General features: G+C 61.1%; 49 protein-coding genes, 7 tRNA genes, 1 rRNA gene, 1 other RNA gene and 2 pseudogenes (1 of these 60 running past the window's edge). 55 read left to right on the top strand and 5 right to left on the bottom strand.

Features of this window, described 5'->3' with window-relative positions:
• The 10 genes from VQ071_RS00005 to VQ071_RS00050 form a co-directional block, all read left to right on the top strand.
• Positions 1–126: ribosomal RNA gene (locus VQ071_RS00005) — 23S ribosomal RNA — on the top strand; the annotation flags it as partial.
• 141 nt (positions 127–267) lie between these two features.
• A tRNA-Met gene (locus VQ071_RS00010) sits at positions 268–344 on the top strand.
• A 16-nt stretch (positions 345–360) separates the two neighbouring features.
• Positions 361–436, top strand: a tRNA-Val gene (locus VQ071_RS00015).
• Positions 437–452: 16 nt separating this feature from the next.
• A tRNA-Asp gene (locus VQ071_RS00020) sits at positions 453–529 on the top strand.
• 20 nt (positions 530–549) lie between these two features.
• Positions 550–625 (top strand) — tRNA-Phe (locus VQ071_RS00025).
• A gap of 62 nt (positions 626–687) precedes the next feature.
• Positions 688–772 (top strand) — tRNA-Tyr (locus VQ071_RS00030).
• A gap of 7 nt (positions 773–779) precedes the next feature.
• Positions 780–855, top strand: a tRNA-Lys gene (locus VQ071_RS00035).
• Positions 856–982: 127 nt separating this feature from the next.
• Positions 983–1,936 carry an MraY family glycosyltransferase gene (locus VQ071_RS00040; protein ID WP_340511791.1) on the top strand — a complete coding sequence of 318 codons (954 nt, stop codon included), beginning with the start codon at positions 983–985 and terminating at the stop codon, positions 1,934–1,936.
• Between the two features lie 74 nt (positions 1,937–2,010).
• Positions 2,011–3,108: a PucR family transcriptional regulator gene (locus tag VQ071_RS00045; protein ID WP_340511792.1), complete on the top strand. Its 1,098-nt coding sequence runs from the start codon at positions 2,011–2,013 to the stop codon at positions 3,106–3,108.
• Between the two features lie 90 nt (positions 3,109–3,198).
• Positions 3,199–4,320, top strand: a complete 1,122-nt coding sequence (locus VQ071_RS00050) for an ABC transporter ATP-binding protein (protein WP_340511793.1) — start codon at positions 3,199–3,201, stop codon at positions 4,318–4,320.
• Positions 4,321–4,416: 96 nt separating this feature from the next.
• Here VQ071_RS00050 and VQ071_RS00055 read toward each other — a convergent pair whose 3' ends face one another.
• Positions 4,417–4,635 (bottom strand): hypothetical protein, encoded by a 219-nt coding sequence (locus VQ071_RS00055; protein WP_340511794.1) that lies wholly within the window; start codon positions 4,633–4,635, stop codon positions 4,417–4,419.
• 119 nt (positions 4,636–4,754) lie between these two features.
• Between VQ071_RS00055 and VQ071_RS00060 the strand changes: the two genes are divergently transcribed.
• The 24 genes from VQ071_RS00060 to VQ071_RS00175 all read left to right on the top strand — a co-directional run bounded on the left by VQ071_RS00060 (position 4,755) and on the right by VQ071_RS00175 (position 28,474).
• Complete coding sequence (locus tag VQ071_RS00060) at positions 4,755–5,048, top strand: alpha/beta fold hydrolase (RefSeq protein WP_340511795.1); 294 nt, start codon at positions 4,755–4,757, stop codon at positions 5,046–5,048.
• Between the two features lie 566 nt (positions 5,049–5,614).
• On the top strand, positions 5,615–5,770 hold the full coding sequence (locus tag VQ071_RS00065; protein ID WP_340511796.1) for a hypothetical protein: 156 nt from the start codon (positions 5,615–5,617) through the stop codon (positions 5,768–5,770).
• A gap of 223 nt (positions 5,771–5,993) precedes the next feature.
• A complete protein-coding gene (gene hprK, locus VQ071_RS00070; RefSeq protein ID WP_340511797.1) occupies positions 5,994–6,926 on the top strand; it encodes an HPr(Ser) kinase/phosphatase in 933 nt (310 codons plus the stop codon).
• 51 nt (positions 6,927–6,977) lie between these two features.
• Positions 6,978–8,069 carry a prolipoprotein diacylglyceryl transferase gene (lgt, locus tag VQ071_RS00075; protein WP_340511798.1) on the top strand — a complete coding sequence of 364 codons (1,092 nt, stop codon included), beginning with the start codon at positions 6,978–6,980 and terminating at the stop codon, positions 8,067–8,069.
• On the top strand, positions 8,032–8,706 hold the full coding sequence (ppaX, locus tag VQ071_RS00080; RefSeq protein WP_340511799.1) for a pyrophosphatase PpaX: 675 nt from the start codon (positions 8,032–8,034) through the stop codon (positions 8,704–8,706). The genes lgt and ppaX overlap by 38 nt, the downstream gene beginning before the upstream one ends.
• A gap of 3 nt (positions 8,707–8,709) precedes the next feature.
• Positions 8,710–9,258 (top strand): acyltransferase, encoded by a 549-nt coding sequence (locus tag VQ071_RS00085; protein ID WP_340511800.1) that lies wholly within the window; start codon positions 8,710–8,712, stop codon positions 9,256–9,258.
• A 252-nt stretch (positions 9,259–9,510) separates the two neighbouring features.
• The gene (locus tag VQ071_RS00090; RefSeq protein WP_340511801.1) at positions 9,511–10,767 is read left to right on the top strand and encodes an ATP phosphoribosyltransferase regulatory subunit; all 1,257 of its coding nucleotides are present in this window, start codon (positions 9,511–9,513) and stop codon (positions 10,765–10,767) included.
• On the top strand, positions 10,764–11,405 hold the full coding sequence (hisG, locus tag VQ071_RS00095; protein ID WP_340511802.1) for an ATP phosphoribosyltransferase: 642 nt from the start codon (positions 10,764–10,766) through the stop codon (positions 11,403–11,405). Before VQ071_RS00090 ends, hisG begins: the two co-directional genes overlap by 4 nt.
• A gap of 108 nt (positions 11,406–11,513) precedes the next feature.
• On the top strand, positions 11,514–12,803 hold the full coding sequence (gene hisD, locus VQ071_RS00100) for a histidinol dehydrogenase (RefSeq protein ID WP_340511803.1): 1,290 nt from the start codon (positions 11,514–11,516) through the stop codon (positions 12,801–12,803).
• Positions 12,804–13,421, top strand: a complete 618-nt coding sequence (gene hisB / locus VQ071_RS00105) for an imidazoleglycerol-phosphate dehydratase HisB (protein ID WP_340511804.1) — start codon at positions 12,804–12,806, stop codon at positions 13,419–13,421.
• A gap of 1 nt (position 13,422) precedes the next feature.
• Positions 13,423–14,043 carry an imidazole glycerol phosphate synthase subunit HisH gene (hisH, locus tag VQ071_RS00110; protein WP_340511805.1) on the top strand — a complete coding sequence of 207 codons (621 nt, stop codon included), beginning with the start codon at positions 13,423–13,425 and terminating at the stop codon, positions 14,041–14,043.
• A 693-nt stretch (positions 14,044–14,736) separates the two neighbouring features.
• Positions 14,737–15,468: a 1-(5-phosphoribosyl)-5-[(5-phosphoribosylamino)methylideneamino]imidazole-4-carboxamide isomerase gene (gene hisA, locus VQ071_RS00115; protein ID WP_340511806.1), complete on the top strand. Its 732-nt coding sequence runs from the start codon at positions 14,737–14,739 to the stop codon at positions 15,466–15,468.
• 680 nt (positions 15,469–16,148) lie between these two features.
• Positions 16,149–16,907 (top strand): imidazole glycerol phosphate synthase subunit HisF, encoded by a 759-nt coding sequence (gene hisF, locus VQ071_RS00120; RefSeq protein ID WP_340511807.1) that lies wholly within the window; start codon positions 16,149–16,151, stop codon positions 16,905–16,907.
• Positions 16,904–17,563 (top strand): bifunctional phosphoribosyl-AMP cyclohydrolase/phosphoribosyl-ATP diphosphatase HisIE, encoded by a 660-nt coding sequence (gene hisIE / locus VQ071_RS00125; RefSeq protein ID WP_340511808.1) that lies wholly within the window; start codon positions 16,904–16,906, stop codon positions 17,561–17,563. Before hisF ends, hisIE begins: the two co-directional genes overlap by 4 nt.
• A 254-nt stretch (positions 17,564–17,817) precedes the next feature.
• Entirely contained in the window at positions 17,818–18,768 is a 951-nt protein-coding gene (locus VQ071_RS00130; RefSeq protein ID WP_340511809.1) for a ribose-phosphate diphosphokinase, read from the top strand.
• A gap of 258 nt (positions 18,769–19,026) precedes the next feature.
• Positions 19,027–20,772 carry a tetratricopeptide repeat protein gene (locus VQ071_RS00135; RefSeq protein ID WP_340511810.1) on the top strand — a complete coding sequence of 582 codons (1,746 nt, stop codon included), beginning with the start codon at positions 19,027–19,029 and terminating at the stop codon, positions 20,770–20,772.
• Between the two features lie 48 nt (positions 20,773–20,820).
• Positions 20,821–21,771 carry a thioredoxin-disulfide reductase gene (gene trxB / locus VQ071_RS00140; RefSeq protein ID WP_340512363.1) on the top strand — a complete coding sequence of 317 codons (951 nt, stop codon included), beginning with the start codon at positions 20,821–20,823 and terminating at the stop codon, positions 21,769–21,771.
• Between the two features lie 85 nt (positions 21,772–21,856).
• Positions 21,857–22,807, top strand: a complete 951-nt coding sequence (locus VQ071_RS00145; protein WP_340511811.1) for an ROK family glucokinase — start codon at positions 21,857–21,859, stop codon at positions 22,805–22,807.
• 95 nt (positions 22,808–22,902) lie between these two features.
• Entirely contained in the window at positions 22,903–23,799 is an 897-nt protein-coding gene (rapZ, locus tag VQ071_RS00150) for an RNase adapter RapZ (protein ID WP_340511812.1), read from the top strand.
• Positions 23,792–24,778 (top strand): gluconeogenesis factor YvcK family protein, encoded by a 987-nt coding sequence (locus VQ071_RS00155; RefSeq protein WP_340511813.1) that lies wholly within the window; start codon positions 23,792–23,794, stop codon positions 24,776–24,778. Before rapZ ends, VQ071_RS00155 begins: the two co-directional genes overlap by 8 nt.
• 7 nt (positions 24,779–24,785) lie before the next feature.
• Entirely contained in the window at positions 24,786–25,721 is a 936-nt protein-coding gene (gene whiA / locus VQ071_RS00160) for a DNA-binding protein WhiA (RefSeq protein WP_340511814.1), read from the top strand.
• Positions 25,722–25,823: 102 nt separating this feature from the next.
• Complete coding sequence (locus VQ071_RS00165) at positions 25,824–26,093, top strand: HPr family phosphocarrier protein (protein ID WP_090117078.1); 270 nt, start codon at positions 25,824–25,826, stop codon at positions 26,091–26,093.
• Positions 26,094–26,265: 172 nt separating this feature from the next.
• On the top strand, positions 26,266–27,036 hold the full coding sequence (locus VQ071_RS00170) for an SIMPL domain-containing protein (RefSeq protein WP_340511815.1): 771 nt from the start codon (positions 26,266–26,268) through the stop codon (positions 27,034–27,036).
• 676 nt (positions 27,037–27,712) lie between these two features.
• Positions 27,713–28,474, top strand: coding sequence for a MerR family transcriptional regulator (locus VQ071_RS00175; protein WP_340511816.1), 762 nt, complete (start codon positions 27,713–27,715; stop codon positions 28,472–28,474).
• Between the two features lie 80 nt (positions 28,475–28,554).
• Here the strand turns inward: VQ071_RS00175 and VQ071_RS00180 are convergent, their stop codons facing one another.
• Positions 28,555–28,818: a sporulation histidine kinase inhibitor Sda gene (locus VQ071_RS00180; RefSeq protein ID WP_340511817.1), complete on the bottom strand. Its 264-nt coding sequence runs from the start codon at positions 28,816–28,818 to the stop codon at positions 28,555–28,557.
• 204 nt (positions 28,819–29,022) lie between these two features.
• Here VQ071_RS00180 and VQ071_RS00185 point away from each other — a divergent pair, with 204 nt between their 5' ends.
• From VQ071_RS00185 to VQ071_RS00205, 5 genes are all read left to right on the top strand, one after another.
• Complete coding sequence (locus VQ071_RS00185; RefSeq protein WP_340511818.1) at positions 29,023–30,639, top strand: AraC family transcriptional regulator; 1,617 nt, start codon at positions 29,023–29,025, stop codon at positions 30,637–30,639.
• Positions 30,640–30,726: 87 nt separating this feature from the next.
• Positions 30,727–31,656, top strand: coding sequence for an ABC transporter substrate-binding protein (locus VQ071_RS00190; protein WP_340511819.1), 930 nt, complete (start codon positions 30,727–30,729; stop codon positions 31,654–31,656).
• Positions 31,657–31,741: 85 nt separating this feature from the next.
• Positions 31,742–32,758: a FecCD family ABC transporter permease gene (locus VQ071_RS00195; RefSeq protein WP_340512364.1), complete on the top strand. Its 1,017-nt coding sequence runs from the start codon at positions 31,742–31,744 to the stop codon at positions 32,756–32,758.
• A complete protein-coding gene (locus tag VQ071_RS00200) occupies positions 32,748–33,791 on the top strand; it encodes a FecCD family ABC transporter permease (protein ID WP_340511820.1) in 1,044 nt (347 codons plus the stop codon). Before VQ071_RS00195 ends, VQ071_RS00200 begins: the two co-directional genes overlap by 11 nt.
• A 148-nt stretch (positions 33,792–33,939) precedes the next feature.
• On the top strand, positions 33,940–34,776 hold the full coding sequence (locus VQ071_RS00205) for an alpha/beta hydrolase (protein WP_340511821.1): 837 nt from the start codon (positions 33,940–33,942) through the stop codon (positions 34,774–34,776).
• A gap of 925 nt (positions 34,777–35,701) precedes the next feature.
• Here the strand turns inward: VQ071_RS00205 and clpP are convergent.
• Together clpP and VQ071_RS00215 are read right to left on the bottom strand one after the other, a co-directional pair.
• Entirely contained in the window at positions 35,702–36,283 is a 582-nt protein-coding gene (gene clpP / locus VQ071_RS00210; RefSeq protein ID WP_340511822.1) for an ATP-dependent Clp endopeptidase proteolytic subunit ClpP, read from the bottom strand.
• A 232-nt stretch (positions 36,284–36,515) separates the two neighbouring features.
• Positions 36,516–36,590 (bottom strand) — tRNA-Arg (locus tag VQ071_RS00215).
• 320 nt (positions 36,591–36,910) lie between these two features.
• Here VQ071_RS00215 and VQ071_RS00220 point away from each other — a divergent pair.
• The 11 genes and pseudogenes from VQ071_RS00220 (at position 36,911) to pyrB (ending at position 52,457) form a co-directional block, all read left to right on the top strand.
• Positions 36,911–37,939 (top strand): sugar-binding transcriptional regulator, encoded by a 1,029-nt coding sequence (locus VQ071_RS00220; RefSeq protein ID WP_340511823.1) that lies wholly within the window; start codon positions 36,911–36,913, stop codon positions 37,937–37,939.
• Between the two features lie 188 nt (positions 37,940–38,127).
• Positions 38,128–39,135: a type I glyceraldehyde-3-phosphate dehydrogenase gene (gene gap / locus VQ071_RS00225; protein WP_340511824.1), complete on the top strand. Its 1,008-nt coding sequence runs from the start codon at positions 38,128–38,130 to the stop codon at positions 39,133–39,135.
• A gap of 103 nt (positions 39,136–39,238) precedes the next feature.
• Positions 39,239–40,420 (top strand): phosphoglycerate kinase, encoded by a 1,182-nt coding sequence (locus VQ071_RS00230; protein WP_340511825.1) that lies wholly within the window; start codon positions 39,239–39,241, stop codon positions 40,418–40,420.
• Between the two features lie 10 nt (positions 40,421–40,430).
• Positions 40,431–41,186, top strand: a complete 756-nt coding sequence (gene tpiA, locus VQ071_RS00235) for a triose-phosphate isomerase (RefSeq protein WP_340511826.1) — start codon at positions 40,431–40,433, stop codon at positions 41,184–41,186.
• A gap of 1 nt (position 41,187) precedes the next feature.
• Positions 41,188–42,735 carry a 2,3-bisphosphoglycerate-independent phosphoglycerate mutase gene (gene gpmI, locus VQ071_RS00240; RefSeq protein WP_340511827.1) on the top strand — a complete coding sequence of 516 codons (1,548 nt, stop codon included), beginning with the start codon at positions 41,188–41,190 and terminating at the stop codon, positions 42,733–42,735.
• 356 nt (positions 42,736–43,091) lie between these two features.
• Positions 43,092–44,384, top strand: a complete 1,293-nt coding sequence (gene eno, locus VQ071_RS00245) for a phosphopyruvate hydratase (protein ID WP_340511828.1) — start codon at positions 43,092–43,094, stop codon at positions 44,382–44,384.
• Between the two features lie 313 nt (positions 44,385–44,697).
• A complete protein-coding gene (locus tag VQ071_RS00250) occupies positions 44,698–45,468 on the top strand; it encodes a sugar phosphate isomerase/epimerase family protein (RefSeq protein WP_340511829.1) in 771 nt (256 codons plus the stop codon).
• A gap of 237 nt (positions 45,469–45,705) precedes the next feature.
• Positions 45,706–47,265, top strand: a pseudogene (locus tag VQ071_RS00255) (catalase); the annotation flags it as partial.
• A gap of 294 nt (positions 47,266–47,559) precedes the next feature.
• A complete protein-coding gene (gene secG, locus VQ071_RS00260; protein ID WP_340511831.1) occupies positions 47,560–47,796 on the top strand; it encodes a preprotein translocase subunit SecG in 237 nt (78 codons plus the stop codon).
• Between the two features lie 208 nt (positions 47,797–48,004).
• Positions 48,005–51,133: a ribonuclease R gene (gene rnr, locus VQ071_RS00265; protein ID WP_340511832.1), complete on the top strand. Its 3,129-nt coding sequence runs from the start codon at positions 48,005–48,007 to the stop codon at positions 51,131–51,133.
• Positions 51,134–51,524: 391 nt separating this feature from the next.
• Complete coding sequence (gene pyrB / locus VQ071_RS00270) at positions 51,525–52,457, top strand: aspartate carbamoyltransferase (protein ID WP_340511833.1); 933 nt, start codon at positions 51,525–51,527, stop codon at positions 52,455–52,457.
• 164 nt (positions 52,458–52,621) lie between these two features.
• Here pyrB and VQ071_RS00275 read toward each other — a convergent pair whose 3' ends face one another.
• Positions 52,622–53,074: a VOC family protein gene (locus VQ071_RS00275; protein WP_340511834.1), complete on the bottom strand. Its 453-nt coding sequence runs from the start codon at positions 53,072–53,074 to the stop codon at positions 52,622–52,624.
• A 478-nt stretch (positions 53,075–53,552) separates the two neighbouring features.
• Here VQ071_RS00275 and smpB point away from each other — a divergent pair, with 478 nt between their 5' ends.
• From smpB to VQ071_RS00300, 5 genes and pseudogenes are all read left to right on the top strand, one after another.
• Positions 53,553–54,035 carry an SsrA-binding protein SmpB gene (gene smpB / locus VQ071_RS00280; protein ID WP_340512365.1) on the top strand — a complete coding sequence of 161 codons (483 nt, stop codon included), beginning with the start codon at positions 53,553–53,555 and terminating at the stop codon, positions 54,033–54,035.
• A 334-nt stretch (positions 54,036–54,369) separates the two neighbouring features.
• Positions 54,370–54,733: a transfer-messenger RNA gene (gene ssrA, locus VQ071_RS00285) on the top strand.
• A gap of 300 nt (positions 54,734–55,033) precedes the next feature.
• Positions 55,034–55,231 carry a hypothetical protein gene (locus tag VQ071_RS00290; protein ID WP_340511835.1) on the top strand — a complete coding sequence of 66 codons (198 nt, stop codon included), beginning with the start codon at positions 55,034–55,036 and terminating at the stop codon, positions 55,229–55,231.
• Between the two features lie 469 nt (positions 55,232–55,700).
• Positions 55,701–56,138: pseudogene (locus VQ071_RS00295) on the top strand (phosphorothioated DNA-binding restriction endonuclease); the annotation flags it as partial.
• Between the two features lie 581 nt (positions 56,139–56,719).
• Positions 56,720–57,671, top strand: partial view of a class I SAM-dependent methyltransferase gene (locus VQ071_RS00300; protein WP_340511836.1) — the 5' portion only. Its footprint extends 314 nt past the window's final position; the window shows 952 of its 1,266 coding nt (coding positions 1–952); its start codon is at positions 56,720–56,722; its stop codon lies off the right edge, out of view.

Below are 57,671 nucleotides of genomic sequence, written 5' to 3' on the forward strand. Positions count from 1 at the left end.
GCCCGCCTCAAGATGAGATTTCCCAGTATGTAAGACCCCTTGGAGAACACGAGGTTGATAGGCTCGGGGTGTAAGCACAGCAATGTGTGTAGCTGACGAGTACTAATCGGTCGAGGGCTTATCCTAACTTGTCCGTTCAATTGACGGACAGACGGCAAGCCGCACAGGCAAGAGAATTTCTAAGCGCATCTTCGTTTCGCATCCGGTTTTCAGGGCGCAAGCTCTGTAAAGCTGCGTACTGGACAAGCTCCGGTCGCAAAGTGGCGTGGCGGCGTAGCTCAGCTGGCTAGAGCGTTCGGTTCATACCCGAAAGGTCGGGGGTTCGATCCCCTCTGCCGCTACCATCTCTTTAATTCTCGTGGAGGCTTAGCTCAGCCGGGAGAGCATCTGCCTTACAAGCAGAGGGTCGGGGGTTCGATCCCCTCAGCCTCCACCATTAGATTTAACCACATGGAGCTGTGGTGTAGAGGCCTAACATGCCTGCCTGTCACGCAGGAGACCGCGGGTTCGAATCCCGTCAGCTCCGCCATTTTAAATGGCAATCTTTACGGCTCGGTAGCTCAGTCGGTAGAGCAGAGGACTGAAAATCCTCGTGTCGGCGGTTCGATTCCGTCCCGAGCCACCATTCATTTCCGGTATATGCAAGCCTGTTGGTGCGCAAGCTACCGGGGATCGGGTTCATGACGTGGAGGCTTAGCGAAGTGGCCAAACGCGGCAGACTGTAAATCTGCTCCCTCTGGGTTCGGTGGTTCGACTCCATCAGCCTCCACCAGTTACCCGAGCCATTAGCTCAGTTGGTAGAGCACCTGACTTTTAATCAGGGTGTCGAAGGTTCGAGTCCTTCATGGCTCACCAGTTTAAAACGAAGCAGACGCGTAGTCGTCTGTTTTTTTGTGTTTTCAAGAACATTCGGATATCTCCGTATGAAAGGCGTGATATGCAGGGAAGGTTAAGCGCATCCCGTCCATTCGGAGGAATCGGTATGAAATATCCCTATGTATTCGTATTAGCCTTTTTATGCGTGTTCACTCTCGTTCCCCTCGTCCGGTTGCTGGCCATAAACATCGGATTCGTCGATCGGCCAACCGCGCGCAAAATACATAAAGTCCCCATTCCGCTCAGCGGCGGCGTCGCAATTTATGCGGGCGTTATTATAACGGCGGCAGTCTTTATGCACGACACTTTACTATTTAAGGCGGTAGCGACCGGCGGTGCGGTGCTGGTGCTGATCGGATTGGCGGATGATGCATTCAAGTCCAGAGGACGCGATTTTCCGGTATGGCCCCGCTTGATCCTTTACACGATCGTCTCCTATATTCCGTATGCGTTCGGCATTGCCATCAAGGGCGTATCCTCCCCCTCAGCGGCGTCGATGATATTGTTTAGCGATAGCTGGAGCATGATATTCACGATGCTCTGGGTGTTCGCTCTCATTAACATGCTGAACTTCATCGATGGCGTGGACGGGCTGGCCTCGGGCATAACGGTCATCTCGTCGTTAACACTGTTCGTCGCCTCGCTCGTCAGCCACCAAGAAGTCACCTCTCTTGCAGCGCTCGCCATCGCGGGGGCATGTCTCGCTTTTCTGGCGTATAACTTCCATCCTGCCCGCATTTTTATGGGGGACGCAGGCGCTACTTTTCTGGGCTACATGCTGTCGGTGATCGCGATGGACGGTACGCTCAAGGGTGCGACATTTTTATCGCTGCTCGTGCCGCTGCTGGCATTGGGCGTCCCTATATTGGATACGGCCATTGTCTTTGCAAGGCGGCTGCTCCAGGGCAAAGGGCTTCATCATGCAGATAACCTCCATACGCACCACAGTCTGATGAAGTGGGGATTGTCGCAGGTGCAGACGGTGTCGTTTCTTTATCTGATTGCTGCCGTATTTGCGCTGTTGTCCGTCGTTATTGTATTGCTGCTGCATCCTATCTGAAGCATGCGCTTGGCCCGTCCGGAGTCCGATGTGGTACAATGTGGCTAACGCCAGGCAGACGAGGGGCTCGCAGGATGAACAATTCTAGGCTTCAACAGTTGCAGCAATTGATGAACGCGCCTGTAGAGAGCGTTACCATGACGAAGGCGGAATGGACCAAGGCCGGCGGTGCGAAGCTGCCGGAGGCGGGCGATCATCTGCAGCTCGAACGTTTATTCCTCCTCGTGACGAAGACGGAGAGCAATCAGCTGCAGGTGCTCCGGGCGCAGGCTGAGCTGACGCCGCTGGAGAAGGAACTGCTCAGTTGGCTGGCCAAATATGGCTCAATGTCGAAGGCGGGCAACGTCAGCGCCTCGGAGCTGGAGCGTCAGACGCGTCGGCTCGGAGAATGGCTGCAGCAGTCGATCGACGCCGGCGAGTGGAGGCTGGAAATACCGGAGAGGTTCGAGCTCCACCACCGGCTGTTCGACGGGATGATTCCGTTTCTGCTGATGAGCGAGCAAGCGGAAAATCGGGAGCCCTCCTACGGTGAACTGGAGAAGGTGCTCCGCTCCTATCTATCCGACGATATGCTGCTGATACCGCTCCGGGAGAGAGAATGGCTCATCCTGGGCACCGATCGTCTGCTCGCAGAAGTAGAGACGAACGAAGCGGATCTGATCGAGCGCGGCGAGACCAAGGAGGCGCTCGTATCCCTCGCTACGGGGCTGCACCAGATGCTCACGGAGGAATGGGGCGGCGATTGCCACGTCGCGGTCGGCGAACCGATCATCCCGACAGAGAGCCTCGTCTACGCGGTCGCGATGCTGAGGGAGACGATCTATCTGGGGCGCAAGTTCCATGTAGGCATGCACGTGCATATGCCGTGGCTGGTTCACCTGGAGCGGCTGCTGAGCGGCATTCCGGAGCCCGTCAGGGCCAGATTCATGGACGAGATGTCGGGCAGGCAGGACTTGTTCACGGATCCGGAGACGGTATCGACGCTGGACGCTTTTTTTGCGATGGACTGCAATGTGAGCGAGACGGCCAAGCGCTTGTTCATTCACCGCAACACGCTGCTGTACCGGCTGGATAAGTTGAAGCAAGAGGCGGGCTTGGACGTCCGTTCCTTCAACGATGCCATATTGGTGCGGCTCCTCATGCTATTGTACAAAGTTACGAAAAGGAAATGAATTTTTTGTACGGATTGTGCATAGTCAGTCGTCACGGTCTAAGGTAAGATAAGAACGTACCTTAAACGAAGCGTTAGGGGGAACTTGCAAATGGCAGGCGTACGTTTAGAGCATGTATACAAAAAATATCCGGGTTCCGACAAGGCATCGGTAACCGACTTTAATCTCGACATTCAAGACAAAGAATTCCTCGTGCTGGTCGGCCCGTCCGGTTGCGGCAAGTCGACGACGCTGCGTATGATCGCAGGCCTCGAAGAAATCTCCGAAGGCAAGCTGTACATCGGCGACCGCGTCGTGAACGACGTCGCGCCGAAGGACCGCGATATCGCGATGGTGTTCCAGTCCTACGCGCTGTACCCGCACATGAACGTATATCAGAACATGGCATTCGGCCTCAAGCTCCGCAAGTTCCGCAAGGACGAGATCGATCGCCGCGTACGCGAAGCTGCGCGCACGCTGGAGATCGAGCATCTGCTCGACCGCAAGCCGAAGGCGCTCTCCGGCGGTCAACGTCAGCGTGTTGCCCTGGGCCGCGCTATCGTACGCGAACCGCAAGTGTTCCTGATGGACGAACCGCTGTCGAACCTCGACGCCAAGCTGCGTACGCAGATGCGGGCGAACATCTCCAAGCTGATGAAGCGTCTTGAGACGACTTGCATCTACGTAACCCATGACCAGACGGAAGCCATGACGATGGGCGACCGCATCGTGGTCATGAAGGACGGCTTCATCCAACAAGCAGCTACGCCGGATGAGCTCTACAACCACCCGGTCAACCTGTTCGTAGCAGGCTTCATCGGGGCTCCTGCGATGAACTTCATCACGGGTCAACTGACCGAAGAAGGCGGCGCCGTTCGCTTCAAGGCAACGGGCTTCAACGTCGTCATTCCGGCTGGCAAGGCACAACTTCTTCGCGACAAGGGCTATATCGGCCGCGAGATGATCATCGGCATTCGTCCTGAAGATCTGCACGAAGAGCCGGTATTCATCGAAGCTTCTCCGAACTCCGTCATCAGCGCCAGCATTGAAGTTTCCGAGAACCTCGGTCACGAGATGTTCCTGTATCTGAACGGACTGGGCAAGGACAACGTCATCGCTCGTGTCGATGGCCGCTCCCAGCTGCAAGAAGGCCAGAACATTAAGCTTGCGGTCGATATGAACAAGATTCATCTGTTCGACAAAGACACCGAGCTGAACATTCTCGAAGCTTAATTTACGGCTATTATCGGATCTATTATAAAAAGAGGCCTGGCATCCACCCTTCGGGGCAGGATGCCAGGCCTCTTTTGCATGCGGGCAACGCCAATCCTATATCCCCGCGCCGTCGGCGAACTGGAACTCCTCGCCGGATTCGAACTGGCTCAACACCTTCAGACGGAGCGACTGAAAGTCAGGTCCGGTCTTTTTGCGCGGATAGGCGAGCTCGACGGGAACGATGGTGCTGATCTCGCCGGGACGGGGCTTGAGGATGACGACACGATCGGCGAGAAATACCGCTTCGTCGATATCGTGCGTAACGAAGATCATCGTCGTCTTGTTCGTGCGTCAGATATCTAGCAGTATCTCCTCCTGCATATGCGCGCTGGTCGTCTGGAACGGCGGCTCGGCTTCCGCCCGCGGTCCGGGCGAAGGGGGGCGCACCCTGCTTGAGGCGGCGCTCGACGACGATCTGGCCGCGCCATGGCGGCCGCTTCGCCCTCGAAGAAAGGCTGGGCGAGGTAAGTGCAGACGCGCTCATCGTGCAGGGCGGTGCGGACCGCGAGACGCTGCTCGCGCAGCACGGAAGCTTCAGAGCCGTCGCGCCGCAGCAGCAGTTCCATGATATCGAGCGAGCGAATCATACGTTCAACGTCACGCATCCGTATGCAGGGACGACGCCGGAGCTAGAGAAGGCGCTGGTCGAGACCATCGGCTTCCTGCGCGTCCGGCGGTTGCCTTGACGCAGGGTGAGCAGGCGGGGCGCTTCCGTGTGGGTCATATAGTCCCAGTTAGGAACAAACGAGCGTGATGGTGACGGCGAGCGTGCCAAGTAGTCTCGGGTAGGAACAAACGAGCACGATGGTGGCGGCGAGCGTGCAAGTAGTCTCAGGTAGGAACAAACGAGCACGATGGTGGCGGTGAGCGGGCTAAGTAGTCTCGGGTAGGAACAAACGAGCACGATGGTGACGGCGAGCGGGCTAAGTAGTCTCGGGTAGGAACAAACGAGCGTGATAGTGGCGGCGAGCGGGCTAAGTAGTCTCGGGTAGGAACAAACGAGCACGATGGTGGCGGCGAGCGGGCTAAGTAGTCTCGGGTAGGAACAAACGAGCGTGATGGTGACGGCGAGCGGGCTAAGTAGTCTCGGGTAGGAACAAACGAGTGTGATGGTGGCGGCGAGCGTGCCAAGTAGTCTCGGGTAGGAACAAACGAGCGTGATGGTGACGGCGAGCGTGCCAAGTAGTCTCGGGTAGGAACAAACGAACGTGATAGTTATGACACATATATTAGATGAAGGCGAGGAATTGCCATGACAACCGAAGCGCAAACGGCGCTGGCCGCAACCGGTCTGCTGGGCAGCTGGAGAGCGGAGATCGGCTGGTCCAGAGAGGCCGAGTCGACGATGGCGGAGCGCGATACGACGCCGTTCTTCGAGGCATTCACCGCGCAGCACCGGGGGACCTGAACCGGCCGGCGCGCCCCGGCCGCGGCAGCCGAACCGAATAGCGACGATACAGACCGAGCCAGCCTCTTATGAAGAGCGCTGGTTTTTTTTATGCGGACGGCGCTCGCGTCCGCATCGCGCTTCATGCCGCCGCCTGTCCGCGCCGCCTGCGGTTTGCATTGATTTCCTCCCTTATTTTCGTTACGATGATGAAGATGAAGAGTGCGTTGGAGGGAGCTGTACGATGGCTAAAAAAGTGAAGGTATCCGAGCTCGTGCAGCAATTTCAACTGGAGGTCGTCGCCGGCTCGGAAGGCATGCGGCGCACGATCGTGACGGACGACTTGAACCGGCCGGGCCTTGAGATGGCCGGCTATTATGATTATTATCCGGGCGAGCGGACGCAAATTCTCGGCAAAACGGAGCTGGCGTTCCTCGAGCGGCTGACGAGCGAGGAGCGTCTGGAGCGGATGCGGCATATTTGTGCCGAGGAGACGCCGTGCATCATCATCACGCGCGGCCTTGATGCGCCGGAGGAGCTGATCGCGGTAGCGGAGGAGCGGCATCTGCCGGTGCTGCGTTCGGGTACGGCGACGACGACGCTGCTGAGCCGGATCACCAACTTCCTCGAAAAGAAGCTGGCGCCGACGACGACGATCCACGGTGTGCTCGTGGACGTCTACGGCGTCGGGATGCTGATTATCGGCGGCAGCGGCATCGGCAAGAGCGAGACGGCGCTGGAGCTGGTCAAGCGCGGCCACCGGCTCGTGGCGGACGATGCCGTCGAGATCAGGCAGACTGCCGATAACTTCCTGTACGGGAGCGCGCCGGAGCTGATCCAGCACTTGCTGGAGATTCGGGGACTCGGGATTCTGAACGTCATGACCCTGTTCGGTGCCGGCGCCGTACGGAACACCAAGCAGATCGGGCTCGTCATCAGGCTGGAGAATTGGCAGCAGGACAAGCAATACGACCGCCTGGGGCTGGACGAGGAGACGACGCGGATCATCGATACGGACGTGCCGCTCGTGACGGTGCCCGTCCGTCCGGGCCGCAACCTGGCTGTCATCCTCGAGGTGGCGGCGATGAACTACCGGCTGAAGCGGATGGGCTACAACGCCGCGCTGCAGTTCACCAACAAACTCACCGAAGCGATCGCCGACGAAGACAACGAATAATCCGCGCTGGCGGTTCTATTCGGAATAAGGCTTTAGAGACGGAGGATACTCATGTTGCTGCCCATGCGGCTCGAATCGATTGCATTTCATCTGGGTCCCATCCCCGTGCACTGGTACGGGCTTATCCTCGGCACCGGTGCGCTGGTCGGGCTTCTGCTCGCCATCCAGGAGGGCAAGCGGTTCGGCTTGTCCGCCGATTTTTTCCTGGATCTGATGCTGTACGGCGTGCCGTCGGCGATCATCGCCGCCAGGCTGTATTACGTATTGTTCAAGTGGGACTACTACAGCAAGCACCCCGGCGAGATCGTTCAGATCTGGAACGGCGGCATCGCCATCTACGGCGCGCTGATCGGCGCGTTGCTATGCGGATTTTTCTACTTCCGGCACAAGGGCTATTCGTTCTGGCGGGTCGTCGATATATGCGCGCCTTCCCTGCTCGCAGGCCAGATGATCGGACGGTGGGGCAACTTCGTCAATCAGGAGGCGTACGGCGGGCCGGTGACTGGGACGTTTCTGAGCAGCGAGCTACATCTGCCGGCCTTCATCGTCAGGCAGATGTATGTCGTCGACGCGAACGGAGCGGCGGCTTATCATCACCCGACCTTCCTCTACGAGTCTCTGTGGAGCCTGCTCGGGCTGGTCGTCCTGTTCGTGCTGCGTCGTCAGAAGTTCCTGCGCAAAGGCGAGCTCTTTTTTACATACTTCATCTGGTATTCGATCGGCCGCTTCTTCATCGAAGCGCTGCGCACGGACAGCCTGGCCTTCAAGGGACCGGACTGGCTCGCATCGTTGCTCAAGGCGCTGTGGACGCCGATGGGCTGGATGTTCGGCGAGCAGGGCGCGCTCGATCCGGCTTACGGCAATGTGCGCAGCTCGCAGCTGCTCGCGCTGCTGATCGTCATCGCAGGCATCATCGCGATCGTCGTATGGCGCATCTTGCAGCCGAATCGCGAGCGCTACCTCGACCCGCTGATCAGCTACAAGACGAACGACGCGCCGAATGGAGAGGCCGGGCCGACCGCCTCCCCCGCCGTTGCCGCCGTTCCCGCTGTTCCCGTGCAAGACCCCGTCCAACAGGAGCGGGAGGAAGAAAGGAAGCCTGCAGATGAGTCAGACAACCGGCAAGACCGAAAAGAAGATTGAGGCGGTACTGTTCGATCTCGACGGCACGATCGTGGATACGAATGAGCTGATCATTCAGTCGTTCCTGTCCTGCCTGCAAGGAATCGTGCCGCCGGAGTTCGGACGCGAGCAGATCATTCCGATCATGGGGCAGACGCTTGTATCCCAGCTGCAGCAGTTCTCGGGGCGTGAGCAGGTGGAAGATCTGATCGCCGGCTATCGCGCTTATAATATGGCGCATCACGACGACATGGTGTCATTGTTCCCGGGTGTGCTTGAAGTCGTGCCGATGCTCAAGAGCGCCGGCCTGAAGCTGGGCGTCGTCACGACCAAGATGCGGCCGACGACGGAGCGGGCGCTCAAGCTGCTCGGACTGTACGATTATATGGATACGATTGTGACGCTGGACGATGTCGAGCACGCCAAGCCGCATCCGGAGCCGGTCGAGAAGGCGCTGCGCGCGCTGGACGTCGCGCCGGAGCAGGCGATCATGGTCGGCGACAGCACGGTCGATATCGGATCGGCGCTGGCCGCAGGCAGCTATGCGGTAGGCGTCTCCTGGTCGCTCAAGGGAGAAGCGCCGCTGCGGGAGGCCGGCGCGCATCGCATCATACACGATATGCGCGGGCTGCTGCCGCTTTGCGGGTTGGAGGGATGAACGGTGCGGAGAGTCGAGCGGTATCCGGTCGAAGGGCCCAATGCGTTGTGGCAGGTATATCGTACCGTATCGCGGCTTAAGGCTGTCCGTAACTTCGTTTTTATCCAGATCGCCAGATACTGCCCGGAGCTCTCGGTCAAAAATTGGATTTATCGACATGTGCTCGGCATGAAGGTCGGCAAGGAGACGTCGTTTGCGCTGATGGTGATGGTCGACGTTTTTTTCCCGGAGCGGATCACGATCGGGGACAATTGCATCGTCGGCTACAACTCCACGCTGCTGACGCATGAGTACCTGATCAAGGAGTACAGGCTCGGCGACATCGTCATCGGCTCGCATGTGATGATCGGCGCCAACGTGACGATTCTGCCGGGCGTGACGATTGGGGACCACGCCGTGATCGCGGCGGGCTCGGTCGTGCACAAGGATGTGCCGGCGCATGCGCGCGTCGGCGGCAATCCGCTGCGCATGCTCGGGACCGCAGATGAGCCTCCCCGGGATGTGCCGGACGGTGCGGGCGGACGGGACGTCGAAGAACCGGCGATGCTGTAGCCGCATCCGCGAGGAACTCGTTGTCCATGATGCGTCCGAAGGGCGAGCGCAGCCCGACAAGTATTAGAACCGAAGGCGATGTTTCGTCGGCTTTCGGTTTTTTTTATGCCCCGGGCCGTCAACTTGACGACTGAGGACGGTCGTGATAAAGTGAACAATATCTTTATTTTGGCAGTATGGTAACATGGTATCGCTTTAACGCGATGAAGTATTGGCGGCTGGTCCGCTTCAATTATAGCGAGGTGTCTACCAATGTCCAAACCCAAAGGCTTCGAAAAGCCGATCGGCGTCAAGGACTATCTGCCTCATGCGGTCGCGAAGCTGCGGCGGATCGAGCATGAGGTGCTCGATTGCATGAGGGGCTGGGGCTACGAACAGATCATGACGCCGACGATCGAATATTACGATACGGTCGGCGTGGCGAGCGCGACTTCCGATCAGAAGCTGTTCAAGCTGCTGAACCAGCGCGGCACGACAATCGTGCTGCGCTCCGACGTCACGGCGCCGATCGCCCGCGTCGCGTCGTCGCTGCTCAAGGAGCAGGCATTCCCGCTGAGGCTCAGCTATCATGCCAACGTATTCCGCGCCTTCGAGGAGGAGGCCGGACGGGAAGCGGAGTTTTTCCAGACTGGCGTCGAATTGATCGGCGATCCGTCGCCCGAGGCGGATGCCGAGGTGATCGCGCTGGCCATCGCTTCGCTCAAGGCGGCAGGCGTGCCCGCATTCAAGATGGCGGTCGGCCATGTCGGCTTCCTGAACGGGCTGTTCGGCGATACGCTGCCGGGCCGGACCGAGGCGCAGGAGCAGCTGAAGGCATGCTTGCTGCAGCGCGATTATGTCGGCTACCGGGCGGTCCTTCGCGAGCTGCGGCTGGAGGAGGATGTGCTGCGGGAGCTTGAAGGCTTGCTGCGTCTGCGCGGCGGACAGGAAGTGTGCGATCAGGCGCTGCAGCTGCGCGTGAGCGACGATGCGCGGGAGGCGATCCGGCATCTGTGCGAGATGTGGGACGTGCTCGGCGCCTACGGCGTGCAGGATCAGGTGCTGATCGACCTGACGATGATCGGTGATTTTTCCTATTATACAGGCATGACGTTCGAGGGCTACGCCTCGCAGCTCGGATTCCCGGTATGCAGCGGCGGCCGCTACGACAACCTGCTGGCGCAGTTCGGCCGACCGGCGCCCGCGACCGGCTTCGCGCTCAAGACGACGCGGATGCTGGAGGTCGCGGTGGGTGAGCAGGAGACGCCGGAGCGGGTGCTGATCCGATATTCGCCGAATCGCAGAGGGGACGCGCTCAAGGCGGCGGCCCGGCTGCGCGCCGAGGGGCAGACGGTCGTGACGGAGGGGATCGGGCAGCTTGGAGCGGTCGCGGCCGGCCTCAACGGCGGCTCGGCGGCTGCTGACGGCGACCGCGCGCATGCGGCCGCGACGGCGCCGGGCTCCAGGCATCGGGGCGACGCGTACGACCGGGTGCTGACATTCGAAGAGGGCGGAGGAGATCCGGTATGACGGACGGCGGCACGGTACTCAAGGTTGCGATGCCCAAGGGGCGTATCTACAAGCAGGCCAGCAAGCTGTTCCGCCAGGCGGGACTGCCGATTCCCGAGGACTTCGACGATTCGCGCCGGCTCATCATCCCGGTCCCGGAGGCGAACATGGAGTTCATCATGGCCAAGCCCGTGGACGTGCCGACCTACGTCGAATATGGCGTGGCGGACATCGGCATCGTCGGCAAGGACGTGCTCATGGAGGAGAACAAGGACGTCTACGAGCTGCTGGACCTGGGCATTGCCAGATGCCGGATGTCGGTCATCGGGCTGCCGGGCTGGGAGCCGGTCATCCATCCGCGCGTAGCGACGAAGTATCCGCGGGTGGCCTCGCAATATTTCCGCGAGCGCGGCCAGCAGGTCGAGGTCATCAAGCTGAACGGCTCGATCGAGCTGGCGCCGCTCATCGGCTTGGCGGATCGGATCGTGGACATGGTCGAAACGGGCAAGACGCTGGTGGAAAACGGGCTGGTGGAGATGGAGCCGATGTTCGAGGTGACGAGCCGGCTGATCGCGAACCGCGTCAGCTACCGGCTGCAGAACGGAGCGATCCAGTCGCTGTGCGACCGGCTGTCGGAGATGCTGGCGGCGAGAATCTAAAGGCGCGCCTCATTCGAGAACGGCGAGATCGCGGCCGGGACGCTCGGAAAGCGGCGCAAGCGGCAACGCTGCGCCAACACAATCAGTAAGCGTCGGGGAGGAATCGGCATGTACAAAGGACCAGCGAGCGGCTTCAAGCTGGAGCGGGAGAGCGAGTACGGCTCGCCGGTGCAAAACGCGGCCGTCGCCGAGATTGTGGCCGCGGTCAAGGCGGAGGGAGACGCCGCGCTGCTGCGGTATACGGAGGCGTTCGACCGGGTGCGGCTGGACGCCTCGGAGCTGCGCGTGACGGCGGCGGAGATTCAGGCCGCGTACGACCGGGTCGAGCCTTCGTTTCTGGAGGCGCTGCGCCGGGCGGCAGCCAACATCACGGCGTTCCACGAGAAGCAAAAGCGCCAGTCGTGGATCGACGTGCAGCCGGATGGCACGATGCTCGGCATGTCGCTGCGTCCGCTGGCGCGCGTCGGCCTGTACGTGCCGGGCGGCAAGGCGGCGTATCCGTCGTCCGTGCTGATGAACGTGCTGCCCGCCAAGGTCGCGGGTGTGCCGCAGATCGCGATGGTGACGCCGCCGGCGACCGGCGGTCGCGAGGGCATCGACCCGTACATTCTCGTGGCGGCGGCCGAGGCCGGCGTCACCGAGATGTACCGGGTCGGGGGCGCGCAGGCCGTGGCCGCGCTGGCCTACGGCACGGCGAGCATCCCGGCCGTGGACAAGATTTGCGGCCCGGGCAACATCTATGTGGCGCTGGCGAAGCGCGCCGTGTTCGGCGCCGTCGACATCGACAGCATCGCCGGGCCGAGCGAGATCGTCGTGCTGGCGGACGACACGGCCGACGCGCGTTATGTAGCCGCCGACATGCTGTCGCAGGCGGAGCATGACGAGATGGCGTCGGCGATGCTGGTGACGCCGTCGGAGCGGCTCGCGCGCGAGGTCGAGGCGGAGCTGGAGCGGCAGGTCGCCACGCTGCCGCGGCGCGAGATCGCCGAGCGGTCGCTGGCGCAGTACGGCGCGATCCTGACCGTGAGCGATCTCGCGGAAGGGATCGCGGTCGTGAACAAGCTGGCGCCGGAGCATCTGGAGATTATGACCGAGGACCCGCTCGACCTGCTCGGACGGATCGAGAACGCGGGCGCGATCTTCCTCGGCCCGTACAGCTCGGAGCCGGTCGGGGACTACTTCGCAGGTCCGAACCATATCCTGCCGACGAATGGGACGGCGCGGTTCTCCTCGCCGCTGAACGTCGACGACTTCGTGAAGAAGTCGAGCCTGATCCGCTACAGCCGCGAGGCGCTGCTGCGGGATGCGGCGGGCATCGCGACGCTGGCGCGGCACGAAGGATTGGAAGCCCACGCGAGGGCTGTAGAGATTCGTATGAGGGAAGGCGGAGATCAATAGATGACACAGGAACTTACGGCGGCGGCAGGCGGCGGGCGGCGCTCTGAAGTCGCGCGCACAACGAACGAAACCGATATCAAGCTCGCATTCGGCGTGGACGGCACAGGGGAAGTTAACCTGGAGACGGACGTACCTTTTCTCAACCATATGCTCGATCTGTTCGCCAAGCACGGCCAGTTCGACCTGAAGGTCGAGGCGCGCGGGGACGTGGACATCGACGATCACCACACGGTGGAGGATATCGGCATCTGTCTCGGGCAGACGCTGCGGGAAGCGCTCGGCGACAAGGCCGGCATCAAGCGCTATGCCAGCGTGTCCGTGCCGATGGACGAAGCGCTCGCGCAGGTCATCGTCGACGTGAGCAACCGTCCGCACTTCGAGTACCGCGCGGAGTACCCGTCGCAGACTGTCGGCAGCTTCAGCACGGAGCTCGTGCACGAGTTTCTGTGGAAGCTGGCGCTGGAGTCGCGCATCACGCTGCACGTCATTGTCCACTATGGCAAGAACACGCATCATATGATCGAAGCGGTGTTCAAGGCGCTGGGACGCGCGCTGGACGAAGCGACGCAGATCGATCCGCGCGTGAAGGGCGTGCCGTCGACGAAGGGAGTGCTGTAGGATGATCGCGATCGTCGACTACGGCATGGGCAACCTGCACAGCGTGAGCAAGGCGATTGAGCGGCTCGGCCGGGAAGCGCGCGTGACGTCGTCGCGGGAGGACATTCTCGCTGCGGACGGGGTGCTGGTGCCGGGCGTCGGCGCGTTCGGGGATGCGATGCGCAATCTGCGGGAGACCGGTCTGGACGCGGTCGTGCGCGAGTCGGCGGCGGCGGGGCAGCCGCTGCTCGGCATCTGCCTCGGCATGCAGCTGCTGTTCGCGGAGAGCGAGGAGCATGGCCGGCACGAGGGGCTCGGGCTGCTGCCGGGTCGGGTGGTACGGTTCCAGGGCGACTACAAGGTGCCGCATATGGGCTGGAACGAGCTGCGGTTCGAGCAGCCGGAGCATCCGTTGTTCGCGGGGCTGACGCCGGGGCATGTGTACTTCGTACACTCGTACCATGCGCTGCCGGAGCGGCGGGAGGACCTGCTGGCGACGACGGACTATCATCAGCCCGTGACGGCGATTGTGGGCCGGGACAACGTGATGGGCATGCAGTTCCATCCGGAGAAAAGCGGCGAGCTCGGCATGGCGCTGCTGCGTCGGTTCGTGGAGCTGGCGGAGAGCGGCGCGAAGGGCTGAGCGTCGGGTGTGGCTGCAAGGAGGCGGCGGGGCGAGGCGCTCTCGGCGCGTTAGCTGCGAGCCTGCGTGGTACTCTCGGCGCGTTAGCAGCGAGACCTGCGTGGTACTCTTGGAGTGTTAGCTGCGAGGCCGCGCGGTACTCTCGGCGCGTTAGCTGCGAGACCTGCGTGGTGCTCTCGGAGTGTTAGCTGCGAGGCCTGCGATGTGCTCTCGGCGCGTTAGCTGCGAGACCTGCGAGGCGCTCTCGGCGCGTTAGCTGCGAGGCCGCGCGGTACTCTTGGAGTGTTAGTTGCGAGACCTGCGTGGTACTCTTGGAGTGTTAGCTGCAAATATGCAGTTAAATCCCGGGAGAGGCGGCATGTTCGGGGGGATAGCTGCAAATATGCAGTTAATCTCGTAAAAGTGGCCGGAATTCGGCGTAGGATCGGAATATAGCTGCATATTCGCAGTTATCGTCGTCAAGCAGTGTGTGTCGGGAGATAATAACTGCATATTTGCAGTTATCGCGTGCGCGCCGGTTTTCTAAGTAACTTTGTAGTGGCTGAGCGGCTGCGGGAGCGCGAGTGGCAAGAGCAGCTGCTGTGCGAGCGGCTTCTGGCTTGCTTCGGGTGCGGGCGGTTCGGTCGTTTTCAGCCCGTGAGACGAGGGCTTAGGCGCCAGCAATAGCGGATATTGACGGTGGGAGGCATTCTTTTGTCCAAGTTCATTATTTACCCTGCGATTGATATTCGGGGCGGCAAGGCGGTCCGGCTCGTGCAGGGCGACTATAATCGCGAGACGGTATACAACGACGATCCGGTAGCGGCGGCGAAGGATTGGGAAGCGCAGGGCGGCCAGTGGGTGCATCTGGTCGATCTTGACGGCGCAAAGGCGGGACATCCGGTGAATGACGAGCTGATCGGCCGGATCGCGTGCGCGGTGCAGGTGCCGGTGCAGGTCGGAGGCGGCCTGCGGACGGAGGCGGATGTGGAGCGGCTGCTGTCGCTTGGCGTGTCGCGTGTGATCCTGGGGACGGCGGCGATCGAGGATCGCGCGTTCGTATCGACAGTACTGGCGAAGCACGGCGCCAAGGTCGCAATCGGCATCGACGCACGCGACGGCTATGTGGCGACGCGCGGCTGGCTGGAGACTTCGCAAGTGCGCGCGGAGGATCTGGCGAAGGAGCTGGCGGAGGAAGGCGCGGAGACGTTTATCTTCACCGACATCTCGCGCGACGGCATGATGGGCGGGCCGAACGTCGAGGCGATCGTGCGACTGGCGCAGGTGTCCGGCCGTACGGTTATCGCGTCGGGCGGTGTCAGCAAGCCGGAGGATCTCGCGAATCTGGCGAAGCACGCGGCGGACGGCGTCGGCGGGGCAATCGTCGGCAAAGCGCTGTACACGGGCAGCATCTCGCTGGCCGAGGCGGTTGCGGCTTACAAGTAAATTTGCTCTAAGTACGGGTATACTCGCATAATCGCCAGCTCCACAAAGCTGCAAACTAATATGCTGTACCGGAGTTACGCGACAGTGCCGCGCAACGGCCACCAATCGCGGCGAATGGGCCGGAGTTATGCGACAGTACCGCACATCGGCCACCAATTGCGGCGAATGGGCTGGAGTTACGCGACAGTGCCGCACAACGGGCACCAATCGCGGCGAATAAGCCGGAGTTATGCGACAGTGCCGCACAACGGCCGCCAATCGCGGCGAATGGGCCGGAGTTATGCGACAGTGCCGCGCAACGGCCACCAATCGCGGCGAATGGGCCGGAGTTATGCGACAGTGCCGCACATCGGCCACCAATTGCGGCGAATGGGCCGGAGCTACGCGACAGTACCGCGCAACGGCCACCAATCGCGGCGAATGGGCCGGAGTTATGCGACAGTGCCGCGCAACGGCCATCAATCACGGCGAATGGGCCGGAGTTATGCGACAGTACCGCACAACGGGCACCAATTGCGGCGAATGAGCCGGAGTTATGCGACAGTGCCGCACAACGGCCACCAATCGCGGCGAATGAGCCGGAGTTATGCGGCAGTACCGCACAACGACCGTATGTCGCGGCCCGGCGGCGGCAATGGCAGCTTGCCGGAACATGCCAAGCAAGCGAAGGAGGCAAGTCTATGTTAGCCAAACGCATCATCCCCTGTCTCGACGTCAAGGACGGGCGGGTCGTCAAGGGCGTCAACTTCGTCAACCTGCGCGACGCGGGCGATCCGGTGGAGTTGGCCGAGATCTACGATCGCGAGGGCGCCGACGAGCTGGTGTTCCTCGACATCTCGGCCTCGGTCGAAGGCCGCGCGACGATGGTTGACGTCGTCCGCCGCACCGCGGGCGAGATCACGATCCCGTTCACGGTCGGCGGCGGCATCTCCACGGTCGACGACATGAAGCGGCTGCTGCGCGCCGGCGCGGACAAGATCGGGATCAATACGGCTGCGATCCGCAACCCCGATCTGATCTCGGACGGCTCGCGCGTGTTCGGCGCGCAGTGCATCGTCGTCGCCATCGACGCCAAGTACAACGCGGAGTGGGGCGAATGGGAGATCTTCACCCACGGCGGGCGCAATCCGACCGGCATCCGCGCGATCGCCTGGGCACAGGAGGCGGCGCGGCGCGGCGCAGGCGAACTGCTGCTGACGAGCATGGACGCCGACGGCACGAAGGACGGCTTCGACAACGCGCTCACCCGCGCCGTATCGGACAGCGTGAGCATTCCCGTCATCGCCTCGGGCGGCGCGGGCAACGCTTCGCACTTCGCGGACGCCTTCTCGGAGGGGCGCGCGGATGCGGCGCTCGCTGCGAGTATTTTCCACTATAAAGAAGTGACGATCCGCGAGGTCAAGGACGTGCTGCGGAGCCAAGGAGTGAATGTAAGATGAGCGAGACGCTGCTGGATATGATCAAGTGGGATGCGGACGGCCTCGTGCCTGCAATCGTGCAGGACGCGGTCAGCAAGGAAGTGCTCATGATGGCATACATGAGCAAGGATTCTCTCAACCTGACGCTGGAAAAAGGGGAAACCGTGTTCTGGAGCCGGTCGCGGCAGGAGCTGTGGCACAAAGGGGCGACGAGCGGTCATACGCAAAAGGTCGTGTCTCTGCGCTACGATTGCGACGGCGACACGCTGCTCGTGCTGGCGGTTCCAAACGGCCCCGCCTGCCACACCGGAAGCTACTCCTGCTTCTACCGGGACGCGTCCGGCGAACTGCCGGAGGCGTCGCTGCCCGCGGCAGACCGCTTCGCGCCGCTCTCCGAGCTGGAGTCGACGATCGCCAGGCGCCAGGCCGAGCGGCCGGAAGGCTCCTATACGACCTACCTGTTCGACAAGGGCCTGGACAAGATCCTGAAGAAGATCGGCGAGGAGACGGCCGAGGTCATCATCGGCGCCAAAAACCACGACCGCGAAGAGACGCGCGCCGAGGCGGCCGACCTGATCTTCCACCTGATGGTGATGCTGCGCGAGGAGGGCATCCCCCTCGACGAGGTGCTGCAGGAGCTCGAATTCCGCCACCGCAAGCCGACCAAAAAAAATTGACCGACGCGACGCCGAAGCCGCCGGTCTCCCGGACGCCGTGCTGGCGCGGGGAGACGGCGGCTTCGCGCGCCACGGCTCCGCGAGATTCTAAATGCTGGCTTCGCGTCCTGCAAAAAGTGACGAAAATGTGCCAAAACGCTCGAATTAAAGTCGGACATGCGTCGCATACCCCTTTGGATAACCAATGACGTCATGTATAATAGAAGAGACAAAAATGCGGCGACGCCGCGACTGATTAATCTTGGAGGCGCACAATGTACAGCAGCAAGCTTCGTATTTTTTCCGGATCGTCGAATCCCGTGCTGGCGGAGAAGATCGCCGAGCAGCTCGGGCTGCCGCTAGGCAAGATCACGCTATCTCGCTTCAAGAGCGGCGAGGTGTACGTGCACTACGAGGAGACGATTCGCAATTGCGACGTGTTCCTCGTGCAATCTTTGTCACATCCGATCAACGATTACTTCGTAGAGCTGCTGGTCATGATCGACGCGGCCAAGCGGGCATCGGCGCGTACGATCAACATTGTGCTCCCTTACTACGGATATGCCCGCCAAGAGCGCAAGGCCGCGCCGCGTGAGCCGATCTCCGCGAAGATGGTCGCGGATGTGCTGACGACGGTCGGCGCGACCCGGATCGTCACGATCGACCTGCATGCGCCGGCCATCCAAGGCTTCTTCAACATCCCGGTCGATCACCTGACGGCGCTCGATCTCATCAGCGACTATCTGCGGGCCAAGAACATCCGCAACCCGGTCATCGTATCGCCTGACGCCGGACGAGCCTCCACCGCCGAGAAGCTGGCGAACCAGCTCGACTCTCCGTTTGCGATCATGATCAAGAAGCGTCCCGCCCACAACGAATCGGTCATCACGCATGTCATCGGCGAGGTCGAGGGCTTCACTCCGATCATCATCGAGGACATGATCGACACGGGTACGACGATCGTGAACGTCGTCGAGGGGCTCAAGGAGCGCGGCTCCGAGGACGTCTACGTGTGTGCGACGCATCCGCTCTTCTCCGGCAGCGCCCTGCAGAAGCTCGATCACCCGAGCATCCGCGAGGTCGTCGTCACCGACTCGATCCTGCTGCCGAACGATCGCTCCGACCGCTTCAAGGTGCTGTCCGTGGCGCCGATGCTGGCCGAGGCGACGCGCATCATCACCGAAGGCGGCTCGATCAGCACGCTGTTCAAGACCGCCGGCGTCTGACGCCGGATTCGCGATTGCGGGCCGAATCCCCCTGCAGCAGACACGCAGCTCCTGCGTGGATGCCGGGGGGATTTTTGCTTGTCCGTCCTGTGTCGTCCCGCCATTTCTGGCCGTCCGGACTGCAGCGATAATGTTTATGGGCCAAGCTTCCTTGCGGTTATTCGTTTCAAGGTTCCGGTCCGCTGTGGTATAATCGTGGTTGACGTTAATGCGCGGGATGACGATTTAGAAATACAACAGAGGGGAGGTGCCTTGCCAATGAGTCAGCGGAAACGCGCGGCCAAGCCGAAGAGCCGACGTTCCAAGGTGGTGCCGATGCGACTGGACGCCACGTTTTTCTTTGAAAAGGCCGTGCAGTCGCTGGATCGTTACCATTACGACAAGGCCCTCAAGTACTTCCGGCAGGCAGTCCGGTACGAGCCGGAGAATCCGGTGAACCATTGCAACATGGCGGGCATTCTATCGGAGATGGGGCGCTACGAGGAGTCGAACGACATCCTGCGCTCGGTGCTTGAGCGCATCGATCCCGGCATGACGGAGTGCCACTATTATCTGGCGAACAACTACGCCAATATGGAGCAGTACGAGGCGGCGGAGGAGTCGCTGGTCGCCTATCTGGAGAACGACGCCGAGGGGCAGTTCCTGGACGAGGCCGACGAGCTGCTCGACCTGCTGGTCTACGAGCTGAACCGTCCGACCAAGCTGTCGACGATCAAGGCCAAGGAGAGTCTGTACGAGCACGACAGAGCCAGGGAGCTGCTGGAGGCGGGACGCTTCTCCGAGGCGGTGCGGCTGCTGGAGGAGATTCTGGTCAAAAAGCCGGACTTCCTCGCGGCACGCAACAACCTGGGCCTCGCGTACTATTATATGGGCTTGTTCGACAAGTCCGTGCAGACGATCGGCGAAGTGCTGAAGACGGAGCCGGGCAACCTGCATGCACTGTGCAATCTGGCGATCTTCTACCAGCATGCGAACCGGCGGGAGGAGCTTGCCGCGCTGCTCGCCCTGCTGAAGAAGACGATCCCGATCCACCCCGAGCATGTCTTCAAGCTCGGCACGACGATGGGCATCGTCGGGGAGCACCGCGAGGCGTACATCCACTTCACCCGCCTGCTCCGCAAGGGCGAGCTGTCCGGCGAGCCGAGCCTGCATCACTTCGCGGCGGTCGCCTCCGCGAACATCGGCCGCTACGACGAGGCCGAGCGGCACTGGCTGCAGGCCAAGCGGCTCGATACGTCTCCGGCCGTCGCCGAGTTCTATCTGGGCAAATTGGCCAAAGTAAGACGAGGCGAGGCGAGCCCGCCGACGCAATATCACTACCATATGCCGTTCGACGAGCAATTCCGCGAGTGGGAGTCGCATCCCGAGCGGATCTCGGAGACGCTGAAGAAGGACCCGCTCGTGCGCTCCTCGTTCTTCTGGGCGCTCCGCCACGGCGACCGCCGCACGAAGATGCAGGTCATCCAGGCGCTCGGCCTGGTGGCCGACCAGGAGGTCATCGAGGCGCTCAAGGCGTTCCTCGTGGACACCGAGGAAGAGGACGATCTCAAGCGCGTGGCCGTGCTGGTGCTGCGCTCGATCGGCGTGGAGGAAGCGCTCGCCGTCGTCTTCGACGGCCGCACGCTGCGGCTGGACGCGAGGCGCCGGTCCGCGCGGCTGCCCGTATGGGACAGCGCATGGCAGGGCGTGCTGGAGCAGGCGATGGAGCGGATGGCCGGCAGATACGACGTCGTGCAGCAGCATGACATGATGACGCTGTGGGTCGACTATCTGTCGCGCGTCTACCCCGACGTCCCCAAGCTGCGCAATGCGCAGGGCTGGGCGGCCGCGCTGGAATACTGGACGGCGAAGATGCACCGCAGGAGCATTACATACGCGGAGTTGGTGGACGTGTACGGCGCATCCCAGGCGAGCATCAGCCGCTACGCCGGCCGGATCGACGAGGCGTGCGGCATCCGCGAGAAGGTAAAGCTCACGAACCGGGCGTTCCAGGAGCAAACGTAAGACTAGGACCAACAAACTCAACAGGCCGAGGAGGACCAACATATGACGATCCACAAGAGCATCGTAATCGGAACAGGACCGGCGGGCCTCACGGCCGCGATCTATCTGGCGCGCGCCAACATGAGCCCGCTCGTCGTCGAAGGCCCCGAGCCGGGCGGACAGCTGACCACGACGACCGAGGTCGAGAACTTCCCGGGCTTCCCCGAAGGCATCATGGGGCCCGAGCTGATGGCCAATATGCGCCAGCAAGCCGAGCGCTTCGGCGCGCAGTTCCGCACCGGCTGGATCAACTCGGTCGAGCTCGGCGCGCGGCCGTTCACGCTGCATCTCGAAGGCGGCGAGCAGCTGCAGGCGGAGAGCCTGATCATCTCCACCGGCGCGTCGGCCAAGTACCTCGGGATTACGGGCGAAAAGGAGAATGTCGGACGCGGCGTCAGCACCTGCGCGACCTGCGACGGCTTCTTTTTCCGCAACAAAAAGATTATCGTCGTCGGCGGCGGCGACTCCGCGATGGAGGAGGCGAACTTCCTGACGCGCTTCGCGTCGGAGCTGACGCTGGTGCATCGCCGCGGCGAGCTGCGGGCGTCCAAGATCATGCAGGATCGCGCACGCGAGAACGAGAAGATCAGCTGGGGCCTGAACAAGACGCCGCTCGAGGTCGTCGCCGGCCCGCTGGGCGTCACCGGCCTGAAGGTGCGGGACAACGCATCCGGCGCGGAGGAGATTCTGCCGACGGACGGCGTATTCATCGCCATCGGCCACACGCCGAACACGAAGTTCCTCGGCGGTCAGATCGAGACCGACGAACACGGCTACATCGTGACCAAGCCGGACTCCTCCGAGACGAGCATCCCGGGCGTGTTCGCTTGCGGCGACGTGCAGGACACGAAGTACCGTCAGGCGATCACCGCCGCCGGCAGCGGCTGCATGGCCGCGCTCGACTGCGAGAAGTATCTCGAGGGCCATATGGTTCACGACTGGAGCCAGTCGCTGGGCTGAATCGGCAAGCCCGAGCGCGCCGGCCGCAGTGCCGGCGCGTCTCGTGAACGGAATCATCCAATACATTCAAGAGGTGTCTAACCTTATGTCTCAATCGCTATACGTTGGCGTCGATCTGGGCGGTACGACGATCAAGATCGGGCTGTGCAACAACATCGGGGAGCTGCTCCGCACGTATGAAGGGCCTACCGAGACCGAGCTCGGCACCGACCGCATCCTGGACAATATCGCGGCTTACGTGCACTCGCTCGTGCCGCCGGGCACGCCGGAGTGGGAGCAGGTACAGGGCGTCGGCATCGGAATCGCCGGCTTCCTCGACATCCCCGGCGGGATCATCAAGTTCTCCGCGAATTTGCCTTTCCGGCAGGTGCCGGTCAAGCATATCATGGAGGAGAAGCTCGGCAAGCCGGTCAAGATCAACAACGATGCCAACGTAGCCGCGCTCGGAGAAGTGTGGGGCGGCGCGGGACGCGGCGTGCAGAATTGCGTGTGCTACACGCTCGGCACGGGCGTCGGCGGCGGCATCATCGTGAACGGACGCCTGATCGAAGGCTTCAGCGGCATGGCGGGTGAGCTCGGCCACATGGCCGTCGTCCCCGATCTGGAGGCGATCCAGTGCGGTTGCGGACAGATGGGATGCCTCGAGACGGTATCGTCCGCGACCGGCATCATCCGGATGGCGAACGACGCCGTCGCCCGCGGCGACCGCACCTCGCTCTCCCTCGTCGACAAGATTATGGCCAAGGACGTCTTCGACGCAGCCAAGGCAGGGGACGAGGTGTCCCAGCGCATCGTGTCGCGCGCGGCATTTTACCTGGGCAAGTCCATGGCGGCGCTCGCCGTCATCGTCAATCCGCAGCGCTTCATCATCGGCGGCGGCGTGAGCAAGGCGGGCGAGTATCTGTTCGAGCAGATCCGCGAGACGTTCAGCAAGTTTTCGACGGAGACGGCTCAGGCCGGCGTGGATATCGTGCCTGCGGATCTGGGCAACAATGCGGGCGTCGTCGGCGCCGCCGGACTCTTTTTATACGCTTAACCCCGTCCCGGGCTGGTTCGGGACGACTAAGAAGCGCCTGCTTGCCCGGTCAACGGCGGTCAGGCGCTTCGCATTGCAGGGGGAGAGGATTGCACGTGGACAATGCGAGCACGGTATCAAGACCGACGCTGGTCATCATCACCGGGATGTCGGGCGCGGGCAAGACGATTGCGGTACAGAGCATGGAGGATCTCGGGTTTTTCTGCGTCGACAATCTGCCGCCCGTGCTGATCCCGAAGTTCGCCGAGCTGATCGATCAGTCCCAGGGGCGGATCGGCAAGGTCGCGCTCGTCATCGATCTGCGGGGCCGAGAGTTTTTCACGGCGCTGTCGGAGTCGCTGAGCTACATTCGCGAGCACTATACGCTGCACTACGAGATATTGTTCCTCGACGCGACGGACTCCGTGCTCGTACAGCGCTACAAGGAGACCCGCCGCCGCCACCCGCTCGCGCCCGAGGGCATGCCGCTCGACGGCATCCATGCCGAGCGCAAGCTGCTGGAGGACCTGAAGGGCTGGGCGACCCAGGTCATCGATACGAGCAATATCAAGCCGGCACAGCTCAAAGACAAGATCGTCTCCCGCTTCACCGATCTTGACCGCAGCACGCTCGCCGTGAACGTCACGTCGTTCGGCTTCAAGTACGGCGTGCCGATCGACGCGGACCTGATCTTCGACGTGCGGTTCCTGCCGAACCCGCACTACGTCGAGAATCTGCGCCCCAAGACCGGGCAGGACGCCGAGGTGTACGACTATGTGATGAAGTGGCCGGAGACGCAGACCTTCATCGCGAAGCTGCTCGATATGCTGCAGTATCTCATCCCGCTGTACCACAAGGAAGGCAAGAGCCAGGTCGTCATCGGCATCGGCTGCACGGGAGGCAAGCACCGCTCGGTGGCGCTCGCCGAATATCTCGGCCGCATGCTGAGCGCGGGCGAGACCGAGGCGGTTCGCGTCAGCCACCGCGACGCGGAGAGAGATCGTCATGGCTAAGGCGCGGAGAGACGTCAGGCAGCCGCGCATCGTCGTCATCGGCGGCGGCACGGGCCTGTCGGTCATGCTGCGGGGGTTGAAGCATCAGCCGCTCGACATCACGGCCATCGTCACGGTCGCCGACGACGGCGGCAGCTCGGGCATATTGCGCTCCGAGCTGCAGATGCCGCCGCCGGGCGACATCCGCAACGTGCTGACGGCGCTGGCCGATACGGAGCCGCTGCTCGCCGATATGCTGTCCTACCGGTTCATGGGCGGCGCGGGATTGGCCGGTCACAGCTTGGGCAATCTGATACTGGCTGCGATGACCGACATATCCGGCGACTTCGTCACCGGCGTCAGAGAGCTGAGCCGCGTGCTGGCCGTCCGGGGGCGCGTGCTCCCGGCAGCCAATCAGGCGATCTTGCTCAAGGCGGAGATGGAGGACGGCAGCATCGTCGAGGGCGAATCGCAGATCCCGAAGTCGGGGCTCGCCATCAAGCGGGTGTTCATCGAACCCGCGGATGTAGAGCCGCTGGAGGAAGCCGTCGAGGCGATCGAGGAAGCCGATGCGATTCTGATCGGCCCGGGCAGTCTGTACACCAGCATCATGCCGAATCTGCTCGTGCCGAAGCTCGCGGACGCCATTTTGAATTCGAATGCGGTCAAGATTTTCGTATGCAATGTGATGACCCAGCCGGGCGAGACCGACAACTACTCGGTGGGCGATCATCTGGATGCGGTTCATGCGCATATCGGTCATCATCTGTTCGATTATGTCATCGTCAACAACGGAGAGATACCTCCGCAGGTGCACAGCATGTATGCGGAGCAGGGTTCCGCGGCCGTCCATCTGGACCTGGACGAGGTGGAGCGGCGCGGCTACAAGGTCATCGCCGATCGTCTGGTGCTGTTCCGGACCTATCTGCGCCATGATGCCGTCAGGCTGAGCGAGCACATCTACCAGCTGGTGGAGGATTGGATGCTGAGGAAGGAGTGAGCAAGACTTGTCGTTCGCCGCACAGACCAAAAAAGAACTGACCCTGATCGAGTCCGAAGGCTGCTGCGACATCGCCGAGCTGTCTGCGCTGATTCGCATGAACGGATCCGTGTCGCTCTCGAGCAAGCGGATCGTACTCGACATTTCTACAGAGAATGCAGCCATCGCCCGTCGGATCTATACATTGCTGAAGCGGCACTATCCCGTGCCGACCGAGCTGCTCGTACGCAAAAAGATGCGACTCAAAAAAAACAACGTTTATATCGTAAGGGTGCCCGCGGTTGTCGAGCAGCTGCTCGGCGATCTGAAGATCGCGAGCGCGGGTTTCCAATTCAACTCGGATATCGACAGGGATCTCGTGCGCAAGTCGTGCTGCAAAAAGGCCTACCTGCGCGGCGCATTTCTCGCCGGCGGATCGGTCAACAATCCCGAAGGCTCGTCGTACCATCTGGAGATCGCCTCCATGTACGAGGAGCACTGCAAGGCGCTGGTCGACCTCGCCAACAAGTTTCATCTGAACGCCAGGTTCATCGAGCGCAAAAAGGGCTTTATTTTATATATTAAAGAAGGCGAAAAGATCATCGAGTTCCTCAGCATCATCGGCGCGCACCAGGCGCTGTTCAAGTTCGAGGACGTCCGCATCATGCGGGACATGCGCAACTCGGTCAACCGGATCGTCAACTGCGAGACCGCCAATCTGAACAAGACGATCGGAGCGGCGGTGAGACAGATCGACAACATCAAGCTGCTGCAAAAAGAGGTCGGCCTCGAGAATCTGCCCGACAAGCTGCGCGAGGTGGCGGAGATCCGGCTCATGCATCCCGATATGAACCTCAAAGAGGTCGGCGACATGCTCAAGGGACAGGTCAGCAAGTCGGGCGTGAACCACCGGCTGCGCAAGATCGACGAGTGGGCGGAAAAAATCCGGGGCGGCGCTTTATAAGCCTGTGGCACAACCGCGCGCTCTAATGCTATAATAGATAACAAACCATGTGCGGTGGGTCCCGTGTACCGGGATGAGAACAAAGACAGGGGGATTCGTTCCATGACGAGACAGCCGGTTGTTGTTCGGCTTAAGACGGGGCTTCACGCCAGACCGGCGGCCTTATTCGTGCAAGAAGCCAATAAATTCTCCTCGGACGTATTTGTGGAGAAGGAAGACAAGCGCGTTAACGCGAAGAGCATCATGGGTATCATGAGTCTGGCGATCAGCTCGGGCACCGAAGTATCCATTAGTGCCGAAGGTTCGGACGCAGAGCAAGCTGTAACCGCTTTAGTCCAACTGGTCAGCAAGGAAGAGCTGGAGAACCAATAACAGGCAGATGCGCGAGCTCCCGGATGGGGGCTTTTTGCTTTTTACAGCCATTGTTTTCAAGCGGCGGGCGTATGGACAGCCTGAACGGGGGCCTATAATTTAATGGTCTCGTTGCAACCTTTTTCCTATGGGGAGCGTCGAGTAGACAAACCTGAATATGGAGGGGTCTATGATGGGTAAAAGGACAGTGCAGGTCGCAGTGCTGGCGGTAACGATGGTCGCAGCGGGTTGGTTCGGACAGGCGAAGCTGGGGGCTGATCAGGTTATGGCGGAAACGACGACAGCCGTGCAGGCGGCGAGCATTCAGAACGCGGTGACGGTGGGAGCTGCGGGCTCGATCAAGGTGGAGCCGGACGTGGCGTACCTGAACTTCGGCGTCGACGCGCGGGGCAAGACAGCGCAGGAAGCGCAGCAAGCAGCGGCAACGAAGTTCGCCGCCGTCGAGAAGGCGCTGTACGAGACGTACAAGATCGACAAGAAGGACGTGCAGACGACCGGCTTCGGCGTGCAGCCGGAGTACAACTACACCGAGAAGGACGGACAGGTGCTGAAGGGCTACCTGGCGACGCATACGGTGCGCGTGACGTACCGCGATCTCGCCGGCATCGGCAAGCTGCTCGACGCCGTATCCGCCGCGGGTGCGAACCGCGTGGACGGCGTACAGTTCAGCACCGAGAAGCAAGACCAATACGAGCTTGAAGCTTTGAAGAAGGCGATGGCGAACGCAGGCGCCAAGGCGTCGGTGCTCGCGACGTCCGCGAGCCGCTCGCTCGGCCCGGTCATCAATATCGTGCAGGGCGATGCGGCCGACGTGCCGATCGTCATGCAGAGCCGGGACATGATGAAAATGGCTGCCGCATCGGCTGCCGGCGAGTCCTCCTCCCTGCAGGCCGGGCAGATTGAGATTACGGCGAACGTGACCGTGCAGTACGAACTGAAATAGGCCGCGCGCTTAGTGAGTCAGGAGCCGCTCTCCGTCGGGGAGCGGCTTTTGGTTTGGGCTGGCTCGTGTTGGGGGGGGCGGGCGGCGGCTGTCGGCGGCTCGCAGTAGCGGGGGCTGCGGCAGCGAGCGGGCCGCTGTAGCGGGGCTTGGAGAGCAGCGGGTGGTCCGCTGTAGCGGCGCATCTCTCGCTTAGAGCAGAGGTTGCTCCGCGTAACAGCGCATTCCGCGCTTACAGCCCGCCAAACCGAGCCTCCCCCCGCTGTAGCGGCACATCTCTCGCTTAGAGCAGAGGCTGCTCCGCGTAACAGCACATTCCGCGCTTACAGCCCGCCAAACCGAGCCTCCCCCCGCTGTAGCCGCGCTTTTCTCGCTTAGAGCAGAGGCTGCTCCGCGTAACAGCGCATTCCGCGCTTACAGCCCACCAAACCGAGCCTCCCCCCGCTGTAGCCGCGCTTTTCTCGCTTAGAGCAGAGGCTGCTCCGCGTAACAGCGCATTCCGCGCTTCCTATATGCGGCCCTCCGTTCTGCATGGATATCGGAACGGAATTCTGCGTCAGCCCTCCTGTCGGAGGAGAGCCGAGCATGAACAACGGGGTCTTGCCTGTAGGAAAAACGTTGTTGACTCTCCCCCGAGAGGAGACTGTACGATCCGGATATCACAAGAGGAGGTGGCATCATGCCGTACACGGTCAAGGAGATGTCGGAGCTGTCGAAGGTGACGATCAAGACGCTGCATCATTATCATAAAATCGGGCTGCTCATGCCGTGCGATATCAGCGAGGGCGGTTATCGTCTGTATGGGGCGGAGGAGGTCAAGCGGCTGCAGGAGATTCTGTTCTATCGTGAGCTGGACTTCCCGCTGGAGGAGATCAAGCGCCTGCTGGATGAAGCCCCTGACCGGCTCGGGATTCTGGAGAGCCAGCAGTCGCTCATTCGTGAGCGGCAGCTTCGGCTGGAGCGACTGTCCGCTGCGCTGGCGGCTTCGATCGCCTCGGAGCGGGAGGGGAGCCTGCTGCCGGAGGCCGAGCTGTTCGCCGGCTTCGGGACGGCGGAGGAATGGGAGGCGGCGCTGGCCGAGCAGCGTCGTCATCTGCAGGATGCGTACGGCTACGAGCTTCCGGGGGCCGAAGCGATCGATCCCGCGCAGATGAACCGCCAGGCGGCAGAGGCAGCGCGATTCATGAACGAGATGGCCGGCGCGCTGCGCGAGGGGCTGGCACACGACGATGAGGAGACCCGAAGCCGGATCGGCCGGCATCTCGCGGCGCAGCGGGAGGAAGGCGTCCCGACAGGGCCAGCCGAGTTCGCTCTCCAGACCAGGTTCTTCCTGGGGGACGGGTTCCATCGCGAGATGCTGGAGTCGATGCAGACCGGTCTTGCTTATTATCTCTGTCTGGCGGCCGAGAGCTACGCTGCGGATGCGGAGCGTCCGGTCTAAAACGAAAGAGCGCCTCCTTGACCGCTGTAATCAGCGTCAGGGAGGCGCTCTGCTTGGTGAATGAGTAGCAGCGCTGCAAACTAGGCTTTAAGACGATGCTCCAGATTGCGCAGCTCGATGGCGTCCTCGAGCAACTCGATGAATTCGTTGGACAAATTCATCTTCTTGGCTTCGCGATAGACCTCGAGCAGATGATCGTCCTTGAGCGGGCGAAGCAGGGATGCCTTATCCTTAAGCGTACGTGCGATCATATGGCTTGAATCATCGTTAAAGGCGTGGGTCGCGTGCAGGCTCTCAGGCGTATGGCGCGGCACAAGATGCAAGGAATGATAGGATTGGTTCATGGTAAATCTCCTTTCTGTCTTGCTGTCCAATTCCTATTCCATAACAAGATATGGAGGGAAATGGTACGACTATGAATATAGAATAACATGTTCAGTCGGATTCGCAGAGGGGGAACTCGAGTCGTTAAATTGTTATTGACATAGAAGTGATTATATGATAACAATTTCAGATGAAAATCATTCTCAGTTAAGGGGGGCAAGTCAATGAACCCGCACTTGCCTTTAAACCGATTGCCCGAAGCATCGGCGCCGGATCAGCTATGGTTCAAGCTGCGCAGCGCGGAATCCCGCCTCCTGGCGGCGGACAGCACGGAATTGCTCGATACCCACGCACTGATCGTCGCTTGCGGCGGAGAGGGCGACCTGTACCTGGACCTGGCCCGGCATCGTCTCGGCCCGGAGAGCGTGTATCTCGCGGCCTCCGGCCAGACGCTCGGCCTGAGGCCGGGCGGCGGACGGGCACGTGAGCTGTATATCGTGCGCTTCGATGCGCGGCTTGAGAGCGGGGAGCCGGCGCGGCTGCCGCTCTGCGGCATGCTCTCCTGCGACGAGGACGGCGCGCTGCGTCAGCGCTGCTCCCTCCTGGCAGCGTGTATGGCCAGCGGCAGCGCGATCGAGAGATATAGGGGCGAAGCGCTGCTCCACGAGATGCTGCACCTGGTGTGGGCCAAGCCGGACGTGCGGCCGGAGGCGGGGGCCAGGGCAGCGTTGGAGAGGACGCTGGCGTACATGGAGACGCACTACGCCGAGCCGTTGACGATCGAGCGCCTCGCGCAGATGGCGGAGATCAGCCCGAAGTACTATGTCGATCTGTTCAAAAAGGCGTACGGCCGAAGCGCCATCGATTACTTGACGGAGGTCCGGCTGAACGAGGCCAAGCGGCTGATCGCCCGGAGCGAAGCGCGGCTGTCCGATATCGCGCACCGGATCGGTTATCAGGACGAGTTCTACTTCAGCCGCAAGTTCAAGCAGCACACGGGCATGCCGCCGGCAGCTTACCGCAAGAGCAAGCGGCTCAAGATTGCTGCCTATATGCCGCATATCACCGGCCACCTCATTGCGTTGAACCGGCATCCACACGCCGCTCCGCTGCACCCGAAGTGGACGCCGAGCTATTATGCCGAGCACCGGCACGACATCTCGCTTCATCTGAACGCGTATATGGCCGATCGCGACTGGCGGTCCGACATTCACGCGCTGGCGGCGTCTGTGCCGCATCTGATCGTAGCGACCGACGCCGTGTCGTCCGAAGAACGAGCGGCGCTGGCCTCCATAGCGGAGGTGCTGCAGCTTCGCGAGAGCGACGGCTGGCGTGATCAGCTGCGGCAGCTGTCGGACCGCCTGGGCGAGCGGGAGGAGGCCGAGGCATGGCTCGACCGATACGAGCGCCGGCGCGCAGCGGCAGGCCGGCAGCTTCGCGAGGCGTTCGGCAGCGAACGCATCCTCGTGCTGAGCTACCGCCGGGACCGATTCACCGCATGGCCGATTCGCGGGATTGCGGAGCTGCTCGGCGAGGAGCTGGGCCTTAGCCTGGCGGGGGCGCCGGCGGAGGCGGGGCGCGCCATGACGCTGGAGGACATCGCGGCGATAGACGCAGACTGGCTCTGGATGAATATCAAGCAGGAGTCGGCGACGCTCGTCCGCTGGCGCGCGATCGAGGCGTCGGAGGCGTGGCAGAATCTGCCCGCCGTGCGGAGGCGCCGGGTCCGGCTGCTGTCCTCCGATCCCTGGCGGGAATACTCGGCCTGCGCGATGGAGCGCAAGCTGGAAGATCTGCTGCGCATGCCCCAGGGATATCGTCCAGATCAATTCCGGATTTAGTCCATGTTCCGTCGAGCGCCGCTCCTCTATAATACATTTGAGAATGATTATCATTCCTAAAAAATGAAGAATAGAGGGATCATCGTAATGAACAAAAGCTTCAAGCTGTTGATGATGGTGTGCGTGGTGCTGCTGAGCCTGGGGGCGATGTCGAGCGCATCCGCCGCACCGGCCAAGCGGCAGATTACTTATAACGGCAAGACGTATTCGGTGCCCGCGAAGACCGACAAGATCGTGGTCGTCGGCGCGCTGGAGTCGCTGGAGGATGCGCTTGTCCTGAACTACAGCCCGCTCGGCGCCTCGACGGTCGGCGGCAAGTTCCAAGTGCTGTACGCCAAGATCACCGCGAAGACGGTCGGCATCGGCGAGAAGACCGAGCCGAGCCTGGAGAAAATCCTGAAGCTGAAGCCGGACGTCATCCTCAGCAGCACCAAGTTCCCGGCGGCGACGAACGCCAAGCTGGCCAAGATTGCCGTGACGATCCCGGTATCCCACATCTCGACGGACTGGCAGCGCAATCTGTATCTGCTGGCCGATCTGACGGGCAAGACGAAGGAAGTCAAGGCGATCCTCGATCAATATCAGAAGGACGTCAAGACGGCACAGGCCAAGGTCGGCCCCAAGTTCAAGGGCAAGACGGCGGTCGCGCTGCGGGTCCGCTCGGGCAATCTGTTCGTCTATCCGCAGGACGTCTTCTTCAATCCGTCGCTCTACAAGGAGCTGGGCGCTACGGCCCCTGGCGAGGTGCTGAAGGCGAAGGCGCAGCAGAACATCTCGCTCGAGCAGTTCTCCGACATTAACCCGGATTATATCTTCCTGCAATTTTCCGCAGACGAGAACAAGGATAATCCCAAGGCGCTCGACGAGCTGAAGGCCAACCCGATCTGGACGAGCCTCAAGGCCGTTAAAAACGGCAACGTCTACGTCAATCTGGTCGATCCGCTCTCCCAAGGCGGCACTGCTTACAGCAAGATCTCTTTCCTCGAGGCATTGAAGAAGACGAATCTCTGGAAGTAAGCGAAGTCAGCGCGCTATGACGGCGGCCGCGGCAATCCTCTTCGGATGCCGGGCCGCCGTCCTGCGGAATCGGGGTATGGACAGCATGCAATATCGCCGCAACAAAATCAGCCTATGGATTCTCGTGCTGGCGCCGGCCGCCATCGCGGCAGCGCTGATCCTCTCGGTCCTGCTCGGGTCCAAGGACATCGGCACCGGCACGGTGCTGGACGCGCTGCTGCGCTTCGATCCGGGCAACGTCGATCATCAGATCATCCGTCATTCCCGCATTCCGCGCGCGGTCGGGGCGATGCTCGTCGGCGCGTTCCTCGCCGTATCCGGCGCATTGATGCAGGGCATGACGAGAAACTATCTCGCGTCTCCCTCCGTGCTGGGCGTCACGGACGGATCGGCATTCGCCATCACCTTGTGCATGGTGCTGGCGCCGAACGCGTCGTCGATGGGGATGATCGCCTGCTCGCTGATCGGATCGGCAGCCAGCATTGCGGTCGTATTCGGCCTGTCGTTCGCGCTGCCCGGCGGTCTATCGCCTGTCCGCATGGCGATACTGGGCACGGTCGTCGGCACCTTCCTGAGCGGGGTATCGGCGGCAGTGGCGACTTATTTTCAGATCTCCCAAAATATCAGCTTCTGGTACAATGCTAGGCTCCACCAGCTCGATCCGGGGCTGATACAGCTCGCTGTGCCGTTCGCCGTCGTCGGACTCGGGCTGGCGATGTGGATCGCGAGGCCGGTCACCTTGCTGTCGCTCGGGGAAGAGACCGCGTCGGGACTGGGACAGCGGACCGGTCTGGTCAAGTTCGCCGCCATGGCGAGCGTCGTCATCCTGACGGGCATCTCCGTCGCGATCGCGGGCAAGATTGCCTTCATCGGCCTGATCGTGCCGCATATCGTACGCTATGCGACACGGGACATCGACTATGCCCGGCTCATCCCCTGCGCGGCTGTCGCAGGCGGCGTCTTCCTGACACTGTGCGATGTGCTGGCACGCTTCCTGAACTATCCGTTCGAGATGCCGATCGGCGTCGTGACGGCAGTGCTGGGCGTTCCCTTCATCCTGTACCTGATCCGGACGAAGGGAGGCGGACGGCATGCCTCATAGACACGGCCGAGGACGTGGACGAGCGAAGTACGCGGGCATACTCGCCGTCGGCATCGCGCTGCTGGCGGCCGCGACGTACGTCAGCCTGACCGATGGAGCGTTCGACATCCCGCTGCGGGACGTCGTCAAGACGTTGCTGCGGATCGCGCCCAACCCGGACTGGGACCTCGTCATCTTCGAATTCCGGCTGCCCCGGATCGTCACGGCGCTGCTCGTCGGGGCAGGACTCGGCATTGCCGGCGCCGTCCTGCAGAGCGTGACGCGCAACGGGTTGGCCGACCCCGGCATTCTCGGCATCAATGCCGGAGCGGGTGCGGCCGTCGTGATCTTTCTGTATTTTTTCCAGGGAGAGGTTCAGGGCACGGGCATATTCTCCGTCATGGCGATGCCGCTGTTCGGTCTGCTCGGCGGGCTGCTGGCGGCGGTGCTGATCTACTTGTTCTCCTGGCATGGCGGCCGCCTGGAATCTCAGCGTCTGCTGCTGACCGGAATCGCGGTCGGAGCGGGACTGAGCGCGATCTCGCTGTTCCTGACGCTGCGGATGAACGCCGGGGACTTCGAGATGGTCGCCGTCTGGACCTCCGGCAGCATCTACAATGCAAACTGGCTGTACATCGCGGCGATGCTGCCCTGGTTCGCGCTGTGCGTGCCTCTCATCTGGCTCCAGTCGCGCACGCTGGATTTGTTCCACCTGGACGATGACAGCATCCGCAGCGCGGGCGCAAGGTCGGAGCTGCAGAAGGCGCTGCTGCTGCTCTGCGGCATCGGCCTTGTGAGCGCATGCGTATCCGTATCCGGCGGAATTGGCTTTGTTGGCCTGATGGCACCGCACATTGCGAGGCGGCTGACTGGCTACTCCTATCGTCGCATCTTGCCGACATGCGCGATGATCGGCGCGCTGCTCGTGCTCGCGGCCGATTATATCGGCAGGACGGCGTTCGCGCCGAGCGAGCTGCCCGTCGGCATGGTGATCGCGATCATCGGCGGGCCGAGCTTCATCTATCTGTGGGCGCGCGGGCGCAGAAGCGTGTGATGGACGTGTGATGGGCGTATGATGGGGATGTTTGGGGAAAAGGGAACAGCGGTCCGGAAGCGGGCAATGAGAGGATGGATGTCGATATGGCGGAACTAGAATTGGCGCAAAGGGCGCCGAGCGCGCGGACGGCAAGGAGCGCGGCGACATGAGGATAACGGAGTGGGAGATGCGTTCGCGGGCCGGAGCCGGGACCGGGGCCGGGGACGACGGGCGGACCTACCGGATTCGCATGGCCGTACCCGAGGGAGAGGCGCCCCGTAGAGGCTATCCGGTCCTCTATGTGCTGGACGGCAACGCGCTGTTCAGTACGGCAGCCGACGCTGTATGGATTCAGAGCCGGCGCACGGCGAAGACGGGCGTTCTGCCCGCCGTCGTCGTGGGCATCGGCTATCCGGGGGAAGAACCGTTTCCGGAGGCGCGCCACTATGACTTTACGCTGCCAGTGCCGCCGGAGCAACTGCCGGCTCACCCGGAGGGCGGGAGCTGGCCCGCGCAGGGCGGCGCGGCAGACTTTCTCCGCTTCATCGAAGACGAGCTGAAGCCTGCGATCGAGGCCCGCTGCCCGATCGATCGGAGCAGGCAGACACTGCTTGGTCATTCGCTGGGCGGGTTGTTCGTGCTGCATGCGCTTTTCGCGCGTCCCGGGTCATTCGGGACCTATGTGGCCGGCAGCCCGTCCATTCACTGGAACCGGGAGCCGCTGGCTGAGGCGGAGAGCAAGTTCGCCGCGCTGCTGCTGGAAGGTGCGGCAGCCCCGATCCGGCTGTTGATCGGCGTCGGCGAGCTGGAGCAGGACCATCGCATCCCGATGGTCGCCAACGCGCGCCAGATGTACGAGCGGATGGCGCTGCTGCAAGACACATGCATGCACGCGGAGTTCCGGCTGTTCGAGGACGACAACCATGTATCGCTGCTGCCGGCTCTGATCAGCCGGGCGATCCGATTCGCCCTGGCGCCGGAGCCAGGAGGATTAATGCGGTAAATAAGGTCAAAGCAACAAATAAGAATGCCACACATCGCTATCCCGGGCCACGGACCGATTTTCGAGCAAATAAGGATGCCGCACATCGCTATCTCGGGCCACGGACCGATTTTCGGGCAAATAAGAATGCCGCACATCGCTATCTCGGGTCACGGACCGCTTTTCGAGCAAATAAGGATGCCGCACATCGCTATCTCGGGCCACGGACCGATTTTCGAGTAAATAAGGATGCCGCGCATCGCTATCTCGGGCCACGGACCGATTTTCGAGCAAATAAGAATGCCGCACATCGCTATCTCGGGCCACGGACCGATTTTCGAGCAAATAAGGATGCCGCACATCGCTATCTCGGGCCACGGACCGATTTTCGAGCAAATAAGGATGCCGCACATCGCTATCTCGGGCCACGGACCGATTTTCGAGCAAATAAGGATGCCGCACATCGCTATCGCGGGTCACGGACCGATTTTCGAGTGAATAAGAATGCCGCACATCGTTATCCCGGGCCATGGACCGCTTTTCGAGCAAATAAGGATGCCGCACATCGCTATCCCGGGCCACGGACCGCTTTTCGAGCAAATAAGGATGCCGCACATCGCTATCTCGGGCCACGGACCGATTTTCGAGCAAATAAGGATGCCGCACATCGCTATCTCGGGTCACGGACCGCTTTTCGAGTAAATAAAATGCCGCACATCGCTATCCCGGGCCACGGACCGATTTTCGAGCAAATAAGAATGCCGCACATCGCTATCGCGGGTCACGGACCGCTTTTCGAGTAAATAAGAATGCCGCGCATCGCTATCTCGCCCCGTTCACCATTAACGCCATAAGCGATCGCGATGCAGCCGCAGATCCCGTGACGTCCGTCGTCGCGGCAGCAAAAAAACGCCGAAGCGCATCGCTCCGGCGGTCTTTTGCTGCGTTAAATTTTCTCGATAACTTTGTCGACCAGTCCGTATTCCTTGGCCTGCTCGGCTTCCATGAAGTTGTCGCGGTCGGTGTCCTTCTCGATGCGCTCGAGCGGCTGGCCCGTGCGCTCGGAGAGGATGCGGTTCAGCTTGTCCCGGAGCTTGAGGATGCGGCGTGCGCGAATCTCGATGTCGCTGGCCTGTCCTTCGGCGCCGCCGAGCGGCTGGTGGATCATGACTTCGGCGTTCGGCAGGGCAAAGCGCTTGCCCTTGGCGCCCGCCGCGAGCAGGAACGCGCCCATGGAGGCGGCCATGCCGACGCAGATGGTGGAGACATCGGGCTTGATGTACTGCATCGTATCGAAGATCGCCATGCCGGACGTGATGGAACCGCCGGGGCTGTTGATGTATAAGTGGATGTCTTTCTCCGGATCTTCGGCCGCGAGGAACAGCATCTGCGCGATGATGGAATTGGCGACCACATCGTTGACCTGGGTGCCCAGGAAAATAATGCGGTCCTTGAGCAGACGGGAATAGATGTCGTAAGCCCGCTCTCCTCGATTAGTCTGTTCGACGACCATAGGGACAAAGCTCATTGCGTGATCCCTCCTCGGGGTGATAGGTGATAGTGAATGTTGATGACGGCCCGAATTCCGTATCCAGGGAAGCTCGGATCGACTGTGAATCCATTCTAATGGATCATGAACCCAAAGTCAAAGAAAGTCAAACGCGAGATCAAAAAAAGCGCCCGTATGGCACGGACGCGTCTGCTGTATCCTAAATGGCGGTATGAATGGTGCTGTAATGGTGCTGAAAATGAAAGGAATATGGCGCGCCCGTAGGGAATCGAACCCCAATCTCAGGCTCCGGAGGCCTGCGTCATATCCGTTGGACCACGGGCGCATGTCGACAACAGCAAGATTCATTATATGCGATAGGCATATGAAAAGCAAGAGCTTTGAAAAGGTTTCGAAAGGGGTATAAAGGGTACAGGGTATTGCCATGTCCGCATATAGCCGCACGCCAGGCATGAGTAGGGACAACGGAAAATAAAAGAGTGCTCTCGACGATTGTTGGGCTTGCAACTAACAACCGAATCCGATAAAATGAAATCAGGAAGTGGGACTTAAAATGTCACAGTGGGACGAATTAAGTCCCACACCGTGAATCCCCGTCGCATTCCGGCCCTATTCATCCGGCATTCAAGGGAGAGACGGAAGAGGATGCGGAACATTCTAGAGATGCAGAAGAAGCTGGTGCCCGATCTGATGCAGGTGCTGCAGAAGCGCTACGACATCATGCGCCGGATCTCGGTCACCGGTACGGGCGGCAGGCGCACATTGGCGGCGAGCCTGGAGCTGACGGAGCGGACGCTGCGCGCGGAGCTCGATCTGCTGCGGGCGCAGGGCCTCATCGAAGCCGGCACGACGGGCGTGAGCCTGACGGATCGGGGCCGGCGCTTGCTCGAAGAGATGGAGCCGATGGTGCGGGAGCTGTTCGGCCTGTCGGACCTGGAGACGGCGCTGTGCAAGCGATTCGGCCTGAAGCAGGCGGTCGTCGTGCCCGGCGACTCCGACACGTCGGAGGAGACCGGCCGCGAGCTCGGCCGGGCCGGCAGCAAGGTGCTGCGCCGTGTCATCGGCCCCGGCGACGTCGTCGCGGTCATGGGCGGCACGACGATGGCGCGCATGGCGGCGCAGTTCTCGGTGCCTTCGCCGCTGCGCGACAACTGGTTCGTGCCGGCGCGCGGCGGTCTCGGCGAGAGCGTGGACTACCAGGCGAACACGATCGCCTCGGAGCTGGCCAAGCGGACGGGCGCGCGGTACCGGATGTTGCACGTGCCCGATCATCTGAGCGAGGAAGCCTACCAGACGATCATGCAGGAGCCGAACGTGCGGGAGGTCGTGGACATGATCCGCAGCGCGCGTATCGTGGTTCACGGCATCGGGGACGCTACGGCTATGGCGCGCCGGCGCAAGCTGAATGAAGGCACCGTGCAGGAGATTATGCGGGACGGTGCGCTGGCCGAGGCGTTCGGCTACTATTTCGACCGCGAGGGTGCGGTCGTCCACCGGATGGCGACGGCGGGTCTTCGGCTCGAGGACATCGAGGCCGCCGAGTCGGTCATCGGCATCGCCGGCGGGCGCAGCAAGGGCGAGGCGATCGCCGCAGTCATGCGCTTCGGACACGACGACGTGCTCGTCACCGACGAGGCGGCCGCCGAGGAAGCGCTCAGGCACGCCGGCGGCTGACGCTGCCGCCGGCACCCCGCGGGGACCGGACCAACCGGCCCCGCGCTGCCGGACCGGGCGACACCTCCCCGGCCCTGCACATCCAGACCGGGCGCTGCCCGCCCGGTCCGGCAGAACATGTGGTCTCGGCGCTTTATGCGCCTGACATAGATCAAATCTTATTTTCCAAACCCAAGGAGGAACTATCAATGACGGTCAAAATCGGTATCAACGGCTTCGGTCGCATCGGTCGCAACGTATTCCGCGCTTCTCTCAACAACCCGGAAGTAGAAGTCGTGGCGATCAACGACCTGACGAGCGTCGACACGCTGAAGCACCTGCTCAAGTATGACACGACGCACGGCACGCTGGACGCGACGGTCGAAGCGGGCGAAGGCGCGCTGATCGTGAACGGCAAGACCATCAAGGTATTCGCCGAGCGCGATCCGGGCAACCTGCCTTGGGCTTCCGTCGGCGCCGAGATCGTCGTCGAATCCACGGGTATCTTCACGGCGAAGGAAAAAGCCGAGCTTCACCTGAAGGGCGGCGCGAAGAAGGTTATCATCTCCGCACCGGCTACGAACGAAGACATCACGATCGTCATGGGCGTCAACGAAGACAAGTACGATCCTGCTCAACATACCGTTATCTCCAACGCATCCTGCACGACGAACTGCCTGGCGCCTTTTGCGAAGGTTATCAATGAAAAGTTCGGCATCGTCAAGGGCATGATGACGACGATCCACTCCTATACGAACGACCAAAGCGTACTCGACCTGCCGCACAAGGATCTGCGCCGCGCCCGCGCCGCTGCAGAAAACATCATCCCGTCCACGACGGGCGCTGCGAAGGCCGTATCGCTCGTACTGCCTGAGCTGAAGGGCAAGCTGAACGGCATGTCGTTCCGCGTACCTACGCCTAACGTATCCGTCACCGACCTGGTAGCCGAAGTTAAGGGCAACGTCACGGTCGACGAAGTCAACGCAGCGCTGAAGGCAGCTGCCGACGGCCCGCTGAAGGGCATCCTGAACTACTCCGACGAGCCGCTCGTATCGAGCGACTACAACGGCGACCCGGCTTCCTCCACGATCGACGCGCTGTCCACGATGGTCGTCGAAGGCAACATGGTGAAGGTCGTCTCCTGGTACGACAACGAGTGGGGCTACTCCAACCGTGTCGTCGACCTGGCGAAGTACATCGCTTCCAAGGGCCTGTAAGACTTATTCTTTATAGAAGATAGACGACGGCAAAGAGGAGACCTGTGCGCTCCTCTTTCCGTCCGTACGGGCTTCAACGAATATTGGAGGGAGAGTCTGTCCTATGAACAAGAAGAGTGTCCGCGACGTTAATGTATCCGGTCAAAAGGTATTCGTCCGCGTCGACTTCAACGTGCCGCTCGAGAACGGCGCGATCACCGACGACACGCGCATCCGCGAAACGCTGCCTACCGTCAAGTATCTGATCGAGAATGGCGCGAAGGTCATCCTGGCGAGCCACCTCGGCCGTCCGAAGGGCGAAGTCGTAGAAGAGCTGCGTCTGACGCCTGTCGCTGCCCGTCTGTCCGAGCTGCTCGGCAAGCCGGTCGTCAAGACCGACGAAGCCGTAGGCGCCGACGTTCAAGCCAAGGTCGACGCGCTGCAAAACGGCGACGTGCTGCTGCTCGAGAACGTCCGCTTCTACCCTGGCGAAGAAAAGAACGATCCCGAGCTGGCGAAGCAATTCGCGGCGCTGGCCGATCTGTTCGTCAACGACGCATTCGGCGCCGCTCACCGCGCGCACGCGTCCACCGAAGGCATCGCGCATCATCTGCCGGCCGTCTCCGGTCTCCTGATGGAGAAGGAACTCGACGTGCTGGGCAAGGCGCTCAACGATCCGGACCGTCCGTTCACGGCGATCATCGGCGGCTCCAAGGTCAAGGACAAGATCGACGTCATCGACAAGATGATCGAGATCGCGGACAACATCATCATCGGCGGCGGCATCTCCTACACGTTCTTCAAGTCCCAGGGCTACGAGATCGGCCTGTCGCTGCTCGACGAGTCCAAGCTGGAGAAGGTCAAGGAGTTCGTCGAAAAGGCGAAGCAGCTCGGCAAGAAGCTGTACCTGCCGGTCGACCTCGTCATCTCCGATGACTTCAAGTCCGACAAGAACATCGAGATCGTCGGCATCGACGGCATCCGTCCCGACTGGGAAGGCGTCGATATCGGGCCCAAGACGCGCGAGATCTACGCGGACGTCATCAAAAACTCCAAGCTGGTCGTCTGGAACGGACCGATGGGCGTATTCGAGGTCGAAGGTTTCTCGAACGGCACGCGTGCGGTAGCGCAGGCGTGCGCGGATACTTCTGCATACACGGTCATCGGCGGCGGCGACTCCGCTGCGGCTGCCGAGAAGTTCAAGCTGGCAGGCGAGATGGATCATATCTCCACGGGCGGCGGCGCGTCGCTCGAATTCATGGAGGGCAAGGCGCTTCCTGGCGTCGTCGCCCTGAACGACAAGTGAGGGTGAACCCATGAGCAGAACTCCGATCATCGCTGGCAACTGGAAAATGTTCAAGACCGTCTCCGAAGCGACTGCATTCGTGTCCGAGGTGAAGGGCAAAGCTGAAGTCGCCAGCGTCGAGGCTGTCGTCTGCGCGCCGTTCACGGCGCTGCCGGCGCTCGTCGAAGCGGTCAAGGGCACGTCGATCAAGGTCGGCGCGCAAAACATGCACTTCGAAGACAACGGCGCCTTCACCGGCGAGATCAGCGGCGTCTTCCTGAAAGATCTGGGTGTCGACTACGTCATCATCGGCCACTCCGAGCGCCGGCAGTACTTCGCCGAGACGGACGAGACGGTGAACAAGAAGACGCATGCGGCGTTCAAGCACGGTCTGACCCCGATCGTCTGCGTCGGCGAGAAGCTCGAAGAGCGCGAAGCCGGCAAGACGGATGAGGTCAACCGCGTGCAGACGACGGCCGCACTGGCCGGCCTTACGGCAGAGCAGGCGGCGCAGGTCGTCATCGCTTACGAGCCGATCTGGGCGATCGGCACGGGCAAGTCGTCGACGGCGACGGATGCCAACGACGCGATCAAGGCGATTCGCGGCGTCGTGGCGGAGCTGTTCGGCGCCGAAGTCGCGGCGAAGATCCGCATCCAATACGGCGGCAGCGTGAAGCCGAACAACGTCGCCGAGTACATGGGCGAATCCGACATCGACGGCGCGCTCGTCGGCGGCGCCAGCCTGGAGCCGGCCTCCTTCATCGCCCTCGTCGAGGGGGCGAAGTAAGATGGCAGCTCCGAAGCCGGTCGCGCTCATCATTCTGGACGGATTCGGCCTGCGCGAGGAGACGCACGGCAACGCCGTGGCCCAAGCGAACAAGCCGAACTTCGACCGTCTGTGGGCGACCTACCCGCATACGCAATTAACCGCTCAGGGCGAGGCCGTCGGCCTCCCCGAGGGCCAGATGGGCAACTCCGAGGTCGGACACCTGAACATCGGCGCGGGCCGCATCGTGTATCAGGACCTGACTCGGATCACCAAGTCGATCCGCGAGGGCGACTTCTATGACAACGAGACGCTGCGCGGCGCGGTGAACCACGCCAAGCAGAACGGCAAGAAGCTGCATCTGTACGGCCTGCTGTCGGACGGCGGCGTGCACAGCCATATCGCGCATCTGTTCGCCCTGCTTGAACTTGCGAAGCGCGAGGGCCTTGGCGACGTATATATTCATGCGTTCCTCGACGGACGCGATGTGGCGCCGGACAGCGCGGTCGGCTATCTGACCCAGCTGCAGGCGAAGATCGAAGAGCTCGGCATCGGCAAGATCGCGACCGTGCAAGGACGCTACTATGCGATGGACCGCGACAAGCGGTGGGAGCGCGTCGAGAAGTCGTACCGTGCGATGGTGTACGGCGACGGCCCGACGGCGGTCGATCCGATCCAGGCGGTCAAGGCGTCCTACGAAGCGTCGGTGTACGACGAGTTCGTACTGCCGACGGTCATCGTCGGCGTGGACGGCAAGCCGGTCGGACTGGTCGAGTCCGAAGACGCGGTCATCTTCTTCAACTTCCGTCCGGACCGTGCGATCCAACTGTCCAACGTGTTCACGAACGAGGACTTCCGCGGCTTCGACCGCGGCGCGGGACGCCCGGTCGGCCTGTACTTCGTCTGCCTGACGCTGTTCAGCGAGACGGTCGGCGGGTTCGTCGCGTACAAGCCCAAGGAACTGGACAACACGCTGGGCGAGGTGCTCGTACAGCAGGGCAAGACGCAGCTGCGCATCGCCGAGACCGAGAAGTACCCGCACGTCACGTTCTTCTTCAGCGGCGGCCGCGATCTGCAGCTGCCGGGCGAGACACGCGTGCTGATCAACTCGCCGAAGGTCGCCACGTACGACCTGCAGCCGGAGATGAGCGCCTATGAAGTAGCGGACGCGGCGGTCAAGGAGATCGAGTCCGACAAGCACGACGCGATCATCCTGAACTTCGCGAACCCGGACATGGTCGGCCACTCCGGCATGCTGGAGCCGACGATCAAGGCCGTCGAAGCGACGGACGCCTGCCTCGGCCGCGTCGTCGACGCGATCCTCGCCAAGGGCGGCGCCGCCGTCATCATCGCCGACCACGGCAACGCCGACATGGTCATCGATGCTGCGGGCCGCCCGTTCACGGCGCACACGACCAACCCGGTCCCGTGCATCGTGACCAAGCACGGCGTCTCGCTGCGCGACGGCGGCATGCTGGCGGACGTAGCGCCGACGCTGCTGACGCTGCTTGAGCTGCCGCAGCCGGCCGAGATGACCGGCCGCACGCTGCTCGCGCCGCTGGGCGAGTAAGCTCGCAGGAGACGGCGTGGCAGCCGCCGCGCCTGTCTGGACGAATAGCTGCAAAAAAGCAGCTATTCGTCGTCTTGCGGCCGGGAGATCGCGCGATAGCTGCAAATATGCAGCTATTTATCGAGAATCAGCCGCAATCGGGCTCGTGGCAGGGGAATGAACTGCATATTCGCAGCTATCCCCGTCGCAGCCGGCCGTAGCTGCCGGATCAACTGCATATTTGCAGCTAAATCCGGCGCCAATCGGCTCAACCGGCTCAACCGACTCGATCGACGCAACCGACTCGATCGGCTCAACCGACGCAACCGACTCGAACGAACCGATTACATTTAACTAACTAAGGAGTGTTCATTCCCATGACGATTATTTCCGACGTCTATGCACGCGAAGTATTGGACTCCCGCGGCAACCCTACGGTTGAAGTCGAAGTCCGCCTCGAATCCGGCGCGTTCGGCAGCGCCATCGTACCGTCCGGCGCTTCCACCGGCGCATACGAAGCTGTCGAGCTTCGCGACGGCGACAAAGACCGCTACCTCGGCAAGGGTGTCGAGAAGGCTGTCGACAACGTCAACTCTATCATCGCGCCGGAGATCATCGGCTACGACGCGCTCGACCAGGTCGCCATCGACCGCAAGATGATCGAGCTCGACGGCACGCCGAACAAGGCGAAGCTGGGCGCCAACGCGATCCTGGCCGTCTCGATCGCCGTCGCGCGCGCAGCCGCCGATGCTCTCGACCTGCCGATCTACGCTTACCTCGGCGGCTTCAACGCCAAGACGCTGCCTGTGCCGATGATGAACATCGTCAACGGCGGCGCGCACGCCGACAACAATGTCGACGTGCAAGAATTCATGGTGCTGCCGGTCGGCGCGCCTACGTTCAAGGAAGCGCTCCGCACGGGCGCCGAGATCTTCCACGCGCTCAAGGGCGTGCTCAAGGCCAAGGGCCTGAACACGGCCGTAGGCGACGAAGGCGGCTTCGCACCGAACTTCGGCTCCAACGAAGAAGCGCTGTCCACGATCATCGAGGCCATCGAGAAGGCCGGCTACAAGCCGGGCGTCGACGTGTTCCTGGGCATGGACGTCGCTTCGACCGAGTTCTACAAGGACGGCAAGTACCACCTCGAGGGCGAAGGCAAGTCCTACACGTCCGCCGAGTTCGTCGACCTGCTCGCCAGCTGGGTTGACAAGTACCCGCTGATCACGATCGAAGACGGCTGCTCCGAAGACGACTGGGAAGGCTGGAAGCTGCTGACCGAGAAGCTCGGCGACAAGATCCAGCTCGTCGGCGACGACCTGTTCGTCACCAACACCGAGCGTCTGTCGAAGGGCATCGAGCAAGGCATCGGCAACTCGATCCTCGTCAAGGTCAACCAGATCGGCTCCCTGACCGAGACGTTCGAAGCGATCGAGATGGCCAAGACCGCCGGCTACACGGCCGTCATCTCGCACCGCTCCGGCGAGTCCGAGGACAGCACGATCGCCGACATCGCCGTCGCGACCAATGCCGGCCAGATCAAGACAGGCGCGCCGTCCCGTACGGACCGCGTAGCGAAGTACAACCAGCTGCTTCGCATCGAAGACCGCCTGGGCGGCTCCGCCGTATACGCGGGCAAGAAGGCGTTCTACAACCTGAAGAAGTTCAAGTAAGACCGGCCCGGCCCACCGCGGCCGCGCCAATAGCATGATCGACCGATCCCCGGGGAACGCTGCCTATGCGGCCGTTTTCTCGGGGATTTTTTACAATGGAACGGTGTGAGCCGAGGCGGCCATGGATCAAGATAAAAACTTGTGCTGCGAATTATGACACCGTACGCCGCATCCGCTCGCCCGAAAGTCCAAATGCCATATAAATTCAGCCAATATCGGACTCGTAAGCGTTCTCTCCGCAAGCCTATAATAAAGGCAAGCAAGCGTCTCATGCATGCGCGATCGCGCAAATCCCATGTTGGAGGTAATAATGATGAGCAAGCCGCAATTGGGTATTCAGCTGTATTCCGTACGCGACCGCAGCGAGAAGGACTTCCTCGGCACGATCCGCGAGATCGCCGATATCGGATACAAGAACGTAGAACTGGCAGGCAACTATGGCGTGTCCGCCGCCGATCTGAAAAAGGCGCTCGCCGATGCCGGCCTGAACGCGAACTCGGCGCATGTCGGACTGAACGTACAGGAGCCGGACAAGTTCGAGGACGATCTGAACGAGAAGGTCGCCTACTACAAGGAGCTCGGCGTCAAGCGCTTCGTCGTGCCGTGGTTCCCGCTGGCGGACAACCCGTCCGTCGAAGATGTGAACCAGTTCGTCGAGACGCTGAAGCGCGCCTCTGCGATCGTTCGCGCCGCCGGTCTGGAGTTCGGTTACCACAACCATGCGTTCGAGTTCAAGCCGGCACAGGACGGCAAGCTGGTCATCGACCACTTGTTCGAGCAGCTGTCCGCCGAAGAACTGGTCGCCGAGTTCGACCTGGGCTGGGTGAAGGTCGCCGGCCAAGACCCGGCTGCCTACATCGAGAAGTATGCGGGCCGCCTGCCGCTCGTGCACGCCAAGGACTTCAAGGAAGACGGCACGGACACCGAGATCGGCAAGGGCTCGGTCGACTGGGATTCCGCACTCGCGGCAGCCGAGAAGGCGGGCGTCGAGTACGTCATCATCGAGCAGGAGCAGTACGACGTGAGCTCGCTTGAGAGCGCGAAGCTGAACTTCGAATGGTTCAAGGCGCGCGGTTGGGTCTAAGATTCAGGACCGGTTATAAACGGGATGTCAAGCTCGGCCGCTGGCCGGGCTTTTTTTCTTGAGCGGCAGACAAGCTTCATCCATCCTTCATTCGCTATTCATGCCATCTTCATGCATATCCGGCCCGTCCCGGGATAGAGTAAGAATAGCGATTCTATCTTACTTATAGAGGTGACCGTGATGGCGAACGAACACGATCGGAATGACGGGCAAGAAGCGCAAGCCGACGGACGGCAGGAGATGACGCTGACCAATCGGCAGGGACACCCGATTACGGACAACCAGAATGTGCGGACGGTAGGCAGCAGAGGGCCGACGACGCTGGAGAACTATCATTTTCTCGAGAAAATCACGCACTTCGACCGCGAGCGCATCCCGGAGCGTGTCGTGCACGCGCGCGGCGCCGGGGCGCACGGCTACTTCGAGGCTTACGGCAAAGCCGGAGAGGAGCCCGTCTCGAAGTACACGCGGGCGAAGCTGTTCCAGGAGCCGGGCAAGCGCACGCCGGTGTTCGTCCGCTTCTCGACCGTCGTGCACGGCGGGCATTCGCCGGAGACGCTGCGCGATCCGCGCGGGTTCGCGGTCAAGTTCTATACGGAGGACGGCAACTGGGATCTCGTCGGCAACAATCTGAAAATTTTCTTCATCCGCGATCCGCTCAAGTTCCCGGACATGGTGCATGCGTTCAAGCCCGATCCGGTGACGGGCATCAACAATATGGAGCGCATGTTCGACTTCCTGTCTCTCACGCCGGAGGCGACGCATATGGCGACGTTCCTGTTCTCCCCGTGGGGCATTCCGGCCAACTACCGGCAGATGCAGGGCTCGGGCGTCAATACATACAAGTGGGTCAACAAGGACGGCGCCGGCGTGCTGGTGAAGTACCATTGGGAGCCGCTCAAGCTGCCGATCCACAATCTGACGCAGGCGGACGCGAGCGCGATCCAGGGGATGAACTACAGTCATGCCACACAGGATCTGTACGAAGCGATCGAGAAAGGCGAATATCCGGAGTGGGAGCTGCGCGTGCAAATATTGAGCGACGACGAGCATCCCGAACTGGACTTCGACCCGCTCGATCCGACCAAGCTGTGGCCGGAGGAGGCGGCGCCCATGCTGCCCGTCGGCAAAATGGTGCTCGACCGCAATCCGGTTAATTACTTCGCGGAGGTCGAGCAGGCGGCGTTCGGCACCGGCGTGCTGGTGGACGGACTCGACTTCTCGGACGACAAGCTGCTGCAGGGGCGGACATTCTCGTACTCGGACACGCAGCGCCATCGCGTCGGCACGAACTACCTGCAGCTGCCGATCAATGCGCCGCGGACGGCTGTCGCGACGAATCAACGCGACGGCCAGATGGCGTACCGCGTCGACGCCGCGCCGGGGCAGAGCCCGCATGTCAACTACGAGCCGTCCTCCCTGGGCGGCTTGAAGGAAGCGCCGAAGGCGGGCAAGGATCATGAGCCGCATTATGAAGCGAAGCTCGTGCGGCAGAAGCTCGATCGGCCGAACGACTTCAAGCAGGCGGGCGAGACGTACCGGGCGTTCGAGGATTGGGAGCGCGACGAGCTGATCGCGAACCTGGTGGCGAATCTGAGCATCTGCAAGGCGGACATCCGCGAGCGGATGATCGGCTACTTCACGCAGGCCGATCCGGACTATGGCAGGCGCGTGCGCGAGGGGCTGGATGCGGTGCCGGGGCTGACGGGTGACGGCGCGCCGCACACCAGCTCTCCGGCGGCGGACGCGGCGGTTGAAGAAGCCAAGCGGCTGGGCGGCGATACGGACGGGTATTGAGATTGCGGCTCACGGGGCGTTCTCTGCGGCGATGCCGGGGGCGTCCCGTTCTGCTTGTTGTAGTGCGAGATGCCGATGAGAGGTGAAGCTGCGTGCGTTGTTGCGTGCGTTGTACGGTAGAATCGCATAACGCAGGCGCTCGGAGCGCCGACGAGGCGAAGTGCGGTACAATCGCGTAAATCGGCCCAGCTTCATTTCAAGTTGCCACGCCATTGGGCTTGTGCTATTATGAAACTAACGTTCTATGCCTATTGAACCGTTTTCAGTGTTCCGGCATTGCGGGGGGTGGAAGCAGTGGAAATCGCTTTGAAAATCGTATTGATCATTTTCTCGCTTGGCCTGATCGGCACCGTTTTGTTGCAGCGTGGGAAGAGCGCGGGTCTGTCGGGCGCCATCTCCGGCGGCGCGGAGCATTTGTTCGGCAAGCAGAAGGCACGCGGCCTGGATTTGTTCCTTCAGCGTCTCACGATTGTGCTGGCAGTCGGATTTTTCGTATTGTCCTTGATCGTTGCTTACGTCGTGAAGTCGTAATTCCAACGTCGTTCGGGCGGGAAGCGAGGGCTTCCCGCTTTTTTTGTGCCATCCGCATGAATTGCATCACGGCCGCTCCGCGCCTGACGCAGCGGATTCGGCATTACGGTCGGGCTGCCCTCCGCGGGAGGCGCGGCCTTCGAGCGGCAACTTGCTGCGCTCCGATTGGCTCACCGACAATTCGTGTATACTATTGGAAGATGAGGTGATGCCAGTGCCATCGTGGAGCGAGCAGGAGTTGCTCGAGATGATGAAGAATTCAGACTACAAGCCACTCACGTACAAGGAACTCGAAGCGCACTTCGAGATCACGGACGCCACGGAGTTCAAAGCCTTCCTGCGTCTGTTGACGGAGATGGAAGAGGCGGGGAAGATCATGCGCTCCCGCGCCCAGCGATACGGCCTGCCCGAGCAGATGAACCTGCTGCGCGGCCGCGTGCAAGCGCATGCGAAGGGATTCGCCTTCCTGCTGCCTGAGCAAGAGGGACATCCGGATCTCTATATCAATGCGAACGATCTCAAAGGCGCGATGAACGGGGATGTCGTGCTGGCCCGGATCACGTCGAAGAATCACGACGGCAGCCGCATGGAGGGCGAGGTCGTGAAGATCGTCAGCCGCGCGGTCACGCAGGTCGTCGGCGTGTTCGAGCATCATGAGAGCCACGGGCTCGTCATCCCGGACGACAAGCGGATCAACAAGGAGATCTACGTCCGGCCCGCGAACTTCAAGGGCGCCGTCACCGGGCAGAAGGTCGTCGCGGACATCGTGCATTATCCGGAGGGCAAGGCGGCCGCCGAGGGTGAGATCGTCGAGGTGCTCGGGCACAAGGATGATCCGGGAGTCGATATTCTCAGCATCATCCGCAAGCACGGCCTGCCTGAGAAGTTCCCTCAGGAGGTCGAAGCCGAGGCCGATGCCGCGCCGGATGCGATCACCGAAGACGAGATCGTGCGCCAGGGCCGGCGTGACCTGCGGGGCAAGACGATCGTGACGATCGACGGCGAGGATGCCAAGGATCTCGACGATGCGGTCAATGTGGAAAGGCTGCCGAACGGCAACTATGTCCTGGGCGTTCATATCGCGGACGTCAGCTATTATGTGAAGGACAAGTCCCGGCTCGACGAGGAAGCCTACAACCGCGGCTGCAGCGTGTATCTCGTCGATCGCGTCATCCCGATGCTGCCGCACCGGCTGTCCAACGGCATCTGTTCGCTCAATCCGAAGGTGGACCGGCTGACGATGTCCTGCGAGATGGAGTTCGAGGCCGGCACGATGAAGCGGGTCCGCCACGACATTTTCACCAGCGTCATCAAGACGACGGAGCGCATGACCTACACCAACGTCCGCAAGATTCTCGTAGACGAGGATCCGGAGCAGATGGAACGATACGCGCCGCTCGTCGAGACGTTCCGCACGATGCGGGAGCTGGCGCTGGCGCTGCAGGACAGCCGGATGCGCCGCGGCGCGATCGACTTCGACTTCGAGGAGTCCAAGGTCATTGTGGACGAGGAAGGCAAGCCGGTCGACATCGTGAAGCGCGAGCGCTCGATCGCCGAGCAGATCATCGAGGAGTTCATGCTGGCGGCGAACGAGACGGTTGCGGAGCATTTCCACTGGCTGAAGGTACCGTTCCTGTACCGGATTCACGAGGACCCGGACAGCGACAAGCTGCTGACGTTCGTGCAGTTCGCTTCGAACCTCGGCTATACCGTGCGCGGCAAGGGCAATTCGGTGCACCCGCGCGCGCTGCAGGGTCTGCTGGAGCAGATCCGCGATACGAAGGAAGAGAACGTCATCAGCACGATGATGCTGCGTTCGATGAAGCAGGCCAAGTACGACGCCCAGAGCCTGGGGCACTTCGGGCTTGCGGCTGAATTTTATACGCACTTCACCTCACCGATCCGGCGTTATCCGGACCTGGTCATCCACCGTGTCATGCGCGAGGTGCTCGAGAACGGCGGCACGCTGCCGGAGGAACGTCTCACGCAATGGGCGGGGCGCATGCCCGACATCGCGCAGCAATCCTCCGAGCGCGAGCGCGTGGCGGTCGATGCGGAGCGGGATACGAACAAGCTGAAAAAAGCCGAATTCATGCTGGACAAGGTCGGCGAGGAATTCGAGGGCATCATCAGCGGCGTGACGGGGTTTGGCATGTTCGTCGTGCTCGACAATACGGTAGAAGGTCTGGTCCGCCTCGGCGAGATGACCGACGACTACTACCACTTCGACGAGCGTCAGATGGCGCTGCTCGGCGAGCGCACGAGCAAGGTGTACCGGCTGGGGGATGAAGTGCGCATCAGAGTGGGACGGGTGAACATGGACGATTATAACATCGACTTCGAAGTGGTCGGCATGAAGCCGCGAAGCGAGAGCAGAGGCGGCGCCGGCGGCGCGGCCGGACAGCGCGGCGGCCACGATGGCGGCGCAGGCGGATTCGCGGGCGCGCGCAAGGGCAAGAAACGCCGCGGCGGCGGGGAAGCGCCGTCGGCGGAAGGCGGTCGCGGCGAGGCATCGCGCGGCGAAGGCGGCGGACGCCGCGGCAAGCGCGGCGGCGCGCGCGGGGATGCGGGCGCCGGGCATGCGGCGCCGCCGTATGTGGCCGCCGAGGCGAAGCCGGGCGGCGGCAAGCGCGGCCCTGGCGGACACGGCGGCGTAGCCAGCGACGAGCGGGACGAGTCGCCGAGGCTGAGCGAGCTCGGCGAGTTCGAGCAGTCGGCTGTGCAGCTGCCGCAGCCGCAGCGGCGCGGCGCGGGGCTCGCCAGCGAGGAGCAGATCGGCTTGGGCAGCGATGCGGGAATCCCGCCGCGGCACGAGCGTGACCGCGAGCCGGTCGACGTGAACCGCGATTCGCCGGATTATGTGCCGGCGCCGACGCAGAAGAGCAAGCGCGGTCCGCGGCTCGACATGTGGGGCCTGCCGTTCACGACGCGCAAGTATGCGAACGATGACGACGAGGAGCGCTTCTACGGCGAGAAAAGCCAGCTGCGCCGCGAGCGCAGCGCGCTCGGCCACGGCCGGGGCGGCAATCGCTCCGGCGGCAGGCCGGGCGGGGGGCCGGGCGGCCGCGGCGGCCGCTTCGGCGGCAAGCCCGGAGCGGGCGGCAAGCCGGGGCCAGGCGGACGCCCGCAGGGCGGCGGCCCAGGCCAGGCCAGCGGCGCGCCCGGCGATCGCGGGCGCAGCGCGCGCGCCAAGGCGGCTGCGCAGACGGCCGCGGCCTCGACCGCAGGCAAGCCTGCGCAGGACGCCCCAGGGGCGGAAGGCGCGGCCAAGCCGCGCCGCCGGCGCAAGCCGAAGGCGCCCGGCGCCAAGCCGACGCCTTCGCCTGAACAGCCATAAACGATAATAGAGGAGCCTTCCGCAGCTGCGGGGGGCTTCTTTTTCAAATGAATAGGGTCGTACTGCGCATCCGCCCGCCAATGTACATTCGATTGACATTACATTACTCGCTCGGCCTCTTTCCCACCTCAATGTGCATCCGCTCGGCAGCACACCATCCGGCCGCACCCTCGATCCTCGCCCCTCGCCCCAAGTATGCACATAGATCAACAAACGCCGCCCGTACCAACCAATCTCGCCCCCATTCCTCGCATCCGCTATCTCCTCGGCAGGCGTCGAGCGTCACTGGCGGATTTTCCGCAAAACCCATTAGACAAGCGCAGGCCAATCCGCTAGGATAGATCATGGTAAACATGGGCGCAGGGCTGCGCCGACGGGGGGATACGAAGGGATGGCAGGGCAGGACAAGCTGTATCATGTGCTAGGAGCCAAGCAGTTCTCGCGGAGCGAGCTGGAGGAGCTGTTCGCGGCGTCGCGGGCGATGGAGGACGTCGTGCAGGCAGGCGGCGATCGGCGGCATACGGGCCGGATTATGACGACGCTGTTTTTCGAGGCGAGCACGCGGACGCGGCTGTCGTTCGAATCGGCGATGAATCGGCTCGGCGGCAGCGTCATCGGGACGGAGAACGCGGCGCAGTTCTCGTCGGCGATCAAGGGCGAGACGCTGGAGGATACGATCCGCATCATTACCGGCTATAGCGATGTCATCGTCATGCGGCATACGGAGGTTGGCGCCGCGAAGCGCGCGGCTGCTGTCGCTGGCGTGCCGGTCATCAACGCGGGCGATGGCGCCGGCGAGCACCCAACACAGGCGCTGCTGGACGCCTATACGATTCAGAAGGAATGCGGCAGCCTCGACGGTTTGCGGATCGCGATGGTCGGCGACCTGGCTTATGGACGTACGGTGCATTCGCTGAGCTACATGCTGGCCAACTTCAAGGATGTCACGATCTACTACATCTCGCCGGAGAATGTGCCGATCCCGCCTTCGGTCAAGCATTATATGGACGAAAAGGGCGTACGGTACGAGGAGACGACGGATCTGAACGCGGTGGCAGGTTCGGTTGATGTGCTCTATCAGACGCGTATCCAGAAGGAGCGCTTCCCGTCCCCGGAGGAGTACGACAAGGCCGCCGGCCAATATATCGTCGACGCCGCGCTTCTGGACCGCATGCGCCGCGATGCAATTGTACTTCACCCGCTGCCGCGGGCCGGCGAGATCGCGGAGGAGGTCGACAGCGACCCGAGGGCCGCTTACTTCCGCCAAGCGCAGAACGGCCTTTACATCCGCATGGCGCTCATCGACCGGGCGCTGCGCGCCTGATCCGGCTTCGGGAGCAAGCGGTGAATCGCGCCAGCTCACGGAGCTTGCGAACGGCGCCTATAAACGATCGATCACGGCGGACGCCGAAGGACTTCCTTCGGCGTTCGTTGTCTTATCCTGTAAATGCGATGACGAATCCGATTATTCAACTTCATCGGACGTCACTATTTATTGCCGAGCTGTTCCGCCAGACCGATTAACAGTCCGTCTTTTGCACGGATGTAGCAGAGCCGGTACGAGTTCTCGTATTGAACCACTTCGCCGACGAGCTGAGCACCATGCTTGATGAGTCGGGATACCAGTTCGTCGATGTCTTCAACGGTGAACATGACGCGCAGATAGCCGAGGGCATTGACCGGGGCGGCTCGGTGGTCGGATATCGCAGGCGGGGTGAGGAAGCGAGAGAGCTCAATTCGGCTGTGGCCATCCGGGGTAATCATCATAGCAATCTCTACATGCTGAGAGCCAAGCCCGGTTACGCGACCGGCCCATTCACCTTCAATAACAGCTCGCCCCTCCAGCTTCAAGCCAATCTCCTCGAAAAAAGAAATGGCGTCATCCAGGGATTCCACCACAATGCCGACATTGTCCATTCTGAGCAGTTTGTTATTTGCCATCGTTTTATCTCCTTGTGCGTACAAAGTTTGGGTCTTAACGTCGTCAGCGTTATTCCTTAAACATTTCGGAGTTGCGATCCTATCTCCTGCTAATTATCAGTGATCTCCTTGTTCGGCTGCGCGGACAAGCCGGGCACGAGCTTTTTCGATGTCCCGGCGTCGCTGAAGATTCGGAGACGGGGAGGTCGTCGCAAGGCAGATATGATTGGGACGCCCGTTTGGCTCGTGATGAGCCTGCGATTATTTTTTGCGGCGGCCCCGGCGGTTGTTTCGATGCAGCCTTGGGGTATATGTTGATTGCGGATGGTGGGCAGCCGGTATCGTCTCGATTTTTACGCGGTAATACCGTTTTGCGCCGATGTTTTTATTCCACCGACCGTATTTTGCCGTTCTAGCATGTCGAGTTGTGAGCGGCTGGAAGCGCATGATATAATGAGGGTCCGATTGCAATGGAATGAACGTGGGGTGATGCAGCGTGGTGAAGAGCAAGGACCAGTTCGACAAGCCGCTCGCACAGAACAGGAAGGCTTCGCACGATTACTTCATCGAGGATACGTTCGAGGCGGGCATGGTGCTGACCGGGACTGAGATCAAGTCGCTGCGGGGCGGCCGCGCCAATATGGGCGATGCGTTCGCGACGATACGGAACGGCGAGATATTCCTTCACAACATGCATATCAGCCCTTTCGAGCAGGGCAACCGGCACAATCCGACCGACCCGACGCGCACACGCAAGCTGCTCATGCACAAGGCCCAGATCCGCAAGCTCGTCGGCGCTTCCAAGCAAGAGGGCTACACGATCGTGCCGCTCAAGGTATACACGCGCAACGGGTACGCCAAATGCCTCATCGGCCTCGGCAAAGGCAAAAAGAACTACGACAAGCGCGAATCCGCCGCTAAAAAGGATGCGCAGCGCGACATTCAGCGGGCGCTCCGGGAGAAGCAGAAGGTCGCGAGGTAAGACGGACTGTGAGCGGCGTTAAGAGCGTAGTTAGCGGACTTCGCAAGCCGGCGTAGCGCGCCGTTCAGGCGAGATTGGTGCGATTCGGGCAGCTCATATTGTTTGATCGACCGTCCCAGGCAGTCATCGCCAATCGTCCCAGCAATGCCGTGCAGTATTCGGCGGCGGGATGTGCTATACTATAGAAGTTCCACCGATGCGATTTGTTTTATGCACCTTGTTCGTACCTGCCGATCTTCACTGCTGCGACAGGAAGATGGGCGCCTGAAGATCCGTTCGCTTGGCCGACTGAGTTCGTGTTTTCGGTCCGCCGCGAAGGCTTCGCTTTTATTTAGGGGCCGTTTATGGATTCGACGGGGATAGTTCGGACATGAGTAGCGGGTAGTAGGGCTGCGGCTGCTTCATCAACGCGGAAGCCAATTAACTGGCAAACAACAAACTTCTTACGCTGTAGCAGCCTAAACAACTGCTCTCGTGCTCCTACCTTCCATCGCCCATGTGGCGGGCTAGGGGCTCAACTTTAGTGGGATACGCTGTCTAGTCTCCGCCTGGGGCTAGCTGAAGAAGACAATCAGGCTGACCCGAAGGGAATCCGGTGACAGGGAGTCTCTAGGGTGACATCAAATCTGTCACTACACCCGTAGAAGCTTATGTTGCGTTATCTTCGGACAGGGGTTCGACTCCCCTCGGCTCCACCATAAGGACTCTGACCGCATGAGGTCAGAGTTTTTTTGTTATGGTGGAACCGAGGGGCCAGGCGTTGCCCCCAGTCCGAAGAGGACAGGGGTTCGACCGCGCGCAGGGAGCGAAGCGGACGAGCACGGCATCTGATTCTACCGCTGCGCTCTACTTCGTCGAGTTGGCTTCGTCAGCAAGTTCAATCAGGAATCATATACTCCCCTCGGCTCCACCATGTAAATCCACAACCGCATGAGGTTGTGGATTTTTTGCTATACTGTACATATGAAGCCATAATAAATGATGTTGAGGTGGTTACCATGAGCGCCAAAACTGGTCAGGGACTGCGGGAGGTCCTCAAGGCAGCAAGCAAGTCCGTACGCGAAAAAGCTAAGTTGGCGGGAGCACCGCTGTTTTATATGCAGAACGGGAACCGGGTTCGTGAAGATGCGGACGGGCGAAAATATGCTCTTGTAGTAGACAGTGAAGGGAAAGCATTGGAGTTTCCAATTGAATAAGGGGCCGGAGCTTTCCATTTTTGCGGGGTGCAACGGAGCGGGCAAATCGACGCTTATTGAGCATTACGGGCAAGCATTTGACATTGTTGTGAACCCGGATCTCATCGCCAAAAATCTGAATCCTTCCAAACGTTAAAATGACCTATAAAGCCAGCTTGTTGCCGGGTTGGCTTGGCGGACTGGAACTGTCGACGGAGAAATAGTACTTTGAGCCGACCTTCGCTTGCGGATGGTCGGCTTTGTCTTTGATTTCGCTTAAATTGCATCTTGCTTCATTCCGAACAATTCATTTCTTGATTCCCTCCAGCGAGGAGCATAGTCCTCCATGTACTCGCGACGCATTCCTTTAGAATCGCATCAATCCACAACTGCGCGAGGTCGTAGATTCTTGCTATAATTTTGAAAGAGATGAACGTGGATGAAGTGTGGAATTATTATAATTCTGGAATAATGAAGGGATGATAAATCGTTGCAGTTGTCTCTGACGGTAGCGAGGAGAAGGCGTGATCCGGATTTTCGCAACAAGATTCTGAGAGCGTACGAGTTTAGCTGTGCAATTTGCGGTTTCAACGTCCGATTGGGCCATAACTTGGTTGCCGTCGACGCGGCACATATTCAATGGCACCAGGCCGGCGGGCCGGACAGCGAAGAGAACGGAATCGCTTTGTGCGTACTGCATCACAAGTTGTTTGACCGTGGCGTGTTTACGATAACCGGTAATCGAGAGATGCTTGTTGCCGAGGAGGCGCATGGAACGCAGGGGTTCGAGGAGTGGTTGATGCGGTTTCACGGCAAACGAATTCGTGCGCCCATTCGTCCGATTTATCAGCCTAAGGAGAAGTTTATCGAGTGGCACGTTCGGGAGGTTTTCAGAGGGCCTGCCAGGTACAATGTAATACAACGATAAGAAGACAGATGAAAAGATCATATACACGAGCATTAAGCAGAAGTTGCAGGCGTGGCATAAGCTTGAGTATCTTACACCGTATACTGTCGAACACGGAGAAGAAACGATTCTCTTACGTTCCGATGCTGATCTGCCTTGGTTATATCCGGAAAAGTATGAGTTGGATCGGAAGAGCAGCAAGAAGAGATTTTGAACAGTCTGCCCCGGCCCTGACGACACTGCTTCGAGATGCCATTGCCGCCATTATTGTGAAGAGAGCCAAGAAATTAATAGAGTGCGACAAGCCAACAGAAGCTTTCTCTTATATTAAAAATATATGGATTCCATTCCGTTGTACTTCGGCGCGGCCATGAGCGGTCTTCCATTCATGCCGATTGGGTCCGGTTGGAATAAACGTCGCCATACTTTCACCATGTTCAATCCGATTGCAATAAACGAAGATAGACTCACACGCTGACCGGACAGACGGCACGGACTTGTGTCCGAGGTGCCAATTCAAGCCCGGACTGATGAAGTAAATCAGGCAGGAAATAGGGGGAGCGTGATTCCCCTGTAGACGATGTTGCGAGAGGAAGATTCCGGTGGCAATTGTACAGGTGAGGTCCGCCAATCCGAAGTTCACGTTTCTGATTAAGAAAAATCCGGGTACCGGCATGCAGCTTCGTCCCGTTCGGCAAGGGATGGCGTACGGGTGGTATTCGGACGATGCGACCTTTAATGTTTACTTCAAAGACGCGGACAATGAGATTTCATACAAACAGCGTGAAGACGAGAGCTTTGAATATTTGAATGTGTCCCGCTACAATACGCCGTTGTTCTCGCTGAATGCGATCAACGAGTTTTTCTCCGCGCCGTTCAAGGCGCAGGATGAGCGGGATGAGCCGGGGTACGAGCATTCCTTTTTCATCAATATGATTCATGTCGATCGCACCCGCTATATCGATTTTTTCGCCAAGCATATGAAGGAATACACGTTCGCTCTGGAGCATCGGGCGCACAAGAGCTACGCTCTAACCGTGACCACGCGGAAAAGCTTGTACCATCTGCTGCATGTCGTGAGCGTGTTATGCCTGTTCTTATCCATGTTCGGCGATGAGTACATCGATATTTCGGACGCCATTCTCGATAAGTACATTCGAAGCTTGAATGTGATCGACGCGCCGTTCTATATCCGAAGTCTGTTCGCGAGAAACTTCTTGTCCTCCAGGGAGCGGTATAAAAAATACAAGGCGGATATCGAGCAGACGAGTCGTTATGCGATATCGCTCGAGTATGGCGGTACGGCGATGCAGCGGCGCAACTATATCTCCGGCGTGCTGCCGTTCAATAAGCCGATATTGGATGTGGGGTGCGGTGAAGGCTTCTATGCGATCCCGTTCGCCGGAAAAATCGAAAGCACATACTATGCGGTCGATGTGAACGAGGAACTGTTGGAGGTTGTTGCGCGTAAGGCGGCAGCGAGACAGGTCGATAACATTGCGCTGTTCCGCTCTCTCGATCATTTTCTGGAGTCCTACAATGGGGAGACGGTCG

Origin of the sequence: Cohnella sp. 56, from assembly GCF_037963805.1 — a bacterium.
In the GTDB taxonomy this organism is placed as follows: domain Bacteria; phylum Bacillota; class Bacilli; order Paenibacillales; family Paenibacillaceae; genus Cohnella.

Coding starts and splice junctions, on each gene's coding strand:
- VQ071_RS00230 (WP_340511825.1), top strand. CDS start 39,239: ATGAACAAGAAGAGTGTCCGCGACGTTAATGTATCCGGTCAAAAGGTA.
- VQ071_RS00200 (WP_340511820.1), top strand. CDS start 32,748: ATGCCTCATAGACACGGCCGAGGACGTGGACGAGCGAAGTACGCGGGC.
- VQ071_RS00185 (WP_340511818.1), top strand. CDS start 29,023: ATGAACCCGCACTTGCCTTTAAACCGATTGCCCGAAGCATCGGCGCCG.
- hprK (WP_340511797.1), top strand. CDS start 5,994: ATGGCTAAAAAAGTGAAGGTATCCGAGCTCGTGCAGCAATTTCAACTG.
- VQ071_RS00145 (WP_340511811.1), top strand. CDS start 21,857: ATGTCTCAATCGCTATACGTTGGCGTCGATCTGGGCGGTACGACGATC.
- hisH (WP_340511805.1), top strand. CDS start 13,423: ATGATCGCGATCGTCGACTACGGCATGGGCAACCTGCACAGCGTGAGC.
- clpP (WP_340511822.1), bottom strand. CDS start 36,283: ATGAGCTTTGTCCCTATGGTCGTCGAACAGACTAATCGAGGAGAGCGG.
- VQ071_RS00165 (WP_090117078.1), top strand. CDS start 25,824: ATGACGAGACAGCCGGTTGTTGTTCGGCTTAAGACGGGGCTTCACGCC.
- VQ071_RS00275 (WP_340511834.1), bottom strand. CDS start 53,074: ATGGCAAATAACAAACTGCTCAGAATGGACAATGTCGGCATTGTGGTG.
- VQ071_RS00290 (WP_340511835.1), top strand. CDS start 55,034: ATGAGCGCCAAAACTGGTCAGGGACTGCGGGAGGTCCTCAAGGCAGCA.
- VQ071_RS00190 (WP_340511819.1), top strand. CDS start 30,727: ATGAACAAAAGCTTCAAGCTGTTGATGATGGTGTGCGTGGTGCTGCTG.
- VQ071_RS00155 (WP_340511813.1), top strand. CDS start 23,792: ATGGCTAAGGCGCGGAGAGACGTCAGGCAGCCGCGCATCGTCGTCATC.
- hisIE (WP_340511808.1), top strand. CDS start 16,904: ATGAGCGAGACGCTGCTGGATATGATCAAGTGGGATGCGGACGGCCTC.
- eno (WP_340511828.1), top strand. CDS start 43,092: ATGACGATTATTTCCGACGTCTATGCACGCGAAGTATTGGACTCCCGC.
- VQ071_RS00175 (WP_340511816.1), top strand. CDS start 27,713: ATGCCGTACACGGTCAAGGAGATGTCGGAGCTGTCGAAGGTGACGATC.
- pyrB (WP_340511833.1), top strand. CDS start 51,525: ATGGCAGGGCAGGACAAGCTGTATCATGTGCTAGGAGCCAAGCAGTTC.
- gap (WP_340511824.1), top strand. CDS start 38,128: ATGACGGTCAAAATCGGTATCAACGGCTTCGGTCGCATCGGTCGCAAC.
- hisD (WP_340511803.1), top strand. CDS start 11,514: ATGTACAAAGGACCAGCGAGCGGCTTCAAGCTGGAGCGGGAGAGCGAG.
- VQ071_RS00045 (WP_340511792.1), top strand. CDS start 2,011: ATGAACAATTCTAGGCTTCAACAGTTGCAGCAATTGATGAACGCGCCT.
- VQ071_RS00195 (WP_340512364.1), top strand. CDS start 31,742: ATGCAATATCGCCGCAACAAAATCAGCCTATGGATTCTCGTGCTGGCG.
- tpiA (WP_340511826.1), top strand. CDS start 40,431: ATGAGCAGAACTCCGATCATCGCTGGCAACTGGAAAATGTTCAAGACC.
- ppaX (WP_340511799.1), top strand. CDS start 8,032: ATGAGTCAGACAACCGGCAAGACCGAAAAGAAGATTGAGGCGGTACTG.
- hisB (WP_340511804.1), top strand. CDS start 12,804: ATGACACAGGAACTTACGGCGGCGGCAGGCGGCGGGCGGCGCTCTGAA.
- VQ071_RS00065 (WP_340511796.1), top strand. CDS start 5,615: ATGACAACCGAAGCGCAAACGGCGCTGGCCGCAACCGGTCTGCTGGGC.
- VQ071_RS00055 (WP_340511794.1), bottom strand. CDS start 4,635: ATGATCTTCGTTACGCACGATATCGACGAAGCGGTATTTCTCGCCGAT.
- VQ071_RS00050 (WP_340511793.1), top strand. CDS start 3,199: ATGGCAGGCGTACGTTTAGAGCATGTATACAAAAAATATCCGGGTTCC.
- rnr (WP_340511832.1), top strand. CDS start 48,005: ATGCCAGTGCCATCGTGGAGCGAGCAGGAGTTGCTCGAGATGATGAAG.
- VQ071_RS00040 (WP_340511791.1), top strand. CDS start 983: ATGAAATATCCCTATGTATTCGTATTAGCCTTTTTATGCGTGTTCACT.
- lgt (WP_340511798.1), top strand. CDS start 6,978: ATGTTGCTGCCCATGCGGCTCGAATCGATTGCATTTCATCTGGGTCCC.
- hisF (WP_340511807.1), top strand. CDS start 16,149: ATGTTAGCCAAACGCATCATCCCCTGTCTCGACGTCAAGGACGGGCGG.
- VQ071_RS00135 (WP_340511810.1), top strand. CDS start 19,027: ATGAGTCAGCGGAAACGCGCGGCCAAGCCGAAGAGCCGACGTTCCAAG.
- VQ071_RS00170 (WP_340511815.1), top strand. CDS start 26,266: ATGGGTAAAAGGACAGTGCAGGTCGCAGTGCTGGCGGTAACGATGGTC.
- VQ071_RS00090 (WP_340511801.1), top strand. CDS start 9,511: ATGTCCAAACCCAAAGGCTTCGAAAAGCCGATCGGCGTCAAGGACTAT.
- VQ071_RS00220 (WP_340511823.1), top strand. CDS start 36,911: ATGCGGAACATTCTAGAGATGCAGAAGAAGCTGGTGCCCGATCTGATG.
- gpmI (WP_340511827.1), top strand. CDS start 41,188: ATGGCAGCTCCGAAGCCGGTCGCGCTCATCATTCTGGACGGATTCGGC.
- VQ071_RS00180 (WP_340511817.1), bottom strand. CDS start 28,818: ATGAACCAATCCTATCATTCCTTGCATCTTGTGCCGCGCCATACGCCT.
- VQ071_RS00130 (WP_340511809.1), top strand. CDS start 17,818: ATGTACAGCAGCAAGCTTCGTATTTTTTCCGGATCGTCGAATCCCGTG.
- VQ071_RS00250 (WP_340511829.1), top strand. CDS start 44,698: ATGAGCAAGCCGCAATTGGGTATTCAGCTGTATTCCGTACGCGACCGC.
- VQ071_RS00205 (WP_340511821.1), top strand. CDS start 33,940: ATGAGGATAACGGAGTGGGAGATGCGTTCGCGGGCCGGAGCCGGGACC.
- hisG (WP_340511802.1), top strand. CDS start 10,764: ATGACGGACGGCGGCACGGTACTCAAGGTTGCGATGCCCAAGGGGCGT.